The sequence below is a fragment of the Martinezella lusitana genome (genome assembly GCF_014207095.1).
In the GTDB taxonomy this organism is placed as follows: Bacteria; Pseudomonadota; Alphaproteobacteria; order Rhizobiales; family Rhizobiaceae; genus Rhizobium; species Rhizobium lusitanum_B.
This window is the reverse complement of record NZ_JACHBG010000001.1, coordinates 169524-226034: the sequence shown is the minus strand read 5'-3', so window position 1 is coordinate 226034 and position 56511 is coordinate 169524. Positions and strand designations below refer to the sequence as shown.

The 56511-nt window shown below is 60.5% G+C and carries 52 protein-coding genes (2 of these 52 running past the window's edge); 27 read left to right on the top strand and 25 right to left on the bottom strand.

Annotated elements, in window-relative coordinates:
- Positions 1 to 932: the 5' portion of a D-alanyl-D-alanine carboxypeptidase gene (locus tag GGD46_RS01065; RefSeq protein ID WP_184700954.1), read on the bottom strand. It extends 373 nt beyond the left edge of the window; 932 of the gene's 1305 nt are visible here — the first part of the coding sequence; its start codon is at positions 930 to 932; its stop codon lies off the left edge, out of view.
- 227 nt (positions 933 to 1159) lie between these two features.
- On the opposite strand from GGD46_RS01065, the gene GGD46_RS01060 reads away from it, so the two are divergent.
- A complete protein-coding gene (locus tag GGD46_RS01060) occupies positions 1160 to 2218 on the top strand; it encodes a polysaccharide deacetylase family protein (RefSeq protein WP_184700952.1) in 1059 nt (352 codons plus the stop codon).
- A 129-nt stretch (positions 2219 to 2347) separates the two neighbouring features.
- Here GGD46_RS01060 and pdxH read toward each other — a convergent pair whose 3' ends face one another.
- On the bottom strand, positions 2348 to 2968 hold the full coding sequence (gene pdxH / locus GGD46_RS01055; RefSeq protein WP_184700950.1) for a pyridoxamine 5'-phosphate oxidase: 621 nt from the start codon (positions 2966 to 2968) through the stop codon (positions 2348 to 2350).
- A gap of 63 nt (positions 2969 to 3031) precedes the next feature.
- Here pdxH and GGD46_RS01050 point away from each other — a divergent pair, with 63 nt between their 5' ends.
- From GGD46_RS01050 to GGD46_RS01035, 4 genes are all read left to right on the top strand, one after another.
- Positions 3032 to 3490: an RT0821/Lpp0805 family surface protein gene (locus tag GGD46_RS01050; protein ID WP_184700948.1), complete on the top strand. Its 459-nt coding sequence runs from the start codon at positions 3032 to 3034 to the stop codon at positions 3488 to 3490.
- A gap of 303 nt (positions 3491 to 3793) precedes the next feature.
- Positions 3794 to 4990, top strand: a complete 1197-nt coding sequence (locus GGD46_RS01045; protein WP_184700947.1) for a DnaJ domain-containing protein — start codon at positions 3794 to 3796, stop codon at positions 4988 to 4990.
- A 122-nt stretch (positions 4991 to 5112) separates the two neighbouring features.
- A complete protein-coding gene (fabI, locus tag GGD46_RS01040) occupies positions 5113 to 5931 on the top strand; it encodes an enoyl-ACP reductase FabI (RefSeq protein WP_184700945.1) in 819 nt (272 codons plus the stop codon).
- Between the two features lie 18 nt (positions 5932 to 5949).
- Positions 5950 to 6546: a histidine phosphatase family protein gene (locus tag GGD46_RS01035; RefSeq protein WP_184700943.1), complete on the top strand. Its 597-nt coding sequence runs from the start codon at positions 5950 to 5952 to the stop codon at positions 6544 to 6546.
- A 109-nt stretch (positions 6547 to 6655) separates the two neighbouring features.
- Here the strand turns inward: GGD46_RS01035 and GGD46_RS01030 are convergent, their stop codons facing one another.
- Positions 6656 to 6916, bottom strand: a complete 261-nt coding sequence (locus tag GGD46_RS01030) for a DUF1344 domain-containing protein (protein ID WP_184700941.1) — start codon at positions 6914 to 6916, stop codon at positions 6656 to 6658.
- Positions 6917 to 7225: 309 nt separating this feature from the next.
- Between GGD46_RS01030 and aroC the strand changes: the two genes are divergently transcribed.
- Positions 7226 to 8323, top strand: coding sequence for a chorismate synthase (gene aroC, locus GGD46_RS01025; protein WP_184700939.1), 1098 nt, complete (start codon positions 7226 to 7228; stop codon positions 8321 to 8323).
- Between the two features lie 10 nt (positions 8324 to 8333).
- Complete coding sequence (gene ribB, locus GGD46_RS01020; protein WP_184700937.1) at positions 8334 to 9437, top strand: 3,4-dihydroxy-2-butanone-4-phosphate synthase; 1104 nt, start codon at positions 8334 to 8336, stop codon at positions 9435 to 9437.
- A gap of 65 nt (positions 9438 to 9502) precedes the next feature.
- Here ribB and GGD46_RS01015 read toward each other — a convergent pair whose 3' ends face one another.
- On the bottom strand, positions 9503 to 10069 hold the full coding sequence (locus GGD46_RS01015; protein WP_409527655.1) for a GNAT family N-acetyltransferase: 567 nt from the start codon (positions 10067 to 10069) through the stop codon (positions 9503 to 9505).
- A gap of 51 nt (positions 10070 to 10120) precedes the next feature.
- Entirely contained in the window at positions 10121 to 11314 is a 1194-nt protein-coding gene (locus tag GGD46_RS01010) for a winged helix-turn-helix domain-containing protein (protein WP_184700935.1), read from the bottom strand.
- A 107-nt stretch (positions 11315 to 11421) separates the two neighbouring features.
- Between GGD46_RS01010 and GGD46_RS01005 the strand changes: the two genes are divergently transcribed.
- From GGD46_RS01005 to GGD46_RS00995, 3 genes are read left to right on the top strand one after another with little or no spacing between them, the layout of a single operon-like run.
- Positions 11422 to 12099, top strand: coding sequence for an energy-coupling factor ABC transporter ATP-binding protein (locus tag GGD46_RS01005; protein ID WP_184700933.1), 678 nt, complete (start codon positions 11422 to 11424; stop codon positions 12097 to 12099).
- A complete protein-coding gene (locus GGD46_RS01000; protein ID WP_184700932.1) occupies positions 12099 to 12701 on the top strand; it encodes a CbiQ family ECF transporter T component in 603 nt (200 codons plus the stop codon). The genes GGD46_RS01005 and GGD46_RS01000 overlap by 1 nt, the downstream gene beginning before the upstream one ends.
- Before the next feature lie 28 nt (positions 12702 to 12729).
- Positions 12730 to 13287, top strand: a complete 558-nt coding sequence (locus GGD46_RS00995) for a biotin transporter BioY (RefSeq protein ID WP_184700930.1) — start codon at positions 12730 to 12732, stop codon at positions 13285 to 13287.
- A gap of 390 nt (positions 13288 to 13677) precedes the next feature.
- On the opposite strand, the gene GGD46_RS00990 is transcribed toward GGD46_RS00995, so the two are convergent.
- On the bottom strand, positions 13678 to 14079 hold the full coding sequence (locus GGD46_RS00990; protein ID WP_184702193.1) for a thioesterase family protein: 402 nt from the start codon (positions 14077 to 14079) through the stop codon (positions 13678 to 13680).
- Between the two features lie 168 nt (positions 14080 to 14247).
- On the opposite strand from GGD46_RS00990, the gene GGD46_RS00985 reads away from it, so the two are divergent.
- The 4 genes from GGD46_RS00985 (at position 14248) to dxs (ending at position 18479) form a co-directional block, all read left to right on the top strand.
- A complete protein-coding gene (locus GGD46_RS00985; protein ID WP_184700928.1) occupies positions 14248 to 15189 on the top strand; it encodes a histone deacetylase family protein in 942 nt (313 codons plus the stop codon).
- A gap of 2 nt (positions 15190 to 15191) precedes the next feature.
- Positions 15192 to 15443, top strand: a complete 252-nt coding sequence (locus GGD46_RS00980; protein WP_184700926.1) for an exodeoxyribonuclease VII small subunit — start codon at positions 15192 to 15194, stop codon at positions 15441 to 15443.
- A 70-nt stretch (positions 15444 to 15513) separates the two neighbouring features.
- Positions 15514 to 16437 (top strand): pirin family protein, encoded by a 924-nt coding sequence (locus GGD46_RS00975; RefSeq protein WP_184700924.1) that lies wholly within the window; start codon positions 15514 to 15516, stop codon positions 16435 to 16437.
- Positions 16438 to 16562: 125 nt separating this feature from the next.
- Positions 16563 to 18479 carry a 1-deoxy-D-xylulose-5-phosphate synthase gene (gene dxs / locus GGD46_RS00970; RefSeq protein WP_184700922.1) on the top strand — a complete coding sequence of 639 codons (1917 nt, stop codon included), beginning with the start codon at positions 16563 to 16565 and terminating at the stop codon, positions 18477 to 18479.
- Positions 18480 to 18527: 48 nt separating this feature from the next.
- On the opposite strand, the gene GGD46_RS00965 is transcribed toward dxs, so the two are convergent.
- Both GGD46_RS00965 and GGD46_RS00960 read right to left on the bottom strand, forming a co-directional pair.
- Entirely contained in the window at positions 18528 to 19556 is a 1029-nt protein-coding gene (locus GGD46_RS00965) for a sensor domain-containing diguanylate cyclase (protein WP_184700920.1), read from the bottom strand.
- A gap of 368 nt (positions 19557 to 19924) precedes the next feature.
- Complete coding sequence (locus tag GGD46_RS00960) at positions 19925 to 20932, bottom strand: DUF4424 domain-containing protein (RefSeq protein WP_184700918.1); 1008 nt, start codon at positions 20930 to 20932, stop codon at positions 19925 to 19927.
- Between the two features lie 112 nt (positions 20933 to 21044).
- On the opposite strand from GGD46_RS00960, the gene GGD46_RS00955 reads away from it, so the two are divergent.
- The gene (locus GGD46_RS00955) at positions 21045 to 21785 is read left to right on the top strand and encodes a TlyA family RNA methyltransferase (protein WP_184700916.1); all 741 of its coding nucleotides are present in this window, start codon (positions 21045 to 21047) and stop codon (positions 21783 to 21785) included.
- Positions 21782 to 23032, top strand: a complete 1251-nt coding sequence (locus GGD46_RS00950; RefSeq protein ID WP_184700914.1) for a class I SAM-dependent RNA methyltransferase — start codon at positions 21782 to 21784, stop codon at positions 23030 to 23032. Before GGD46_RS00955 ends, GGD46_RS00950 begins: the two co-directional genes overlap by 4 nt.
- A gap of 4 nt (positions 23033 to 23036) precedes the next feature.
- Here GGD46_RS00950 and GGD46_RS00945 read toward each other — a convergent pair whose 3' ends face one another.
- A complete protein-coding gene (locus GGD46_RS00945) occupies positions 23037 to 23789 on the bottom strand; it encodes a crotonase/enoyl-CoA hydratase family protein (protein ID WP_184700912.1) in 753 nt (250 codons plus the stop codon).
- A gap of 9 nt (positions 23790 to 23798) precedes the next feature.
- Positions 23799 to 25577, bottom strand: a complete 1779-nt coding sequence (locus GGD46_RS00940) for an acyl-CoA dehydrogenase (protein ID WP_184700909.1) — start codon at positions 25575 to 25577, stop codon at positions 23799 to 23801.
- A 283-nt stretch (positions 25578 to 25860) separates the two neighbouring features.
- Here GGD46_RS00940 and GGD46_RS00935 point away from each other — a divergent pair, with 283 nt between their 5' ends.
- Positions 25861 to 26862, top strand: a complete 1002-nt coding sequence (locus tag GGD46_RS00935; protein ID WP_184700907.1) for a transporter — start codon at positions 25861 to 25863, stop codon at positions 26860 to 26862.
- 130 nt (positions 26863 to 26992) lie between these two features.
- Here the strand turns inward: GGD46_RS00935 and GGD46_RS00930 are convergent, their stop codons facing one another.
- The gene (locus GGD46_RS00930) at positions 26993 to 27454 is read right to left on the bottom strand and encodes a BA14K family protein (RefSeq protein WP_184700905.1); all 462 of its coding nucleotides are present in this window, start codon (positions 27452 to 27454) and stop codon (positions 26993 to 26995) included.
- Positions 27455 to 27699: 245 nt separating this feature from the next.
- Here GGD46_RS00930 and GGD46_RS00925 point away from each other — a divergent pair, with 245 nt between their 5' ends.
- Positions 27700 to 28707: a glycoside hydrolase family 25 protein gene (locus tag GGD46_RS00925; RefSeq protein WP_184700903.1), complete on the top strand. Its 1008-nt coding sequence runs from the start codon at positions 27700 to 27702 to the stop codon at positions 28705 to 28707.
- Between the two features lie 13 nt (positions 28708 to 28720).
- Here the strand turns inward: GGD46_RS00925 and GGD46_RS00920 are convergent, their stop codons facing one another.
- From GGD46_RS00920 to GGD46_RS00910, 3 genes are all read right to left on the bottom strand, one after another.
- Positions 28721 to 29809, bottom strand: coding sequence for a hybrid-cluster NAD(P)-dependent oxidoreductase (locus GGD46_RS00920; RefSeq protein WP_184700901.1), 1089 nt, complete (start codon positions 29807 to 29809; stop codon positions 28721 to 28723).
- Between the two features lie 2 nt (positions 29810 to 29811).
- On the bottom strand, positions 29812 to 31056 hold the full coding sequence (locus GGD46_RS00915; protein WP_184700899.1) for an SRPBCC family protein: 1245 nt from the start codon (positions 31054 to 31056) through the stop codon (positions 29812 to 29814).
- Between the two features lie 410 nt (positions 31057 to 31466).
- Complete coding sequence (locus GGD46_RS00910; protein ID WP_184700897.1) at positions 31467 to 31880, bottom strand: ACT domain-containing protein; 414 nt, start codon at positions 31878 to 31880, stop codon at positions 31467 to 31469.
- Between the two features lie 100 nt (positions 31881 to 31980).
- Between GGD46_RS00910 and GGD46_RS00905 the strand changes: the two genes are divergently transcribed.
- The 3 genes from GGD46_RS00905 to GGD46_RS00895 are packed head-to-tail and all read left to right on the top strand — an operon-like array spanning position 31981 to position 35096.
- Positions 31981 to 32598, top strand: coding sequence for a DUF6656 family protein (locus tag GGD46_RS00905; protein ID WP_184700895.1), 618 nt, complete (start codon positions 31981 to 31983; stop codon positions 32596 to 32598).
- A gap of 59 nt (positions 32599 to 32657) precedes the next feature.
- Complete coding sequence (locus GGD46_RS00900) at positions 32658 to 33632, top strand: L-threonylcarbamoyladenylate synthase (protein WP_184700892.1); 975 nt, start codon at positions 32658 to 32660, stop codon at positions 33630 to 33632.
- Positions 33633 to 33665: 33 nt separating this feature from the next.
- On the top strand, positions 33666 to 35096 hold the full coding sequence (locus tag GGD46_RS00895; RefSeq protein WP_184700890.1) for an FAD-binding oxidoreductase: 1431 nt from the start codon (positions 33666 to 33668) through the stop codon (positions 35094 to 35096).
- A gap of 106 nt (positions 35097 to 35202) precedes the next feature.
- Here the strand turns inward: GGD46_RS00895 and phnF are convergent, their stop codons facing one another.
- On the bottom strand, positions 35203 to 35940 hold the full coding sequence (gene phnF, locus GGD46_RS00890) for a phosphonate metabolism transcriptional regulator PhnF (protein ID WP_184700888.1): 738 nt from the start codon (positions 35938 to 35940) through the stop codon (positions 35203 to 35205).
- Between the two features lie 69 nt (positions 35941 to 36009).
- On the opposite strand from phnF, the gene GGD46_RS00885 reads away from it, so the two are divergent.
- Positions 36010 to 36561 (top strand): MOSC domain-containing protein, encoded by a 552-nt coding sequence (locus tag GGD46_RS00885; protein WP_184700886.1) that lies wholly within the window; start codon positions 36010 to 36012, stop codon positions 36559 to 36561.
- 78 nt (positions 36562 to 36639) lie between these two features.
- Here the strand turns inward: GGD46_RS00885 and GGD46_RS00880 are convergent, their stop codons facing one another.
- Positions 36640 to 39336: a DNA translocase FtsK gene (locus GGD46_RS00880; protein ID WP_409527662.1), complete on the bottom strand. Its 2697-nt coding sequence runs from the start codon at positions 39334 to 39336 to the stop codon at positions 36640 to 36642.
- A 510-nt stretch (positions 39337 to 39846) separates the two neighbouring features.
- Complete coding sequence (locus GGD46_RS00875; protein WP_184700882.1) at positions 39847 to 42354, bottom strand: DUF1217 domain-containing protein; 2508 nt, start codon at positions 42352 to 42354, stop codon at positions 39847 to 39849.
- A 316-nt stretch (positions 42355 to 42670) separates the two neighbouring features.
- Between GGD46_RS00875 and GGD46_RS00870 the strand changes: the two genes are divergently transcribed.
- Entirely contained in the window at positions 42671 to 43237 is a 567-nt protein-coding gene (locus tag GGD46_RS00870; protein WP_184700880.1) for a DUF6101 family protein, read from the top strand.
- A 68-nt stretch (positions 43238 to 43305) separates the two neighbouring features.
- Here GGD46_RS00870 and GGD46_RS33705 read toward each other — a convergent pair whose 3' ends face one another.
- The 4 genes from GGD46_RS33705 to GGD46_RS00855 form a co-directional block, all read right to left on the bottom strand.
- A complete protein-coding gene (locus tag GGD46_RS33705; protein WP_246806201.1) occupies positions 43306 to 43473 on the bottom strand; it encodes a GNAT family N-acetyltransferase in 168 nt (55 codons plus the stop codon).
- On the bottom strand, positions 43473 to 43745 hold the full coding sequence (locus GGD46_RS33700; protein WP_246806176.1) for a hypothetical protein: 273 nt from the start codon (positions 43743 to 43745) through the stop codon (positions 43473 to 43475). Before GGD46_RS33700 ends, GGD46_RS33705 begins: the two co-directional genes overlap by 1 nt.
- A gap of 17 nt (positions 43746 to 43762) precedes the next feature.
- Complete coding sequence (ubiA, locus tag GGD46_RS00860) at positions 43763 to 44725, bottom strand: 4-hydroxybenzoate octaprenyltransferase (protein WP_184700878.1); 963 nt, start codon at positions 44723 to 44725, stop codon at positions 43763 to 43765.
- A gap of 67 nt (positions 44726 to 44792) precedes the next feature.
- Positions 44793 to 45599 carry a MipA/OmpV family protein gene (locus tag GGD46_RS00855; protein ID WP_184700876.1) on the bottom strand — a complete coding sequence of 269 codons (807 nt, stop codon included), beginning with the start codon at positions 45597 to 45599 and terminating at the stop codon, positions 44793 to 44795.
- A gap of 267 nt (positions 45600 to 45866) precedes the next feature.
- Between GGD46_RS00855 and GGD46_RS00850 the strand changes: the two genes are divergently transcribed.
- Positions 45867 to 46301 (top strand): hypothetical protein, encoded by a 435-nt coding sequence (locus GGD46_RS00850; RefSeq protein ID WP_184700874.1) that lies wholly within the window; start codon positions 45867 to 45869, stop codon positions 46299 to 46301.
- 100 nt (positions 46302 to 46401) lie between these two features.
- Here GGD46_RS00850 and GGD46_RS00845 read toward each other — a convergent pair whose 3' ends face one another.
- Both GGD46_RS00845 and GGD46_RS00840 read right to left on the bottom strand, forming a co-directional pair.
- On the bottom strand, positions 46402 to 47661 hold the full coding sequence (locus GGD46_RS00845) for an SAM-dependent methyltransferase (RefSeq protein ID WP_184700872.1): 1260 nt from the start codon (positions 47659 to 47661) through the stop codon (positions 46402 to 46404).
- A gap of 144 nt (positions 47662 to 47805) precedes the next feature.
- On the bottom strand, positions 47806 to 50115 hold the full coding sequence (locus GGD46_RS00840; protein WP_184700870.1) for a Tex family protein: 2310 nt from the start codon (positions 50113 to 50115) through the stop codon (positions 47806 to 47808).
- A 248-nt stretch (positions 50116 to 50363) separates the two neighbouring features.
- Here GGD46_RS00840 and purD point away from each other — a divergent pair, with 248 nt between their 5' ends.
- The 3 genes from purD (at position 50364) to GGD46_RS00825 (ending at position 54362) form a co-directional block, all read left to right on the top strand.
- Positions 50364 to 51632 (top strand): phosphoribosylamine--glycine ligase, encoded by a 1269-nt coding sequence (purD, locus tag GGD46_RS00835; protein WP_184700868.1) that lies wholly within the window; start codon positions 50364 to 50366, stop codon positions 51630 to 51632.
- Between the two features lie 113 nt (positions 51633 to 51745).
- Positions 51746 to 52174, top strand: a complete 429-nt coding sequence (locus tag GGD46_RS00830) for a plant virulence effector HPE1-like domain-containing protein (protein ID WP_184700866.1) — start codon at positions 51746 to 51748, stop codon at positions 52172 to 52174.
- Between the two features lie 373 nt (positions 52175 to 52547).
- A complete protein-coding gene (locus tag GGD46_RS00825) occupies positions 52548 to 54362 on the top strand; it encodes a methyl-accepting chemotaxis protein (protein WP_184700864.1) in 1815 nt (604 codons plus the stop codon).
- 73 nt (positions 54363 to 54435) lie between these two features.
- On the opposite strand, the gene GGD46_RS00820 is transcribed toward GGD46_RS00825, so the two are convergent.
- Positions 54436 to 54930, bottom strand: a complete 495-nt coding sequence (locus GGD46_RS00820) for a DUF523 domain-containing protein (protein ID WP_184700862.1) — start codon at positions 54928 to 54930, stop codon at positions 54436 to 54438.
- Positions 54931 to 54944: 14 nt separating this feature from the next.
- Positions 54945 to 56511, bottom strand: the 3' portion of a protein-coding gene (gene glyS / locus GGD46_RS00815; RefSeq protein WP_184700860.1) for a glycine--tRNA ligase subunit beta. The gene runs 548 nt beyond the window's last position; 1567 of the gene's 2115 nt are visible here — the last part of the coding sequence; its start codon lies beyond the right edge, outside the window; it ends in the stop codon at positions 54945 to 54947.

Genomic DNA, 56511 nt, shown 5'->3' with positions numbered 1-56511 from the left:
GTCGTTGCAGCGACAGTGGTCGTGGCGGTCGTCCGCGCGTCGACGTCAGCTGCAGCGTCGTCCGATGCCGAGGCGACCTCGACCTGCTTCGCCATCTTGCCGCCGCCGACGCTCGCCATCAGGCGCGATGTCGCGACCGAGCTTGCCTTCGGAACATTGCGATCCAGCAGCGAGGCCATCAGCGCATCGCGACCGCGTGCAGTGGCGCCGCCCATGACGACGCCGATTACCCGGCGGTTGCCCTGGCGCACGGCGCTCACAATGTTGAAACCAGAGGCATTGGTATAGCCGGTCTTGATGCCGTCCATGCCTTCATAGCGGTACATCAGGTTATTATGACCGCGAACGCCGCGGCCACGATAGTTGAAGCTTGTCTGCGAGAAGAGCCGGTATTCCTGGGGGTAGTTGTTGATGAGCGCGACGGCGAGCGTCGACATGTCGCGTGCCGTCGTCCACTGCTGCATGTTGGGAAGGCCCGATGCATTCAGGAAGGTGGTGCGACGCATACCGAGTTCGCGCGCCTTCTGCGTCATCAGGCGGGCAAAGCCGCTTTCGCTACCGCCGAGCGCTTCCGCCATGGCGGCGGCTGCATCGTTGGCCGACTTGATGATCATGCCGTCGACGGCTTCGCGCACGGTCACGGTGCCACCCGGCTTCAGACCGAGCTTGGTGGGGGGCTTGGCAGCGGCCGCGCTCGAAACGGGTATCCTGGTGTTCCAGCTGAACTTGCCACGATGGATCGCCTCGAAGGTCATGTACAACGTCATCATCTTCGTCAGCGATGCCGGATGATTGAGGTTGTCGGCATTGCTCGATGCCAGCACCTGGCCGGTCTTGGCATCCATTATGAAATAGGCGCTGCCCGCGAAGCTTGCCACGGGCGCGCTCACCAGTAAGACGGCCGCAGACAAGGCCATCAAAAGTCTTTTCATATTCGTCCCCAACCGAAAAAATGCCAACACACCGCATCAATCTCTGTATGATTTTGCGACAGAAAACCTGATACCAGTGCGATATTGAGGCAACAGCCTCCATAGTTCTCCAATTTTGCCTTTCCTGGTAAAATAACTATTAACGCATTGGAAATTATAGCAAAGATTCAGTAAGGTTTAACGGGAATGGGCTAGTGCCTTAGCATTCGGCAACCGGATCGATCCGCATGGAACAGGGCATCAAGCTTCATCTGAAGCGCGGGATGATCTCCGGCGGGCTTGAGGTTGCCGCAATTCTTAAGGGCATGGGCCTGCTGCGGGATTGCGCCGGCCTCGGCACCATCTTCACCCTGCATCATGTTCGCCCCGCCCTTCCCCGCCGCTTCGCACCCAATGGGCATCTCGAAGTCACCCCCGATTTCCTCGACCTTGCGATCACGCGTCTCAAGAGGGACGGCTACGAGTTCCTGCCTCTTGAATCGGTGCCGGAGCGTGCGGCGAGCGCAAAGGGCAAACGGCCTTTCGTCGCCCTCACCCTTGACGACGGAAACCGCGACAATCTCGAATTTGCCCTACCGATCTTTGCCCGCCACAATACGCCCTTCACGGTTTTCGTCGCGCAGGGCCTGTCGGAAAGAACCCATAGCCTGTGGTGGGAGACGCTTGCCGAACTGCTTGAACGGCAGGATCGATTGACCTTCGATTTCGGCTCTGGCCAGGAGTTCGTCCCACTCGGCACGCCTAGCCAGAAGGAGGCGGCCTTTTCCCGTTTTGTCGCCTTTGTCCATGGCATCGACGAGAGCGAGGCTGTCGCGCGCATCGACGAGCTCGCCGTAAGGAATGGTTTGGAGCCGCTCGACATCGTCCGTACCTCAATCATGGATCGGGAAGAACTGAGAGACCTGGCGCGTCATCCGCTCGCCTCGCTCGGCGCGCATACCGTCAGCCACCGTGCTCTGGCACGCCTGCCCGAGGCGGAGGCGGCCGCGGAGATGGCGCTATCGGCCGATTACGTGGCAGAGATCATCGGAAAGCGGCCGACCACGATCGCCTATCCCTACGGCACGAACGATGCGGTCTCGCCGCGCGAAGGCAGGCTTGCGGCGGAACTCGGTTTTTCCGTCGGCGTCACGACACGGCCTGGAATGATCGATCAGGCAAGCGGCAATGCCCTCACCCTTTTGCCGAGGCTTTCGCTCAACGGTCACTATCAAAAGGCGCGTTATGCCTCAGCGCTTGCCTCCGGCATCCCCATGCGGTTGATGGGACGCCGGGAGGCGCCTTAGAGCGCCGCGCTTCCTCTTGGAAGCAAAAAAGGATGCTCTAAGTCTTTGAATCTACGCATCAGGCTTTCCGGAAATCGATTCCGATTTTCGGGCCGATGCTGTAGGCCCGCCGGACGACAGGCTTGGATCTTACGGATACATTCGCACCTTCTGCCAGGCGCCTTCCGGCACATCGCGGCGGAATTCGATTCGGTCGTGGAGGCGGAACTGGCGGTCGTGCCAGAATTCGATCGACAACGGACGAATGCGGAAACCGGACCAATAAGGCGGGCGCGGAATGTCGCCGATCGCATAGCGAGCCGTATATTCGGCAACTGCCTTTTCCAGCGCAAACCGGCCCTCGAGAGGACGCGACTGCTTCGAAGCCCAGGCACCGATTCGGCTGCCCCGCGCCCGCGTCTTATAATACTCGTCCGCTTCCTTGTCGGTGACCACCTCAACCAAGCCGCGCAGGCGCACCTGACGGCGTAGCGACTTCCAGTGGAAGCACATGGCCGCTTTCTTCTGGGAAAGAATTTCTTGGCCTTTCTGGCTTTCGAAATTCGTATAGAATACGAATCCGTCGCTATCGAAACCCTTCAGAAGGACCATGCGGACATTTGGCAACCCATCCTTATCTACCGTTGCCAGAGCGACCGCATTCGGATCATTGGGTTCAGTGGTCTCCGCCTCGCGCAACCATGTTGCAAAAAGAGTGAAGGGTTCGTTCTGTTCGGTGAAGTCACCGCTTGTTAACTCGTTTTCCGACATATTAGTTCAAATACTCCGCAATTCCTAGAAACAGCCGGCCCTCAGGCTAGCCGAGACACTCGGGTGGAAGTCATAGCAAAATCGACCGTTCATACAAAGCGCAAGCTTGCAAAAGACGCGACGATGGCGCTCGCCCTCGCCTCCCTTTTCGCCCTTGGCGGCTGCGTTGGCGGCGGCATGGACTATCTGAGCTCGGCGAAAGTGGACCGCAGCGTTTCTACCGGCACGATTGCGGCCGCTCCCGTGACCACGGACAGCATCTCCGACGAAGCGACCGTCCGCAATGCCGTAACCTCGGCAGATCTCCACAAGCTTAATGGCCAGTCGATTCCCTGGGCCAATGCCTCCACCGGCAGCGCCGGCGTCATCGATACGATCGTCGAGAGCAACGCTTCGGGCGTGGTCTGTCGCCAGTTCCGCACGACCCGCCACTCCTATGAGGGCATCGCCAACTTCTCCGGCAGAACCTGCCTTGTCGGGCTCGGCGAATGGCAATTGCTGAGCTTCCAGCAAGCCGGCTGATTGGCAGCCACCCATTTTTCCACAGACAATGCGCCCCAGCTCTATGAGCCGAACAGTGTGCATCGCATACCATATCAATGTTCAGCATCCATCGTTAGCAATCGGCTAACCATCCCGCGAAATGCCCTTTGCCGGCCCCCATGCGGCGTAACGCCTGATTAGCAACTTTTCCCGCAGGATCATCCCATGCGCATCGACCTTGCCCTCCCCCGGGGCGCAAGCCGGTGAAACACGGTTCATGGATTCATTTGTTTGAGGTGCTCTCACGGGGTCGGGCACACTTAAGAGACGGCGGCGGGAAACATGCGTGATCCTTACAAGGTGCTGGGCGTAAAGCGGGATGCCGGGGCGGACGAAATCAAATCCGCATGGCGCAACCTCGCCAAGACAGCGCATCCCGATCACAACATGGGCGATCCGACCGCCACCGAGCGCTTCGCCGAAATCGGCCGAGCCTACGAGACTTTGAAGGATCCGCAGAAGCGCAGCCGTTACGATCAGATCGCTCGCATGGCCGAAGCAAAGGGCCAGAGCACGGAGCAAACCATCATGCAGCAGCGCCAGGCCGCACGCGAGATGGCCGAACGTGCCAAGGCAGCGCGGGCCAATGCTGAAAAGGTGATGGAGGAACTTGCCCGGGCAAATGCCCGAAAGGCCGCTGCAGCGGCTGCCTCCAATTCGCAGACGGCCGCAAACGAGTCACCCGAGGATATGGTCGAGCGCATTTTCGGCGCCAAGGCGAGCCGCGCTACGCAGCAGGAGCAGCCTCAAGTTCAGGCTCAGGCGCAGGCCGAGACCGTTGCGCAGCAGGCTGGCAAGCAACAGGCCGCCAAACCGCAGGAAGCAAATCCCGCCCCGGCAGAGGATGTCCAAGAGGAAGAAGAGCTGTTGGCGACGGGCACCGGCTCCGGCGGCTCGCGTTCCGCCTTCGGCATTCTGAGCTCGCTCGTGCGCCGCATCACCGGCGGAGGCACCCAAGACAAGCAGCCGGAGAAGACGCCCGAGGTGGCGGCGGAAGCAACTGTGACGCTCGACGACATGCTGAAGGCCCGCTGGATCACTGTTCCCCTGTCCGACGGTCGCGAAGCCCGCTTCCAAGCGACCACGGATGTCGGCAATGGCCAGGTACTGCATCTGAAGGGCCAGGGATTAAAACTGCCGGGAATGCTGCGCGGCGATGTCGCTGTCACCATCCACCTTTCTACCGATACCCGCTTCATGCCTGATGGCCACAACATCCGCACGACACTGCCTGTGACGATAGAAAATGCAGTGCTCGGCTGGGAGACGACGGTCGAGGGATTGAACGGGCCGGTCAAGCTTGTCGTACCGGCATGGTCCGGCTCGGATCAAATCGTTCGTATTCCTGGCGAGGGATTGCCTGATGGCAACGGCAGCAAGGGCGATCTTATCGTCGAACTGCGGCTGATGCTGTGGGAAAAACCGGACGACAAGATCACCGACCTGATGCGCAGCATGCGCGAGGGGCTTTTCCTGTGAAATTTTGGTGACAACAGCACCCTTTGTTACGATCCCTAACAGTTGATGATCTTTACGATGCTTGAACAGGGGAACGGCCTATGCCATAGGCAGGGTCATTCGAAAGTTCAAGGGAGCAGAATATGGCTCAATCCACTGGCCTCATGGCAGGCAAGCGCGGCGTCATCCTCGGCGTAGCAAACAACCGTTCGATAGCGTGGGGTATTGCCAAGGCCTGCTCGGATGCCGGAGCCGAAATCGCACTGACGTGGCAGGGCGATGCCCTGAAGAAGCGCGTCGAGCCGCTCGCTCAGGAACTCGGCGCCTTCATGGCGGGCCATTGCGACGTCACCGAGCCGGCGACGATCGATGCCGTCATCGACACGCTGGAAGCGAAATGGGGCAAGATCGACTTCGTCGTGCACGCCATCGCTTTCTCGGACAAGGACGAGCTAACCGGCCGTTACCTCGATACCAGCCGCGACAACTTCACGAAGACGATGGACATTTCCGTCTATTCCTTCACGGCAGTTGCACAGCGCGCCGAGCGAATCATGAATGACGGCGGCTCCATGATCACCCTCACCTATTACGGTGCAGAGAAGGTCATGCCGCACTACAACGTCATGGGTGTCGCAAAGGCGGCTCTTGAAGCAAGTGTACGCTACCTCGCAGTCGATCTCGGCAACCGCGGCATCCGCGTCAACGCGATCTCGGCTGGTCCGATCAAGACGCTCGCAGCTTCCGGCATCGGCGACTTCCGCTATATACTGAAGTGGAACGAGTACAATGCGCCGCTAAAGCGGACCGTCACGATCGACGAAGTCGGCAACTCGGCCCTCTACCTGCTGTCCGATCTGTCGACGGCCGTTACGGGTGAAATCCACCACGTCGATTCCGGCTACCACACGGTCGGCATGAAGGCTGTGGACGCGCCTGACATTTCCGTCGCGAAGGACTGATCAACAGGAAGACTGACCGTGTCGCCAATCCTCTATGTGATACGTCACGGTCAGACAGACTGGAATGCCGAGCGCCGTCTGCAGGGGCAGAAGGACATCGACCTCAATGCCATCGGCCGCGAACAGGCGCGGCAGAACGGCGTCGACCTCGGCGAGATACTGGCATTCGAAAACCAGCCATTCGATTTCGTCGCAAGCCCGTTGCGGCGTACGCGCGAAACGATGGAGATCGTTCGCGGCGCCATGGGCTTGCCGCCCAAGGGCTATGAGACCGACGACCGGCTGATCGAAGTATCGTTCGGCGCCTGGGAAGGTTTCACGCTCAAGGAGCTGAAGGCCACGGAGCCGGACAGGCTTGCGGAGCGCAAGGCTCACAAATGGGACTTCATCCCGCCTGGCGATGACGCCGAAAGCTACGAAATCCTCTCCTGGCGTGTCGGCTCCTGGCTGACATCGATCGAGCGCCCCACCGTTTGCGTCTCGCATGGCGGTGTCATCCGCACGCTGTTCCGCCTGATCGGCGATGTTGCAAAGGAAGAGGCGGCCGAAATCCCAATCCATCAGGACCAGATCCTGAAAGTCGACCCGGAGATGAAGATTATCGGCTGGATGTAGGCTAGTTCGAGGACACTCGACGGGCTTCCGCCCGGAATTGCTAAAGCCGCGCATCAGCACGAGCCTGACGTCTTCAAGCACCGCCGCCAGTGGCGTGGCGGCACCAAGCTTACTGAACGATATCGAGATCGTTGACGACGCGCTTGCCGTCGACTTCCGTGTAGAAAACCACGACCTTGACGCCGGCCTTCAGGCCGTTGAAGTCGAAATCCTCAGGCACCTGATAGTTCTTGCCGTCGTCCAGCGTGATGCTGAAATTCTGCGTATCGACCTTCTTGATCGTGGACTCGACATCAGCACTTTCAGCGAAAGCTGCGACAGGAGCAAAGAGGCTTGCCGTGGCCAAAAGCGTCGCTACGAAAAAGCGCATGGTCGTTACCCTTCAGGTCGATTTACTTGTGATTTCTTATGCGGCGCAGATAACACTTCGAATATGGCGGAAGTTGCCCTCAATAGTGGCTTCGCCCGCCCAATTGATGAATGTACTGTCACAATCCACAATCTGGATTAATCTTTGTTTACCATGTCGATGGCGAACGCAAGACTGGGCCGGAAACCGTTTCCGCGATGGCGGAAAGAAAGATTTTGTCTTGCCGGCATTTTGGCCTATGAGTGTGCCGCAATTGCAAAAGAGAAGACGCGGTCTGTTCGTCAGGCTGCACCAATCCGGTCGTTTTCCATGTCGCACAATACATTCGGTCATCTTTTCCGCGTTACCACCTGGGGCGAAAGCCACGGCCCGGCGCTCGGCTGCGTCGTTGACGGTTGCCCCCCCGGCCTGCGCTTCAAACTGGAGGATCTTCAGGTCTGGCTCGACAAGCGCAAACCGGGCCAGTCGCGCTTCGTCACGCAGCGGCGTGAGGACGATCTGGTCAAGGTACTGTCGGGTGTGATGTTCGACGAAGACGGCGAGACGATGATCTCGACGGGCACACCGATCTCGATGCTGATCGAGAACACCGACCAGCGCTCGAAGGATTATGGCGAGATCGCAAAGCGCTATCGCCCCGGCCATGCCGATTATACTTATGACGTCAAATACGGCATCCGCGACTATCGCGGCGGCGGCCGCTCGTCGGCACGCGAAACGGCGGCGCGCGTTGCGGCAGGCGGCATTGCCCGTCTCGTCGTGCCCGGCGTCACGATCCGCGGCGCGCTGGTGCAGATCGGCAAGCACAAGATCAACCGCGCCAACTGGGATTGGGCGCAGGTGGATCAGAACCCCTTCTTTGCCCCCGATCCCGAAATCGTGCCGGTCTGGGAAGACTATCTCGACGGCATTCGCAAGGCCGGCTCCTCTATCGGCGCAGTTGTCGAAGTCGTGGCCGAAGGCGTGCCGGCAGGCCTCGGCGCCCCGATCTATGGCAAGCTCGATCAGGATATCGCCTCGCTGCTGATGTCGATCAACGCGGTCAAGGGCGTCGAGATCGGTGAAGGCTTCGCATCCGCCGAACTGACCGGCGAGGAAAATGCCGACGAAATGCGTATGGGCAACGACGGCAAGCGCATCTTTCTCTCCAATCACGCCGGCGGCATTCTGGGCGGCATTTCCACCGGCGAACCGGTGATCGCCCGCTTTGCCATCAAGCCGACCTCGTCGATCCTGACGGAACGTCAGTCGATCGATGCCGACGGCCATAATGTCGATGTGCGCACCAAGGGTCGCCATGACCCGTGCGTCGGCATTCGCGCCGTGCCGATCGGCGAAGCCATGGTTGCTTGCGCCATTGCCGATCATTATTTGAGGGACCGTGGCCAGACGGGCCGGGAAAGATAGGAATTTCGAGATGCCTTACGACCAGAAGCGTGTTGTCGATGCCATCCGGGCGTTCGAGGCCGGCGAGATCGTCGTTGTCATGGACGACAACGATCGTGAAAACGAGGGTGACCTGATCGTCGCTGCGGTTCACTGCACGCCCGAGAAGATGGCTTTCATCGTTCGCCATACATCCGGCATCGTCTGCACGCCGATGCCGCGCGAGGAAGCCAAGCGGCTGAACCTCAACGCCATGGTGGCGGAGAATGATTCCGCCCATACCACCGCCTTCACCGTTTCCGTCGACTTCAAGCACGGCACGACGACGGGCATTTCCGCCGACGACCGGACGCTGACGGTGCGCAACCTCGCCAATCCGAATGTCGGTCCCGCCGATTTCGTTCGCCCCGGCCATATCTTCCCGCTGGTTTCACGCGAAGGTGGCGTGCTGATGCGCTCGGGCCATACCGAAGCCGCAGTCGATCTCTGCAAGCTGGCCGGTCTGCCGCCTATCGGCGTCATCAGCGAACTCGTCAATGATGACGGCACGGTGATGCGCGGCCCACAGGTGGCCACGTTTGCTGAGCAGCACGAGTTGAAGATGGTCTCCGTGGCCGATCTCATCGCCTATCGCCAGCGCAAGGAAACGCTAATCGAACTTGGCGCCAGCTTCGATATCGACACGCCGTTCGGCAAGGCACGCGCCCACACCTATTCGCTGCCGTGGGACCCAATGCAGCACCTCGCCGTTGTTTTCGGCGACATCCGCGACGGCATCGACATTCCGGTGCGCCTGCATCCGGAAATCGTTGCCGAAGATATTTTCGGCAAGCGCAGGCCCGTCGACTTCTACATGAAAAAGATCGCCGAAGAGGGCCGCGGCATCATCGTCTATTTGCGTGAGGGCTCCGTTGGCGTCGGACATTCCGACAACAACCGCAAGACGCGTCAGGCGGAGCGGGAAAGCCACGCCGAAGCGCAGGCACGCGACAATGAATGGCTTGAGATCGGCCTCGGCGCGCAGATCCTGAAGGATCTCGGCGTCAGCTCGATCAAGCTGCTCACCAGCCGCGAACGACACTATGTCGGCCTCGAAGGCTTCGGCATCAAGATTGCGAAGACGGAAATCTGCTGATTAGCTCTTGCCGCCGCATCTCATCCGTTGCGATCAACCGCAATCGCAACGGATCATTGTCAGTGTCATTCTACATTCGCTGACGGGACAGTATCGCGTGCGAAGAACTCGCGATCTAAAAGACCCATCATGATGTCGTCATGCCAGCTGCCTTTGACGTAAACTGTCTCACGCTCTCTTCCTTCGACAATGAAGCCGCATTTCTCATAGGCGCGGATAGCGCGCTTGTTATAGGCTAGCACGCGTATTCCGATGCGATGCAGCTTCATCTCCGCGAAGGCATGGCGCAGGAGAAGAGTGATCGCTTCGGTGCCAAAACTTTTGCCAAGCAAGGCGGGATTGCTGATGCCGATCGCCATCGTCGCACGCCTGTCCTGCAAGTTGACGCTGTCCAATCTGATTTCGCCGGCGAAGGCTCCATCGATCTCGATGACCCATGTGTGTGGACGCTCGGAGAGCCATTGCACCCATCGGGCCGCACCCTCGCGGGTCATGGGCTTGATATCGTCCTTATCGATGCCATACATCTCCGAGATTTCGGCATTTGTGCCCAGGGAGAAGCGCACATCGGCATCTTCGTCACAGGGCGGGCGGAGCCTGACATTGCGGCCCTCAAGAACTGGCGACGACAACAGGCTCTCCCCTTTTCGAATACGCTCTTTCGAGCGAATGAAGCAAACGTGTTACGCGCCCCGCCAGCCTTCGAGAAATACGACCTTTTCTACGCCGGTGAAGCGGGCGACGCGCTCCAACTCAGCTTCCAGCTTCTCCAGCCGGCCAGCGGAGGCCTTGATACCCGGCTCCAGCCACAAGCGCTTGACGTCGAGAGTGCTCGCCTTGCGGTCGGCCTTCATGTCGATCCGTCCGATCAGCCGGTCTCCCTCGAGCAGCGGGAAGACGTAATAGCCATATTCGCGCTTGGGCTCGGGCACGAAAATCTCGATGCGATAGAAGAAGCCGAACAGGCGTTCGGTGCGGTTGCGATCCCGCAATGTCGGATCGAAAGGGCTTAGGACGCGGATGCGCGCCGGTGCTTCCGGGTGATTATCGAGCGTCTCGTAGAAATCTTGGAAGGCATAGGACGGGCGCGCCTTGCCGCCGCCGACGGGCTCGATCAGCACATCGGTCAGCTCATCGCGATGCGTCTCGACCCAGTTCTTGGTCTCAAGCGGCGTCACCAGATCCCAAAAGGCAGCGATCTCGCCCGAGGTGGCAAAGCCAAGCCGCTGCAGCGCGCTGCGGCAAGCCCAATCGACGAACTCCTCATGCTCCACTTCCGGCTCGTGGAAATGACGCGGCAGAACGCGCTCGACGAGGTCGTAGACCTTCTGGAAATTGCTGCGGCCTGCAATCGCGAACCTGCCGGTACGCCAGAAATATTCGAGCGCCGTCTTGTTCGGATGCCAGTTCCACCAGCCGCCGGAGACGTGATCCTCCGCCTTGACCTCGCGTGCGGTAATGGCGCCGTTCTTCAGTACGCGTTCGTAGGTTTCATCGAAGGCGGCTTCGAACCCCTCCCCTCGCCATTTTCGCCAGCGCTCGACGATCGAGACCTCCTCGCGACGAAAGCGATGCTTCCAATAGACGAAAAAGGCGCTCGGCAGGATGGAGGCGTCATGCGTCCAATTCTCGAAGAGCGCGCCATCCTTTTCCAAGAGTTCCGTCAGGTGCTCGCGTCGATAGGTCTGGTTGCGCGAAAACAGGATCTGGTGATGGGCGCGCTCGACGGTGCCGATGCTGTCGACCTGCACGAAGCCGATATCATGGATGAGCTGCAGCAAACCCGCCTTGCTTAAGGCGCGGTTCGGTGGGTTGGCGAGCCCCTGCTTGGCAAGGAACACGCGGCGGGCGTCACGATTCGAAAGCAGATTCGTCATAGGCAGATCATAGGCATAAATTCCCATGCTTTCAAAGAGGCACCGATTTGATAATTCGATGCGATGCGCTATAGCTCCGCGATCACACGACCGAATAGGGAAGCAGCTTGGACATCCGCTTCGAAAATGCCGGCGTCGATTACGGCGTGCGCACCGCGCTGTTTCCGCTGAGCCTGACGCTTCGGGAACGCCGCATCGGTGTCATCGGGCTTAACGGCTCCGGCAAGACGACTTTCGCGCGGCTGATCAACGGCCTCATCAAACCGACAACCGGCCGCATCTCGGTCGACGGGCTCGACACCGTCGGTGATGCCGCCAAGGTCCTTGGAAGGGTCGGCTATATCTTTCAGTCGCCGCAGAACCAGATCATCCTGCCCATCGTGCGGGACGACATCGCCTTCGGGCTCAAGGCGCGCGGATACGACAAGGCGCAAATCGAAACGGCCGTCGATAGCATTCTCGATCGCTTTGGCGTCGGCCATCTTGGTTCGCGGCGCGCGCATGAGCTTTCGGGGGGCGAGTTGCAGATGGCGGCGCTCTGCTCGGTGCTCGTGACCGGCCCCGATATCCTTATTCTCGACGAACCGACCAATCAGCTCGATCTCAAGAACCGGTCGCTCGTGCAGAATACCATGGCAACGCTGCCGGAAAACGTCATCGTCATCAGCCACGACCTGCCGCTGCTTGAGGATTTCGACCGGGTGCTGCTGTTCGATCAGGGACGGCTTGTCGCCGATGCGCCCGCAACGGAGGCCATCGCCCGTTACAAGGAGATGGCGAGCTGATGCAGACGCTGCATGTGGATGCGGATACATGGATGCATCGGCTCTCGCCGCGTGCGAAGCTGCTTGCGCTTGCCGCACTCGGCCTCCTGCTGTTCCTGACCCAGTCCATCCCGGTGCTCGCCTGCGCAAATCTTGCCGGTGCCGGCCTTTATTTTCGCAGCGGTCTGCCTGTCGGAGAAGCGCTGAAGCGGCTGCGGCCAATCCTCATCTCGATTGCGGTGCTGGCGGTCTTTGCGGCGCTCTTTGGCCCGCTCCACATCGCCATCGTCACGGCGCTCAGACTGACGGCGCTCGCGCTGTTCGCCGCCGCAGTGACCGCAACGACATCGATGTCCGCCTTCATCGACGAGATTACGGCACTCGCCATGCCACTCGAAAAGATCGGCCTGCTCAAGGCGGCCGATATCGGGCTTGCCGTCGGTCTCGTCATCCGTTTCGTGCCGGAAATTCTCGATCGCTATCGGGCGATCCGTGAAGCGCATCAGGCGCGCGGGATCAAAGTGAGCCTGCCCACGACGCTCGTCCCGCTGATCATCCTGACGCTGCGCGATGCGGACAATATTGCCGCAGCGATTGACGCGCGCGGAATTCGGCGGCAATGAACACAGATCTGTTTCGCAAGGAGCCGGCATGAACACCCGCGACCTCGTCCTTTCGGCGCTGTTTGCCGCCATCATCGTGGCGCTCGGCCTGCTGCCACCGATCCCGATCGGCATCATTCCCGTGCCGATCACAGCGCAGTCGCTCGGCGTCATGCTCGCCGGCGTCGTACTTGGCGCCAAGCGCGGCACGATTGCCGTGCTGCTGGTCGTCGTCCTCGTGACGATCGGCCTGCCGGTCTTGTCGGGCGGCCGTGGCGGCCTTGCCGTGTTCGCTGGCCCAACTGCCGGCTTTTTCGTCGGCTGGATTTTCGCGGCATTCGTTACCGGCTACCTCTCCGAGCGGCTGGTAAAGCCCGAGCAGAGCAACCTCGCACAAGGCGTCGGCTTCTTCATCGCGGCTGTCGTCGGCGGCGTTGTGGTGCTCTATGCCTTCGGTATCGCCTGGCTCGCCATCAATATCGGCTTCGGCAAGGCATTTTTCGGATCGCTGGGTTTCGTGCCCGGCGACGTCGTCAAGGCAGCCGTGGCAGCGCTCGTCGGACGCGCCGTAATGGCCGGTCACCCGCTGCTGCCGCAGCGGAGCTAAGATGATTCCAGCAAAAGCGGATAGTAGTTTTCGTCAGCACCATCCTTAATGTATTGACATGAAGAAATCGCGCGAAATTACAGAACTAAGAATTATGCCTTTTCGTGAAAAGGTAATACGCCTTATATTTCTAGCTATTTTATTTGCATTCTTCTTATTTATAGTTGGTATCCTTAAGTCCGATTTGGCGATGTATATCGCTGGTTGTTTATACATTTACATATTCTATTGCGTCTATAAGGGAGAGGTCGTTTTTCCCATTCATTTTCGCAATCACACCAAGAATCAGAAATAGCACTGTCGAAAGTTCGATATAGATAATGTTGTGAGTCTCAGCACTTTCCTAGACTCCAAATCACACTCCGATCCTCTACCTAACTTCGGCATAGTTCACGCCAGATATCTGTAGAGCCAATCGCGTGTGTCTTCCGGCAGCGAGACGGGTTCATGCTCCTCGCCGCGGACCGCGAGCCATAGGATTTCCACCTCGGCCGCCAGTTCGTTGCCGGTTTCGACAGCAACGACGAAGCCGATCGACTTTCCGCCGATCTTGTTGACGCTGACCGAGAAACGCGCAAGATCATCGTAACGAAGGGCCCTGTGCAGCGAACAGGATGCCTTCCTGGCCACATAGATGGGCTCGTCATCGACCAGGGGTCGCGTGCGCCAGAAATTCGAAAGCGCCGTCTCCGCCTGCGAGATGTAGGAGGCGATGAACATGTGCCCGTGCCGGTCGACGTCGCGCGGCGGCACCCTTACCTCGATGACATCGGATCGCTCTATATTCATCATCACGCAACAACCCTGGCCGACGCCATACTGACCTTAATGAAAGCTTAACACCGCCCCTTGATAAGTAAACGGGCGCCCTGCCAAAGTGGTTAAGATGGATTGTTGACATCGTAGTGACATTGTCCATGTCCTGTAATAGGCGTCACACCTCTTCTATAGATTGGCCCCATGAGCACACGTCTTTACGAACACCCGATCTTTCTTGAACATATTGTCCCGCCGGGCCACCCGGAGCGGCCCGACAGGCTGCGGTCGCTGAACATCGCGCTGGAACATCCGAATTTCGAGCGGCTGGACCGGCGCAAGGCGCCTGCCGCGCTCGAGGAAGCGGTCTTGCTCGCACACCCGGAAGAGCATCTGGAGTTCGTCCTGCGCTCGATGCCGGACAAGGGCGACGACGGCGAGATCCACCAGATCGAGGCCGACACCTACGCAAGCCCGAAGACGCTGCAGGCGATCATGCACGGTGTCGGCGGCGCCATGGCGGCGGTCGACGACGTGTTTACGGGTGCTGCGGACAATGTCTTCGTCGCGGCCCGGCCGCCGGGCCACCATGCCGAAAAATCCACGGCGATGGGCTTCTGCTTCTTCAATAATGCGGCGATCGCGGCCCGTCATGCACAAAAGGTCCATGGCGCCGAGCGCGTCGCCATCGTCGATTGGGACGTCCACCACGGCAACGGCACGCAGGACATTTTCTGGGATGATCCATCCGTGCTCTTCTGCTCGACCCACCAGATGCCGCTCTACCCGGGTACGGGCAAGAAAGACGATCGCGGCGCGCACAACACCATCGTCAATGCGCCGCTTTCCCCCAACACCGGCGGCGACCATTTCCGCGAGGCTTTCAAGTCGCGCGTGCTGCCGGCGCTATATGATTTCCGCCCCGACCTCATCATCATTTCGGCCGGGTTCGACGCCCATCACCGCGATCCGCTGGCCCAATTGAACCTCACCGGCGAAGATTTCGACTGGGCGACGGGACGGCTGCTTGAGGTCGCAGACCGCAGTGCCAACAATCGGGTCGTCAGCCTGCTCGAAGGCGGCTATGATCTGGAAGGCCTCGCCGAGTCGGCGGGGATGCATATTCTACGCATGATGAAGGGTTGACGATGAGCGAGAACGCCAAGGTAGATGTTTCAGGCTATTCCTTCGAGAAGGCCGTGGCGGAGCTCGAGAGCATCGTTGCTCGGCTCGAACGCGGCGATGTGGCGCTCGATGAGTCCATTTCCATCTACGAGCGCGGCGAAGCGCTGAAGAAGCATTGCGAGGCGCTGCTCTCGGCCGCCGAGAACCGCATCGAAAAGATCAGGCTCGACCGCGCCGGCAAGCCGCAGGGCACGGAACCGCTGGACGGGCAGTAAGGCAAGCGGGAAAATTTGAGTTTGCCTGACATTCCCGGTAGGTTGAACGCCAACCGAAAGGAGAGCCGATATGTCTTTCTTCCCAGGCAAAGATCCTCAGGCCGGCGATGCCTTCGCCTGCGACGCAATCGAAAATCTCATTATTCCGCGCACCAGCGACCTCGGCGGCTTTTCCGTACGGCGCGCGCTTCCGAGCAGCCGGCGGCGGCTGGTGGGGCCGTTCATCTTCTTCGACCGCATGGGCCCGGCCATTCTGCGGCCCGGCGAAGCGCTCGACGTGCGCCCGCACCCGCATATAGGCCTTTCCACGGTCACGTACCTGTTCGACGGCGAGATCCGGCATCTCGACAGCCTCGGCACGGCGAAGGTCATCCGTCCGGGCGACGTCAATCTGATGACGGCAGGACGCGGCATCGTGCATTCGGAGCGCACGCCAGAAAACCTGCGCGACCATCCGTTTGCCATGTCCGGCCTGCAGACCTGGCTGGCTCTGCCCGACGACAAGGAGGAGATCGACCCCGCTTTCGCCCACACTGAAAAGGATGATCTGCCTGAGATCGCCGACGGCGGCGTCACCGGGCGCGTGGTGATCGGCAGCTTCGAGGGCCTTACCTCGCCGGTAAAGTCCTTCTCCGATACGCTCTATGTCGATCTTCAGCTGCAGGCGGGCGCGAAGTTTCCATTTAGCGCGGCACATGAGGAACGGGCCGTCTATATCCTCTCCGGCTCGCTCGTCGTTGCCGGCGACCGCTTCGCACAGGATCAGCTCCTGGTTTTCCGCCCAGGCGATGCCATTACACTGGAAGCTGCAGAAAAAGGCTGTCACATCATGCTTTTTGGTGGTGCGGCGCTCAATTCGAAGCGCTATATCTGGTGGAATTTCGTGTCGTCTTCCAAAGAGCGGATTGAAAAAGCCAAGGAAGAATGGCGCACAGGCCGCTTCGACATCGTGCCGGGCGACGAGGAAGAATTCATCCCCCTGCCGGAAGGCTGACGGGTTCATGACAATCCCACATGTTTCGTGTTCGGGATCACCTTGAATTCGGCGCCTTTTGTCGCAATTTGTTTTGACGTAAAGGCGGATCGCCGCCCAAGAATAGCAAGAAAGAGGCTTCCGCCTTGACACAGATGCCACAGACGCCCCTGCTCGATCAGGTCCAATATCCTTCCGATCTGCGGAAGCTGGACGATCGGGACCTGCCGCAGCTCGCACGCGAGGTCCGCGATGAGATGATTGATGCAGTGTCTCGCACGGGCGGGCATCTCGGCGCCGGCCTCGGCGTCGTCGAACTCACCATCGCCATTCACAGCGTCTTCAACACGCCGAACGATCGCTTGATCTTCGATGTCGGGCATCAGTGTTATCCGCACAAGATCCTGACCGGGCGGCGCGATCGCATTCGCACGCTGCGCCAGGAAGACGGCCTTTCCGGCTTCACGCGCCGCGCCGAAAGCGAATACGACCCGTTTGGTGCCGCGCATTCGTCGACATCCATTTCCGCCGGTCTCGGCATGGCGGTTGCCGCCGACCTCGACAAGACCGACCGCCGCGTCATCGCAGTCATCGGCGACGGCGCCATGTCGGCCGGCATGGCCTATGAAGCCCTGAACAATGCCGGCGCGCTCGATGCGCGACTGATCGTCATCCTCAACGACAACGACATGTCGATCGCCCCGCCGACGGGGGCGATGAGCGCCTATCTCGCCCGCCTCGCCTCCGGCCGCACCTATATGGGCTTCAGGGATTTTGGAAAGAAACTGACGGCCTATCTCGGCAAGAAGGTCGACCGCGCCATCACGCGGGCAGTCGAACACGCACGGGGCTATGTGACCGGCGGGACGATGTTCGAGGAGATGGGCTTCTACCATATCGGCCCGATCGACGGCCATTCCTTCGAGCATCTCTTGCCCGTGCTGCGCAATGTCCGCGACAATGCGCAGGGACCCGTGCTGATCCATGTCGTAACGCAGAAGGGCAAGGGTTATCCGCCAGCAGAAGCCGCCGCCGACAAATATCACGGCGTCAACAAGTTCGATGTCATCACCGGAACGCAGACCAAGGTGAAGCCGAACGCGCCGAGCTATACGAGCGTCTTCGCCGACGCCCTGGTACAGGAAGCAACACTCGACGAAAAGATCGTCGGGATTACCGCTGCCATGCCGAACGGCACGGGACTCGACAAGCTGCAGGAATTCTTCCCCAAGCGCTGCTTCGATGTCGGCATTGCCGAGCAGCATGCCGTAACCTTTGCGGCAGGCCTTGCTGCCGAAGGCTACAAGCCCTTTGCCGCCCTCTATTCCACCTTCCTGCAGCGCGCCTACGACCAGGTGGTGCACGACGTGGCGATCCAGGGACTGCCGGTGCGCTTCCCGATCGACCGCGCCGGCTTCGTCGGCGCCGATGGACCGACGCATGCCGGCTCCTTCGACACCACCTTCCTTTCCACCCTGCCCGGTTTTGTCGTCATGGCTGCAGCCGACGAGGCGGAACTGAAGCATATGGTGCGGACTGCCGCAGCCTATGACCTCGGCCCGATCTCCTTCCGTTATCCGCGCGGCGAAGGTGTCGGTATCGAATTGCCGGAACGCGGTCTGATCCTCGAAATCGGCAAGGGACGCGTGGTCAAGCAGGGCTCGAAAGTCGCGCTGCTATCCTTCGGAACGCGCTTGGCCGACAGCCTCGCCGCCGCCGAGGATCTCGATGCCGCCGGCCTGTCGACGACGGTCGCGGATGCGCGCTTCGCCAAGCCGCTGGACCACGACCTCATCCGACAGCTTGCGGCCCACCACGAGATGCTGATCACCATCGAGGAAGGCTCCGTCGGCGGCTTCGGCAGCCAGGTCATGCAGTTCCTCGCAAGCGAAGGCCTGCTCGACAACGGACTGAAGATCCGCTCGCTCGTCATGCCCGATATCTGGATGGAACAGGCCAAGCCCGAAGCCATGAACGCCAAGGCCGGCATCGACCGGGCCGGCATCGTGCAAACAGTGTTCCGTGCGCTTGGTCGCGGCAGAATCGTAGAAGCGGCTGGTTAACCAGCCGCGCTGGCGGCGTCACCACGCACCGCCTTTGTTCTGTGATCCTCAGGAGCCGAACACTGCCACACGATCGCGGCCGGCTGCCTTTGCCTGATACAGGGCGGCATCGACGTTGCGCAGCAGCAGTGCGCGCGTCGTCCCATCCCGCGGCGCAATGGCAGCACCGATGCTCAGCCGGGCAAAGATGGACACGCCCTCTACCGCGAATGGCGCCCGGAAAGCAGCCAGCAGCCGTTCGGACAGGGAAATGAGTGCGCTCCCCTCCGGCAGGTCCGGAACGAAAACGGCGAATTCGTCGCCGCCCATGCGCACGACGATATCATCGGCACGGATGACGGAACGGATGCGCGACGCCGCTTCGCACAGCACCTCGTCGCCGACATTGTGACCGAAGCGGTCGTTGATCGCCTTGAAGCCATCCATGTCCAGATAGAGAACGCCAAAGCTCCGGCCGGCTGAGATGGCGGCACTCAAGGCTCCATCGACGATGCCTTCCAGCGCCGACCGATTGAAGAAACTGGTCAGAGGGTCCGTCATGGCGGCCGTGCGCAGGCCGTTTTCGGCGATGCCCATCAGCAGATTGTTCTTCTGGAGACGCAGGAGTGCGCTTGCGATCTGCGCAAACTGCGTGAGGCTACGCTGCTCGCCTTCGGAAAAACCTCTTGCCTTCTGATCCAGAATGCAGAACGCGCCGACGGGTAGGCCATTTTCCAATCTGACCGGCGCGCCGGCATAGAAGCGGAAGCAGGGATCGTCGAGCACAAAGGGTGCGGTCTTCAATTCCGGATCCTCGACCAGATCGGGAATAACCAATAGCCCGTCGTCGAATACCACCCGGGTACAGATCGACATATCACGCGAGCACTCGGTGATCTTCAGACCGGCCTGCCCTGCGATGCGCTGCCAGTCCTCGTCGATGATGTTGATCGCAGCATAGGGGGTTTCGAACACGCTTCTCGCCAGCTCGGCAAGGGTGGCAAGCTCTGGCGTCGGACTGCTGTGAATAGCATTCAGAGAGCGTACGGCCAAAAGCCTTTGCGTTTCATTGGCCGGAACTCGGACGAGCTGTCCCATTCGAATCTCCCTAGGCGATCATTCCGCGCTTATAAAAATGGCTGTTCGCCATTGAGAGCAACCGTGCCGCCGATCAAATATTTAATAAATCTTGACCAAAGAATGGTCCGCCGACCCGTGGAAAACGAACTCGTCCGCCGAAGGCTCTGCTTATCAAGGGAAGGAGCATTATCGTCAGGTGATAGGACTGCGCCAAGATAAGACAGGCGCGGCATGGCAGGATCCTATACAGCCTGTGCAAAACCGGCTTCGCCTGCCGAAAATCAGCGAATCGATGAGACTCGCGTCATGCGGCGGTCTTTTGACAACCATCTTGCTCGAGCGATTCGCAGTCGCTCCCAGGTGGTCGCGCCATATGCGGACAAGCTTCAATTGACGGGTGTCGCAGCGAGAATCAAAATATCGAGGTCGTGCTCCGGATAGAAATCCTGGGCCGTCATCTGGAAGGTGGTCGGACCGGTTTTCTTGATGTCCTTGCCGCAGAAGCTGATGTAGTTTTCCGGGCTGCCCTTATCCACGGTCAGTTCGAAATGCTTGATCGGGCCCGACCAATTGGCACCTGTCGTCAGCACATAGGAGATCCAGCTTTCCGTGTACGTGCGGCCACCCTTGTCGGCGGCGGCGGCGAGCTTGGTCGCAGTCTTCAGGAAAGCCTCGTCGAGACAATATCTGCCGCGATAGGCCTGCAGCTGCTGCGTCTGATACTCTTCCTCGCCGGCAAAGGTGATGGCCACGGTGCCCCCGACGCTTGGCTTATAGCGATGCTGGACAACGATCTTGGCCTTGGCTGGAAACTTGGTGCGCCACCAATAGGTCGTATGCAGCGTCCACATCGGCGTCGGATGATGCTTCATCCCCTGACCGTCATTGTCGTATTCGTCGTCGGTAATCAGGCCGCGCGCCGTCCAGTCTTCCAGCACGTCGGCGGGCAGCTTGGCGGCGGCATCCATTGCCGCGCTGCTCAGCGGCAACAATGGCACGCCATGCGCCTTCAGCTCATCTGTCATGTCGACACCGGCGACGGTCACCCTTTGCTGCAGGGTTGGCGTTATGACCTTGCCGTCCTGCGTCACCGTGAAACCGAGGAAATTGTCTGCGTCGACATTGCCGGCATCGACCGTGCTATCGACATCGCCCTTGATATCGGGCATCGGGAAAGCGACGATGCTCTCCACCTCTTTGTCGGAGGTATTTTCGAAGATGTAATCGACGCGGACTTCGGCTGGCGAAATGAACAGCTTTTCCTGGGCCATGCTGATATCGCCGGTGCGGACATAGGCGAGACCGCCCGTCCTCAATTCGGCCATGGTATCATTCGCCAAGGCTGGCGCCGCAAACATCGCCAATAGCGCCGCATAGCCACCGATTTTTCGCATGTTGCTCCCCAGCCGCTGATTTGTTCAATTAAGGCCAGCCGCAATCCGCCGTCAACGCCGCGATCAGCACAAAAGGCTTGCAACGCACCGCATTGACCGGCATGGACAGCCTATGTCTGAACCGCAACGCCTCGACCAGCTTCTTGTCTCCCTTTCGCTCTTCGCCAGCCGCTCCCGTGCGCGCGATGCCATTCAACGCGGCACCGTGACCGTGGACGGCAAAGTCGTGACCAAACCGGGCGCATTGTTTACCGAAGAGGCGCAGATCGGCATCGACGATCCTGCCCAGGATTATGTCTCGCGCGCCGCCTTGAAACTGGTGGCCGCTCTCGACCATTTCGGCCTCGATCCGCGTGGACAAAGCTGCCTCGATGTCGGCGCGTCGACAGGGGGCTTTACCGAAGTGTTGCTAGAGCGCGGCGCAGACCATGTCACTTCGATCGATGTCGGTCATGGCCAGATGCACCCGCGCATTTCGGCCGATCCGCGGGTGACCAATGTCGAAGGGCTGAACGCCCGCAACCTTGCCGCCGAAGATATTGGCCGACCCATTTCGTTCGTCGTGTCCGATGTGTCCTTCATCTCGCTGAAACTAGCCCTGGCGCCAGCGCTCGTTCTTGCCGAGCCGGGTGCGCGCGCGGCGCTTCTTGTGAAGCCGCAATTCGAGGCCGGCCGGGATGCGATCGGCAAAGGCGGGCTGCTGAAGGACCCCTCCTCCGCTCCATCAGTCGCCGCCGAACTCGAGCGCTGGTTTGTTGAGGACATGGGCTGGCGTAGCCTGGGTCTTATCGACTCGCCGATTGCGGGCGGTGACGGCAACCACGAATTTCTTCTTGCAGGGATCAAGCCATGAGCACCGAAAACGTCACCATCCAGAAGCTCGGCGGTCAGGGCGACGGCATAGCACAGGGCGCCGATGGACCGATCTACGTGCCCTTCACGCTGCCGGGCGAAACCGTCGCCATCGCGCGGGTGAAAAGCCAGGGCACGCTGATGTCGATCACGACCGCTTCGCCGGACCGGCAGGAGCCGCACTGTCGGCATTTCGGCCCGCACGGCGTCAACGGCACGTGCGGCGGCTGCACGCTGCAGCACTATGCCGATGCGCCCTATCGCGCCTTCAAGCGCCAGCTCGTCGTCGATGCGCTACGCTCCAAGGGCCTCACGCCGGAGGTCGACGATATCGTCGCGGCGCATCCCGGCGAGCGGCGCAGAGTCGTCTTCGCCGCGCGAAAGACCGAAAAAGAAATGCTGATCGGCTTCAACCAAGCCGAAAGCCACCACATCGTCGCCATCGAGGAATGCCCCATCGCCTCTGCCGGCATCATGGCGCGCCTGCCGGCCATCAAGGCCATCGCAGCGGCTATGGCCATCAATGCCGAAGCCTTCCGTATTTCGGTGCTGGAGACCTTGACCGGGCTCGACCTGGCCGTCGATGGCATCAAGTCGCTTTCGGACAAGCAGCGCCGCAGCACGGTCGAAACCGTATTGTCGCTTCGCGGCATCGCGCGCGTATCGCTGAACGGCGAAATCCTGGTGGAGCCGGCAAAGCCGATGATCGAATTCGGCGGCGTGCAGGTTGCCCCGCCGCCGGGCGCCTTCTCGCAAGCGACCAAGCAGGCCGAGGACGCCATGGCTGAGCAGGTCACCGCTCATGTCGGTAAGGCAAAACGCATCGCCGACCTCTTTGCCGGCAGCGGCACCTTCTCGCTCCGCCTGGCGCGGATCGGGCGCGTGCACGCCGTTGAAAGCGAGGACAAGCCACTTGCCGCACTCGATCATGCCGCCCGCAACACGCAGGGCCGGAAACCCGTCACCGTCGAGCGCCGCGATCTCTTCCGCCGGCCCCTGATGGCCCAGGAACTGAAGGTCTACGATGCCGTGGTCTTCGACCCGCCACGCGCAGGCGCGGAGTTCCAATGCAAGGAGCTTGCCCGGTCCCAGGTCAAGAAGATCGTCGCCGTCTCCTGCAATCCGGTGACACTTGCCCGCGATCTCGCTTTGCTGGTCGAAGGCGGCTACCGCATCACGCGGGTAACGCCGATCGACCAGTTCCTATGGACCTCGCATGTCGAGGTGGTCGCGGTGCTGGAGAAATAAGCCTTCACCGTTTCATGAAGGCTTCGAAAGCAGCGCGGGCCTCGGCACTCTTCAGCTGAGCGGCGAAATGCCCGGCTTCCTGCTGGATGCGATCAAGGACCGCTTCCGGCGAGCCGCGCATGAGGTCTCGGGCAATCCGCAACGCTTCCGGCGGTTTGGCGGCGAGTTTTGCCGCCAGCGACAGCGTTTCAGCCTCAACCGTTTCCGGCGACGTTACCTGCCAGATCAGTCCGGCTTCCTTGGCCTGTGCAGCGGAGAAACCCTCGCCGAGCGCGAGCAGGGCAAAAGCCCGCTGATGTCCCATCACGCGCGGAGCGATCAGGCTCGACGCTGCCTCCGGAACGAGGGCAAGGTCGACGAAAGGGGTCTTGAACAGGCTGCGGTCGGAGGCAACCGTCAGATCGCAATGCAGATGGATCGTCGTGCCGATGCCGATCGCCAGGCCGTCGACGCCGGAAACGACCGGCTTCCTGGCGCTCGCCAGAGCAATCAGAAAGTCCACGACTTCGCGGCCCATGCTGCCGCCCATTGCGAAGGCAAGGAAATCGGTCATGTCGTTGCCAGCGGAAAAGCAGCCTTCCGTGCCGAGGAAGACGTTGACGCGGATGTCAGACGTATCATCCGCAGCCTTCAGCGCGTCGGTCATCGCCTGATACATCGCACGGGTAATGGCATTTTTCTTTTCCGGCCGGTTGAACCGGATGATCTGGACATGCGGCGCCGTTTCGGAACGCTCGATCAGAATGTGGTCGGTCATGGCCTCTCCTCAGGCAAGGGCAATACGGGCAGCGTTGAGGCTGGATGCGCCGACCAAAACACGATCGGCGAGCGCCGCCGTTTCAGCCAGCAGATTCTCGGCAGTAAAGCGGCAGAGTGCGATACGCTTCGCCCCCTCACCGTCGGCAGCATCGGCAAGTCCTCCCTTGGCGAGATAGCTTCCGGTGAGCACCAGGCCAAAGAGCCGCTGGTAGGGCGTGGCGCCGGCCAGAGCCTCTGCAAGAGCACCATCCGCCTGCCTCGACAAAAGCCATTCCCCTGCCTTTTCGAGATCGTCGATGGCCGAGCGCAGCCGTGGCGCAGTCTCCCCGAAACCTTTCAAATTGGACTGGGCGACGGCGTCGGCGATCCCACACAGTTCGGCGATGAAACCGCGCATATGGTCGCCGTTGGCGATCGTCAGCTTGCGGGTCACTAGGTCGATGGCCTGAATGCCGTTGGTGCCTTCGTAGATCGGCGCGATGCGCGCATCGCGCAACAGCTGCGCCGCTCCGGTCTCTTCGATAAAGCCCATGCCGCCATGGACCTGGATGCCAAGCGAAGCAACATCGACCCCGGCGTCGGTGGAGAAGGATTTGGCGACCGGCGTCAGCAGCGCGGCGCGCTCCTGCCAGTGCTTCGCCTTCTGCGGATCACGATGCGACATGTCGATCGCCTCGGCGCAGGCATAGCAGATGGCGCGAGACCCCTGCGTCAGCGACTTCATGGTTAACAGCATGCGGGCAACATCGGGATGCTCGATGATGGGGCTCATTCCAGTCGCCGCGGTGCCCGGTGCCCGGCCTTGCGTCCGCTCTCTGGCATAGGCGATGGCCTTCTGTGTAGCCGCCTCGGCAATCGCCACGCCCTGAATGCCGACGGCAAGACGCGCGTTGTTCATCATCGTGAACATGCAGGCGAGGCCCTTGTTCTCCTCGCCGACGAGCCAGCCGATAGCGCCCTTCTCGCTGCCATACTTCCCGTCGCCAAAGATGAGCGTGCAGGTCGGTGAACCGTGGATGCCGAGTTTGTGCTCCAGCGAGTGGGCGAAGTAATCGTTGCGCGCCCCGAGCGAGCCATCCGCGTTCACCAGGAATTTCGGCACGAGAAAGAGCGAAATGCCGCGCGTTCCGGCAGGTGCGTCCGGCAGGCGGGCGAGAACCAGATGGACGATGTTGTCGGTGGCCTCATGATCGCCCCAGGTGATGAAGATCTTCTGGCCGAAGATGCGATACGTCCCGTCGTCGCGACGTTCGGCGCGTGAGCGCAAAGCGCCCACATCAGAGCCTGCGTGCGGCTCCGTCAGGTTCATGGTTCCCGTCCACTCACCAGATACGAGCTTTGCCAGATATGTCTTCTTGAGGTCTTCGCTGCCATGAGCCCGCAGGGCCTCGACAGCCCCCATGGTCAGTGTCGGAGCGAGGCCGAACGCCATCGAGGCGGAATTCCACATTTCCAGCGTCGCGATGTTCAACATGTGCGGCAAGCCTTGCCCGCCGAACTCCTCCGGCCCGGTCAGCCCGTTCCAGCCGCCTGATATCCAGTCGCGATAGAGCCTCTCCCAGCCATCGGGAAGAACCACCTTGCCATCGACCAGTTTGGCGCCCTGTCGGTCGCCGGCTTCGGCCAGCGGCTCCACTTCCTCGCCGGCGAAGCGCCCGGCCTCCAACAGAATGGCTTCGACGACATCGGCGCTGAGATCGCCGAAGATGCCCTGCTCCATCGCATGCCCCAAGCCGGCAACATGGTTCAGCGTGAATGCGATTTCCTTGACGGGCGCCTTGTACATGCTGTCTCCTCCGCTCCGTAATTCCGTTCACAACGGAATTGCCCAGTGTTGTCCTTGGCCTGCCTCACCCGAGCCGCTGGCAATGAAGAACATTGCTAGTTTATTTTTACGTAAACGTCAATTTTTCTCGGGTCGTCATGAAGGGCGATTTTCCGCCAGCCCGGAACAGTCCGTATTTGCCGCATCGGTGCGTGCAATATCTCAACGGGACCGCAGACTTGTATAAAAACCGTCATGAACTAAGACTAAAGGCAACTATTCAGACAATGCGAACGATCCGGCCATGAACACGATCATCTCCGCCAACAAGATACCGGGCTTCGTCTGGGCCTATCGTCTGCGACCGGGTTCGGACAAGCCGGAACGGCTAGCCGACGATATCGACCGGGCAACGCTGTTTGCGGGAGACGGCTTCCTTTGGCTGCATCTCAATCTCGTCGATGCCCGCGTCCCGGCCTTCCTCGCCGACGCGCCAGGGCTGAACGATGCCGCGCGCATAGCCTTGACCACGCATGAAACTCATGCCGCGATTACCGTCGACGAGCAGATGCTTTTCGGCACGCTGGTCGATTTCCAGCGCGAGTTCGCCCACAACACCCATGATATCGGCTGGCTGCATTTTGCGCTGACAGACCGCATGCTCATTACCAGCCGGTTGCAGCCCCTTCGCAGCCTCGACCGAGCCAGGACGCTGATCGAAAAGAATCCGGCGCGCTTTTCAAGCCCGGTGGATGTTTTCGAGGCGCTGGTCGTGGAGTTCCAGCGAGCCCTGATCTCCGTCGTTATCGAGATCGGCGAAGAGCTGAACGCCATCGAAGATTTCGTGCACGGCAATACGTCGCAAGACGAGCGCGCGCAGCTTCCGCCCCTTCGCCGGACGATCGTGCGGCTGCACAGACACCTGCGCACGGTGCTTTCCCTGATGCGTCACGCCGCCGCCTCGGATGACGAGGAGATGCCGCTCGGCTTCGACGACGTCGCAGGGCGTCTGACCGGCCGGCTGGAGGCGGTCGAGCATGACATCTATGCGCTGCAGGAACGCGCGAGGCTGCTGCACGAAGAAATCGGCTCGAAGCTCTCAGCCGAGATCAATCGCCATCTCTATATCCTGTCGATCATGACGGCGTTTCTGCTGCCGCCGACGCTGGTAACCGGCTTTTTCGGCATGAATACATCGGGCTTGCCGCTCGCGGGCGGCTCCACCGGCACCGGATACGCGGTCGGCTTCATCATCGCCTCCATATTGCTGGCATGGTGGCTGCTGAAGCGCGTCAACATTCTCTGAGACCGAGATATGCAAAGGCCGCCCGGCGGAAACCGGACGGCCTTTTGTTTGCAACTCTCAGATCTATCGCTCTCACGCAACCCCACGCGGAAGCTGCCGAACGTTTTTCTGAAATTGATCTGTCTGTAGCTTAGAAATACGGCGAGTAGCACTGCCGGCGCGGGCCGTAATTCGGCTGGAAGGTGTTGTCGTAGGCGCGATAGGAACGATAACGCCCTTCACACCAATCGACGTGACGAGGGTTTATGCCCGCGGACGGAGCCGGAGCCGGCTCATAGTAACGCGGCTGGCTGGCGATAGCGCCACCGATCAAGGCGCCGGCACCGAAAGCGGCCAGCGGAAACCAATAGCCGTCATGATAGCGATAGCCGCGACGATAACCCGGATAACCGCGATAGCCGCCATACCAACCTCGGCGATAATAGCCGCCACGATAGTCGCGCCATTGAACCTGCTCGACATTGCCGACAGACTTTTCGGCGGGCACGACCGGTGCCGTGGGCATCTGAATGGCGAAGGACGGCGTGAAGCTCGTCAAGGTAACTGCGGCCGTTACGGCTATGGTCGCAATTTTCGCACGGAAACCAAGCATTTTTATCTCCATTCCCTGGTTCGGCTTGTGCTCAAGCCTATAGGTTTCATGTCGGGAATGCTTCCCGAGCAAGGTTTCGCTGCCTGCTTCGTCGTATATCCGAATAGACGAAAAGAAACGCGGCAGCACACTATTTGGTTCCTTAAATCCCTACCAATCTAAGGAGTTATGCGAGGGCTCCACGTCGAGCTTATAGTGTTTGCCTTCTTAACCCAAGATTAACCAGCAATCCTTACTATTATTTCATGAAAGGATCCTGGCAGAGCCACGCCCTGATTTGCACCTTCCTCACGGTTCTGAGCTTCATAGGCCCGGCGACAAAACCATCGGCTGGTGAAAATCAACCTTGGACGGACCCGAAAAACGCCCTTATCGTCGACGCTTACGAGCTGAATACGATCGACTGGAGTGCGTTTCTGCAGGATAAGCGCATCGCCGCCTTCATCTCGAAAGCCTCGGACGGCCTGCCGGCGACCTATAATTGCGCCGCTAAACCCGCGGGCGACACGCCTGCCCACTGCAAGACGATATGGCGCAAATACGCCATCAGCCGCGAGCTGTATCAAACCCGTCGCATGCTGGCGAAAACAAATGGCCTATTATGGGGCGCTTATCATTTGGGACGACCGGGCAATCCCATTGATCAGGCCAATCATTTTCTCGACTATGCCGCGCCGCAGCCGGACGAGCTGATGGTGCTGGATATTGACGGGATGGACCCCACCCAGTTCATGTCGCTGGACGATGCCCAGATCTTCGTCGCGCATATCAAGGTCAGAACCGGGCGCTACCCTATTCTCTACACCAATCACAACACCGCACAGTACATTGCCGATCACCGCAATCTCTATCCGCTGCTGTCGCGGCTGCCGCTCTGGTATGCCCGCTACAAACCGGACGTGAAGGGCACATTCCCGCTCGGCAACTGGGACAGCTACGCCCTCTGGCAATTCGTCTCGTCGGAGAACTGCTCCGACAAGAGTTGCCCCTATCGCGTTCCCGGTACTCTGACCGATATCGACGTCAATGTCGTGCCGATGACCAAGGTGCAGCTCGCCGAGATCTGGCCGCAGGGCGATCTCGTACCGGCCAAGCCACTTCCCGCCCCCGACCTAACGATCGCTCTGGACGCGACCTGTAGCGGACCACGGCAGACGCTCGTGTCGCTGCTGCTCGACCCCGTCGTGACGGCATCGATCCCGCGATCCAAGCCGGTCGCGGAAATCAACGAGTTGAACTATCAGGATTTCTAGAGTCGGAGTTTCCTCAGGCCTCGACCTGCACATCGGTCTTCGGACGCGAGCAGCAGGCCAGGATATAGCCCTCTTCGATCTCGTCATCGAGGATGCCGCCATTGTGGCTCATCTCGACCTCGCCCGAGAGCTTCAGCACGCGGCAGGTGCCGCAGAGACCGGATTCGCAGGCGGCACCGATGCGCACGCCGGCGCCGCGCGCGGCCTGTAGCACGGTCTGACCGGCCGGGCAGGCAACATCCTTGCCGGCCATGGTAAAGCGGATGGTCGTGGCAGCTTCTGTCGACGCGTCGTCGGTGACCTCGGCGAGCGGCGTTGCCGCATTTGCCGGCTGGAAGCTCTCCTGATGATAGCGCGACATGTCGAAGCCATGCGCTTCCAGCATGGAGCGGACGGCATCCATGAAGACTTCCGGACCACAGCAGAAGATCGTGCGATCCATGAAATCTGGCGAGAGCAGCCCGATCTTGGCCTTGTCGATGCGGCCCTTCAGCCCCGACCAGAGATCAGTGCGGCCGCAGCCTTCGACGATCAGGCCGAGGCTGAGGTTCGGCATGAAACGGGCGAGATATTCGAGCTCCGAACGGAAGATGATGTCGGCGGGGCTGCGCGCGCAGTTGATGAAGCCGATATCCGACAGCGGCGCGGTATCGGCCATGTAGCGGGTCATGGACATCATCGGGGTGATGCCGGAACCGGCCGAGACGAACAGGTATTTCTCGCCGGGATGGCGGATATGGCTGAAATCGCCGAGCGGTCCGAAAGCCTTGATGCGCATGCCGGGCTTCAGATTATCGAACATCCAGCGCGTGCCGATGCTATCCTTCTGCGCCTTCACCGTCACGGCGACCGAGAAGGGCCGCGACGGCGTAGACGACAGCGTGTAGGTGCGCATGACCGGCTCCGGTGTCGTCGGCAGCTCAAGCGTCACGAACTGGCCCGGCAGATAGCGGAACCAGTTGTCCTTGTCGGACCCGAATGTGAAGGTCATCACATCGGGCGCTTCAGGCGTGACCGAGAGGCATTTGAGTAGATGCTGCCTGTCACTCCAGGGCTGCATCTGATCGAGGTGTCGATGACTATTGGAGGCGGTCTTGCTCATGCTTAGGCTACCGCCGAGAGCTTGGCCTGATCGCCCTGCAGACGGTCGATCATGAAGTTCGAATACCACTCGACGAACTGCATGACGCCGCCTTCATGGATTTCCGAATAAGGACCGGGCTCGTAGGCCGGCGAGTGGATGCCGAAGGCATTTTCCTCGACGATGCGGCGGTCCTGATCGTTGGTTTCGTTCCAGACGTGGGTCAGTTCCTCGATATCGTAATCGACGCCTTCGACCGCATCCTTGTGAACCAGCCATTTGGTGGTGACGGCGGTTTCCTCGGCATTGAGCGGCAGCACGCGGAAGGAAATCGCATGGTCGCCAAGCAGGTGGTTCCAGGTGGTCGGGTAGTGGAAGAGCAACATCGTGCCGATGCCGTTCATCGTCACGTCGGAAGCTAGCTGACGCTTGACGGCCTTCTGGCCGGACATGGTGTAGCTTTCTGCTCCTTCGATCAGCGGCATACGGGCGGTACGGAACTGACCATCCGGCGAAATCTTGAACTCGCTCGGCAGGCCTGCGGCTTCGCAACGTGCCCAATGCTCCAGGATGATCGGATCGCTCATCGCGCCCTGCACGCCAGTAACGGTCGGCGCTTCCGGGAAGGTGCGGCAAAGTTCGGGATGATTGGCGGCGCAGTGGTAGCACTCGCGGTTGTTTTCCCAGACCAGCTTCCAGTTGCCCTTCTCGATGATGGTGCTCTGGAAAGCGACCTTGGCTTCGCTCATGCGATGAGGCGCCATATAGGGCTCGATTGCAGCGCGGACCGGGGCGAAATCCGGCGCATTCTTCGCAAGGCAGATGAAGATGTAGCCGGCGACGCTTTCGCAGTGGACTTGCTTCAGAGAATACTGGCTCTTGTCGAAATCTTCCGCCATCTGGCGGGCAAAGAGCAGGGAGCCGTCGAGCTCGTAGGTCCACTGGTGATAGGGGCAGACGAGCTTGGCCGAGGAGCCACGCTCGGTCGTGCAGACGCGCGAACCGCGATGGCGACAGCTATTGTGGAAGGCCCGGATCACCTGGTCGCGACCGCGAACGATGACAACAGGATATTCGCCGATCTGTACGGTGAAGTAGTTGCCGGCGCGCGGCACCTCGCAATCATGGCCGATGAACAGCCAGTCGCGATAGTAGATCATTTCCATATCGAGCTTGAAATAATCCTGATCGATATAGAAAGGCTGCTCCAGGCTGAAGCCCTCGCGGCGGCTCTTCAATTGCCGCAAAACATTGCTTTTGATATCCATTTGCCTATCCTCGCGCAGTACCGGGAGCGAGGGGGGACCTGCGCAACCGTCAGGAACGGCTGAAGCAGTATCCGACCACCCGTCGCGGTCAGTAAACCATATCTGCCCAAGGCTGGTTTCCGGATTCTGGAAAGGCCCTGTTGCCAGGACATCCTCCTCCCTAATGGACGGCACCTTGAGATTGACATCATCATAGCTCCCGGCCCTACCGCCCGCTGCGCTACAATGCGACATCGACTTCGAAATTGACGACAGACGAAACCATATCTGGGGAGGGTTGCGTACAGCAATCATATTGAAAGAAGATTCAATCCTTTAGGCGTCGCAACGACTGGCCTTCGATACGACCTCGCCAGGCCTTCCGGATGACGCTTTATTCTGTTTGCGACAGAGCGACCTGCGATATCTTCTCACACCGGCCCTTGTGCTGCGGAGAGCGCGCGCAACGCTGTCACCGCACGCTCGGCATCACTCGCCGGAACGAAGATATGGTCGTGATAGTAGGCTGCGACGACATTGGCGCTGATGCCTTCATTTCCGAGAGCCGTGGCGAAGGCAGCGGTGAGGCCGACGGCCTCCAGCGAGGAATGAATTTCGAGGGTGATCATCCGCATGGCGGGAGCCGTCGCAAGGCCAGCCTCGCGCGCCGCGGCCAGAGGAAGGATCAAGGTCACGCCCTCCCGTTCGCGGAAAAACCCGACCGGCTCCAAGTGCATATGGTCGGACAGAGCAGAGGTCGGCACGGTGCAATAGACGAACTCGCCCTCGACAAGGCTGGGCCTCATGCCGGAAAGCAGCTGCTTGAGATCGGTTACTCCGGACATGTTCCTGGTCTCCTTAAGAATATGCGGCCCGCGCCGTTAAGCCCTGCTCAAGCCATGTGCCATATTATGTGGCCTCCAGACCTTTATAGCGAGATCCGGCATGGCCAAACTCAGATATTTCGACACTGGGAAGCCCGCCGACCCAGAGCCGACCCCAGCGGTATCGACAACGGGGCACAGCGAATTCCTACGAACCGGCCGCATCAATCGCGACAGGCCGCATTGGCTTGCCGAAGAGCGGCGCTACATGACCCATCAGGAGGTCGCGGAGCGCACGGCGCAGAAGCTTCGAAACGCCGGGGAAAAGACCCATGACCGGTTAAACGGCTTTCACAAGTCGATTCGCTTCCCAAAGCTCATCTTTCATCACACGCTGAAGGACACGCCGCATTTAGGCTATTGCCACGTCACCGCCGCGCGGACGCAGTTCGCTCAATATGAGGACGTGAACTGGGCCTTCTACATCGCCAACTTCTTTGCCCGCATCGGCCAGGAAGAGAATTTCTTCGAAGACATCAACCTCAAATATTCGCGGATGTATTTTGCAGTCGCGGTCCATCCGGACAAGGAGGCTGAGGATAAGAGGCTGACGATCAATCGCGACATTCGCGGCAACGGCGTGCTGTTCCACACCCACGATCCGCAGATCGCCATCCGCAACGTTCTCTTGCTTGGCGCCCGCAACGAGCAGCTTCGCGACATCATTCGCCAGCTTTGACGATTGATCCGAAAACTCGAAGGGCATAAGAAACGGCCTGAACTGCAAGCAGGCAGGCCATGGCACGACACATAGACATTCTCGAACATCCGCAAACGGCGATCGAAGTCGCGACGGCAACGCTCGCCGAGGGCTTGCCGATCGGGCTGCCGACGGAGACGGTCTATGGCCTCGCCGCCGATGCCACCAACCCAGCCGCGATTGCCCGCATCTACGAGACGAAGGGCCGGCCGCGCTTCAATCCGCTGATCTGCCACATGAGCGATCTCGCCATGGCCGAGCGCTATGCCGTCTTCGACCCCATTTCGCGCAAGCTCGCTGAAGCCTTCTGGCCCGGGCCGCTGACGCTCGTGCTGCCGCTGAGATCCGATAGCGGCATCCATCCGCTGGCAACCGCCGGCCTCGACACGGTCGGCATCCGCGTACCCCAAGGCTTTGCCGGCAATCTGATCCGCGCCTTCGACCGGCCGCTTGCTGCACCGAGCGCCAATACGTCGGGCAAGATCAGCGCCACCAGCGCCGATCATGTCGATGACGATCTCGGTGAGCGCATTACCCTCATCCTCGATGCCGGGGCTTCGGTCGTCGGCGTGGAGTCGACCATCGTCAAGGTCGAGGACGGCGAGATCCGCCTGCTGCGGCCCGGCGGTCTGGCGGCGAGCGAGATCGAGCGGGTGGCTGGCAGGGCGCTGAAGCGCAAGAAGAAGGCTTCGGCGGCCATCGAGGCGCCCGGCATGATGGCTTCACATTATGCGCCAGGAGCGGCCGTGCGGCTGGACGCGACCGAGGTTTCCGCGAACGAGACGCTGATCCGCTTCGGGACACCGGACATTGCCGGCATCGAGAAGGCTGTTGCCGTGCTGGATCTCAGCGCCAACGGCGATCTCTCAGAAGCGGCGGCAAACCTCTTCGATTTCATGAAGCGTGCCGATGCCACCGGCGCTGCGACCATTGCCTTTTCGCATATTCCAGACGAGGGCCTCGGCGAGGCCATCAACGACCGGCTGCGCCGCGCGGCCGCGCCCAGAGAGTAAATCAGCCCGACATCATCAGGCAAAGGACACGCCATGAGCAGCTCCGCCCCCTCCTCCGATCTTCTCGACCGCTTCGCTGCCATCGTCGGCGAGAAACATACCGTACGAGACCAGGCGGAAATTGCGCCGCATCTCGTGGAAAATCGCGGCCTCTATCATGGCGCTTCGCCCATGCTGCTGAAGCCCGGCTCGGTGGACGAGGTGTCCGCGATCCTGAAACTGGCAAGCGAGACCGGCGCGGCCATCGTTCCGCAGACCGGCAATACCGGCCTTGTCGGGGGGCAGACGCCGCGCGAGGGCGGCTCAGATATCATCCTGTCGCTGGAGCGCATGAACCGCATTCGCGACATCGATCCGGTCGGCAATACGATTGTTGTCGACGGCGGTTGCATTCTGGCCGAGGTCCATAAGGCAGCGGCCGAGCACGGCCGCATGTTTCCGCTTTCGCTCGGCTCGGAAGGCTCCTGCCGCATCGCCGGCAATCTTTCCACCAATGCCGGTGGCACAGCCGTTCTTGCCTATGGCAACATGCGCCAGCTCTGCCTCGGCCTCGAAGTGGTATTGCCCACGGGCGAAATCTGGAACGGACTGCGCCGCCTGAAGAAGGACAATACAGGCTATGACCTGCGCGACCTTTTCATCGGTGCGGAAGGCACGCTTGGCGTCATCACCGGCGCTGTGCTGAAACTCTTTCCGCAGCCTCTCGGCCATCAGGTCGCCTTTGCCGGCCTGCAGTCGGTCGACGATGCGCTGACCCTGTTCAAGAACGCCTCCAGTCTCTGCGGAACTGCGCTGACCGGTTTCGAGCTGATGCCACGCATCGGCGTCGAGTTCACCGCCCGACATATTCCAGGCGTGCGCGATCCGCTTGAGACTGCCCATCCCTGGTATGTCCTGATTGACATATCCACGTCCGATTCGGCTGAGACGGCCGAGCGGATGATGACGGCGCTGCTCGAACAGGGCTATGAGGCCGGCCTGATCCAGGATGCGACCATCGCCAGCTCCGAAGCTCAACAGCAGGCCATCTGGCATATGCGCGAGAGCATGTCGGACGCGCAGAAGCCGGAAGGCGGCTCGATCAAGCACGATGTTTCCGTGCCGGTGGCGCAGATCCCACAATTCATGGCGGAGGCCGAAAAGGCCGTTGTCGCCGCCATGCCGGGCGCACGCGTCTGTGCCTTCGGCCACATGGGTGACGGCAATATCCACTACAACATCTCCCAGCCCGTCGGCGCCGACAAAGCGGAGTTCATCGGCCACTGGCGCGAGATGAACAAGATCGTGCACGGGCTGGTGCTGCAGCATGGCGGCTCGATCTCCGCCGAGCATGGCATCGGCCAGCTGAAGCGCGACGAGCTGGCTTCGATCCGCTCCGATATCGAGATCGACCTGATGCGCCGGATCAAGACCGCCTTCGATCCCGCCGGGATCATGAACCCAGGCAAGGTTCTCAAGGTCTGAAACTCAAGAGCTTTTCCGCTTTTCTTCGAATCGCGGAAAAGCTCTATCTTATTATTTCCCAACGCATTCCAGACAGAAAACCGCTGCGCACTTTTCCTGGAAATGCTCAGACCGTTACGACAACCCGCTCCGAGGCGAAACAGCCGATCTGACATGAAATGATCGTGCCATCGGCATCGATGTCTTCGCCAGCATAGGCAAGCACCGGTACCTGCCGGGATTGCTGCAGGAAACGTGCTTCAGCCTCTGTCGGCATGCGCGCCGTGATGTCGGTGGAGCGGCGCCAATAGTCGGTCACGCCGTAATCCCTCAGCGCCGTTGTAAACGAGCCCGTCGCGGCGAATCTCTCCGCCAGACTAGGAAAACGTTCAGCCGCGCAGCTGCGCATGACGACCGAGACGGGAAGCGCATCGGCATGGGCGACGACGCACATTTCCAGCACCAATTCACCCGGCTGGAGATTGAGCCGCGTAGCGATATCGGGGGTTGCCGGGACTTCTCTTGCCGACACAACCTTGCGCGTGAGATTGGCATCCGTCGCAGTCAGATCCTTGCTGAAGCGCACCTTTTCGCCCAGCTGAAAGCGCACGGGCATGTCGGCACGGACATAGGCGCCGCTGCCCCGCGCGACACGCAGCAACCCCTCCCCCTCCAGCTCGGCAATCGCACGGCGCATTGTCACCCGCGAGACGCCGAACTGTTCGGACAAGGCCCGCTCGCTCGGCAGGCGACTGCCGGGAGCATGCCGCCTCCCATCGATGGCGCTTCTGAGTTCCGCAGCGACGGCAGCCCAGCCTCCCGCAGATTTTGAGCTTTCGCCCTGCCGATTTTTCTCGTTTATCACAAATCTGTCGCCTTGAAATTGGTATATACCAATCTATAGAGATCTGGAACGTTTATGGAAGGGCTCGGCATGGTCGACAAGCGCATATATGTGGCATCCGTGAGCAGCAGCGACGTGCATGGTTTCAGCAAGCAGACCAAGGACCATATTCAATTGCTTACGGGGCTCGGCGTAGAGGGCGATGCGCATATGGGGGTGACGGTAAAACACCGCTCGCGCGTCGCGGTCGATCCCACCCAGCCCAATCTGCGCCAGGTGCATATCATCCATGAAGAGCTGTTCGAGGAGCTGGCAGGAAAAGGGTTTTCGATCGCGCCGGGCGACATGGGCGAGAATATCTCGACCAGGGGGGTCGACCTGCTTTCCCTGCCTCAAGGCACGCGCCTGCATATCGGCGAGGAAGCCATCGTCGAGGTAACGGGCTTGCGCAATCCCTGCAAGCAGATCGATGATTTCCAGAAGGGCTTGCTGCATGCGGTACTCGACAAGGATGCTGATGGCGGGCTCGTTCGCAGGGCCGGGATCATGGGCATCGTCTCGCAGGGCGGCCGGGTGCAACGCGATGACGCGATCCGTGTCGAACTGCCGCCGCTGCCGCATATCAAGCTCGAGCGCGTCTGATAAAAAGGAAGCGGCCCTCCAATGGAGAGCCGCTTCTTTTTTCATTCCGATATCGCGCAGGCTTGACTGCCCAGGTGATCAGTCAAAGTCTTCCTGGCTCGCATTGCCGCCGCCATTGCGGTTGCCGGTGATGATCTCGCGCTTGCCGACGTGGTTGGCGGGACCGACCAGACCGTCCTTCTCCATGCGCTCGACGAGCGAGGCGGCGCGGTTGTAGCCGATGCCAAGGCGGCGCTGGATATAGGAAGTCGAGCACTTCTTGTCACGCATGACCACCTTGATCGCCTGCTCGTAGAGATCGTCGCCGTCTTCCGAAGCGATCGCGCCCTTGTCGAAGACAGCCGTATCTTCTTCCTCGGCCTCATCCTCTTCGTCGGCCGTAACCGTATCAAGATATTCCGGACGGCCCTGCAGCTTCAGGTGGGCCACGACCTTTTCGACTTCCTCGTCGGAAACGAAGGGTCCATGAACACGGGAGATGCGGCCGCCGCCGGCCATGTGCAGCATGTCGCCCTGGCCGAGGAGCTGTTCGGCACCCTGCTCGCCGAGAATGGTGCGGCTGTCGATCTTCGAGGTCACCTGGAAGGAAATGCGCGTCGGGAAGTTCGCCTTGATCGTGCCGGTGATGACGTCGACCGAGGGGCGCTGCGTCGCCATGATCAAGTGGATACCGGCGGCGCGCGCCATCTGGGCCAGACGCTGGATCGCGCCTTCGATCTCCTTGCCGGCAACCATCATCAGATCGGCCATTTCGTCGACGATGACGACGATATAGGGCATCGGCGTCAGATCCATTTCCTGGCTTTCTTCGATCGGGGCACCGGTGCCCTTGTCGAAGCCGGTCTGGACCATGACATGGATCGTCTCGCCCTTTTCCTTGGCGGAGGCGACGCGGCTATTGTAGCCATCGATGTTGCGCACGCCGAGGCGCGACATCTTCTTGTAGCGATCCTCCATCTCGCGCACCGCCCACTTCAGCGCCATGACGGCCTTCTTCGGGTCGGTAACGACGGGGGTCAGAAGGTGCGGGATGCCGTCATAGACGGAGAGTTCCAGCATCTTCGGATCGACCATGATCAGGCGGCACTGTTCCGGCGTCATGCGATAGAGCAGCGACAGGATCATCGTGTTAATCGCGACCGACTTGCCCGAGCCGGTGGTGCCGGCAACGAGCAGATGCGGCATCTTCGCGAGCTCGGCAATGACAGGCTCCCCGCCGATCGTCTTGCCGAGGCCAAGCGCCAGCTTGTAGCCGCTCTTCTCGAAATCGGGCGAATCGATCATCTCGCGGAAGTAGACGGTCTCGCGGTTGACGTTCGGCAGTTCGATGCCAATGACGTTGCGGCCGGGAACGACGGCGACGCGAGCTGACAGGGCCGACATCGAACGGGCGATATCGTCTGCAAGGTTGATGACGCGCGAGGATTTGACGCCAGGCGCCGGCTCGAATTCATAAAGCGTGACGACCGGGCCGGGACGGACATGGATGATCTCGCCCTTGACGCCGAAGTCTTCCAGCACGCTTTCCAGCAGGCCGGCATTCTGCTCCAGCGTTTCCTGCGTCATGATCACGCCGGAACGGACGGCGGGCTCCTGCAGCAGTTCGCGCGGCGGCAGCTCGTACTCGCCGTCGGCGCTACGGGCAATCGGCCGCCATTCGGGCGGCGTCAGCAATGCGGGCCGGCGCGGCGTGATCCGCGATGGCGGCGCGTCAATCAGACGCTGCGCGGCGGCCTCGACAGCCGGAAGCGCCGGTGCAGGCTTGGCAACAGGCTCAACGGGTTCAACCGGTGCAGATGCGGCAACCTTCGTCGGCATCGGCGCCAGGACCATGACCGACGCCGGGCGGGTTTCGGCTGCCGGAGCGGCTTCCGCGCCATAGACGGCTGCCACGAAAGCGGGCGGAACGAATGCTTCCGGGGAAGCCATGACTTGCGGCGCGGCAGGGGCTGGCTCGACGATCACCGGCGTCGCTTCGACAACGGCAGTCTGAACGATGGCTTCCCACGCTGCCAACTCGTCCATGGCAGGCGTGCTGACCGCTACCGGCGCAAGGACGGGAGCAGCTTCGACCGGAGCGACGAGTTCCGCCACAGCCGACAGCTCGATAGTTTGTGGGGCTTCGGCAACCGCGGCGGGCCGGCGGCATTCGACGACGCGGAACTTCGCGACGATCGATTCGGCTTCGACCTCAAGCTGGGGAACCGCCGGCTGGGCCGACTCGCCCCTGATGGCAGAGACGAATTCGCCGTCGAAGGGCATCGCGTCCCAGAAGGCGAAATCGGAAAGATGGGTAAGCCGCGACTCGACCACAGGCGCGACGACTACGGACTCGGGAACACTTGACTGAACAGGGGAAGCATCCAGCGCGATCGCCGGAGCCTTCGAAAATGCGGTAGCGATAACGGTCATCTCCAATGCGTCCGGCGAGGTCGCCGGGGATTTCTGAATGAACGAAGGCATGTAGCCTTCAACCGCAAAAGGCATGTCCTCGAGCGGTGGCAGGTGGAACTCGACGGGTTGTGCCGGCTGCGACGGCTGGGGCGCCACGATCGCGGGCGCAGCCTCGACAACCGGCTGCTCCATCACCCGCATCGCAACATGCGTGGGGACGGGCCGCGTGACCTCGACCGGCGGTTCTGCGAGCGGGCGGCGGCTAATGATTTCGTTCTCCCGCGTGCGGGTGAAGCGGACATTCGGCCCCATAAGGAACGCGTTCTGCCAGCCCGGCGAGGCAAGATCCTCAGCCGAGATACCTTGCGGCAGAACGGGCATGACTGGAGCACTCTCCGCCGGTGTCGCCTGCAAGGCTTCGACCACCGGTTTCGGGGCTGCGGCGGCTCTCTGCCTTACCTCTTCGGCACGGCGCAGTTCCTCGGTGCGGCGCTGCTCCTCGGCCTTGCGCTTGGCTTCGCGGGCATTGCGAATCTTCTCTTCGAGAAATGCCCGGCGAGCGGCAATCTGCTCGGCCCGGCGTGCCTCTTCGGCCGCCTGTTCGGCTTCGAGTTCGCCCTCCGGCTGGACGCCTTGAGACGCGTTTGAAAGTGTCGTTCGGGAAAGACGCATGAGACCTGCAACCCAGTCATTGATATTGCCGATGGCTTCTCAAATCGAATAGGGCAAGGATGGTTAATAAGTTCCTTCCTGGCGCCCCTCAAAGCTCTTAATTCCCGCCCGCTGTGCCGGCGAAACAACATCGAAAATCCCGCGCAAAGGCGCGCGCGGAAACAGCTTTGCCGCGCGGGAACGCGGCAAGAAGGCGGTTTAAATTTTTTGTTTGAGCCGCTACTTCGAAGACGACAATTGCGCGATCGAGAGCAGCGTATCGGCGCTGATGCCAATGCCGGGCGAAGAGCCGCCGAGAATCGACAGAGCCGGCGACGTGGACGACGTCGTATCGTTCTGCATGTCGTACATCGCGGAGAACCGTTGCAGCAGCGAATTGACCTTGGTCGGATCACGCAGATCACTGACGTTGATGAAATTGCCCAACATCTTCGCCTGCGTATCCACATCCATCGACGACATCGCGCTCGGCAGGCTGAAGGTCGTGGTGACGACCTCGTAGAGCGCTGCGTCACCCATGATATCGTAGACCGAATTGATATTCGGGGCCTTGCGCTGGAAGTATAGCGCCAGCCGCACGCCGGCATTGGTATCGCCTTCCTGATCTTCCAGCGTCTGGCGCAGGAAGAGATCGTTGGTCGCCGAGAGCGCCCCCTGATTTTGCGCAGAGCCAAGTTTGCTGTCCGTCAGCTTGCCATCCGTGCCGAAGTTGAACGCCTGGACAATGCTCTTGAACTTGGCGCCATCGGAGGTGTTGATGAAGCTTTTCGGGTCTGACGGATCGGAGGCGAAAGCCTTCTTCAGCGTCGCGGTGTCGACGGTCTTCGGATCGATGCCGTTGGCCGTGAGGATGAAGTTTGTGAGCTTGCTGTCGGCCAGCAGATCCGTGACGCTCTTTACCTTGGTGATATTGGTCGCAAAATAGGTGCCGGCTTCCTTTGCATCGCTTGTGGCCTTGGTCAGCAGCGCTCCCGTCAGCCCGGCCGTGCTGTGGGTGGAATATTGGGAAATGTAGCTGTTGACCTGGGTCGGCGACAGGGACTGAACGGGAGCTTTCAGATTGCCCTTGCTGTCGAAGTTGAAAGCTTCGGCGAGCGCGGTGAAGCGAGTGTCCTTCAGCGAACTGACGTAGCTCTTCGGATCGTAGGGATCGCTCTCGAGAATCTTCGTCATCTGCGACTTTGTGATCTCATTCACGCCGATGCCATAGGCACGCAGCGCCATCTGATAGAGCTCGGGCGCGCTGTCGTTGGACGTACTGCTGTCAGCCGTATTGCTCGTGAAGAAATCCTTGATGGTCTTCACGCTGGCAAGGCGGTTCTTGTAGTTGTTGACGGCGTCCGTCGTCAGGCTCGATTGCGACGTCTTGTAATTGTTGATGTAGGCCGTCGAGGCGGCATTGATCGCGCTCTGCGACTGCGCCGTCTGGCCGGCGGCCAGCGTTCCGTCGGATTGGAAATTGAACGCGGCGACGACATTCGTCAGGCCGAAGATGGAAGCGGTGGTGGGATCGGCGAAGGCGTTCTTGAAGATGACCGTGGGCGTGGTCGGATCGATACCATAGGCCGTCTTGATATAATTGAAGAGGCGCGAATCCGATGTCAGCTGATCGACCGAGGTTACCGAGCCGATATGGTCCTTGTAATACTGGTCGTTGTCCGCCGCGCCGACACTGGTGACGAACGAGGGCACCGTGGAATTGTAGGCGCTCATCACATCGGACTGTTGGCCCAACGTTTGCGGTCCGCCGGAGAAGTTGGTCGCATAGGCTGATGTCATAGCGCTCACCTGCGCCGATGTCTGCGCCTGCGAGCCGGAAGCAACGGTGCCATCGCTCTGAAAATTGAATTGGGCCATGACGCTTGTCAGGCCGTTCGAACTTGCGACGCCGGCATCTCCGGCCGAAGCATTGAACTGGTCGGCGGTGATGTAGGCCGGGATGTTGAGGGCGGTCTTGACGTACTGGAAGAGCCGTGTGTTGGAGGTCAGCTGATTGACCGAGGTGATGTTGCCGATGTTCGCCTGATAATAGGCTGTGTCGCTGTCAGGCGTCGAGGCCTTGACCGTGCCGTCGGCGTTGAAATTGAATTCGGCCGCGAGAGCCTTGTCGGCCGTGCCGCCATTCTGGTTGAGATAGCTGTTGGGATCGTTCGGATCGCTCGTCAGCATCTGCTTCAACGCGGAATTCGACGTATAGGTCGGATCGATGCCGTAGGCCTGCAACACGTAGTTTCTCAGACGCGTGTTGCCAAGAAGGTCATCGACCGTCTTAACCGAGCCGATATTCTGGCTGTAATAGCTCGTTTCCGTGGCCGCGGATGTCGCTTCATTTGTAAACGATTGCTGATAGAGCCCGATCAGATCGTCTTCCTGCGCACTCGATTGAGCCGTCTTCGTGCTGCCCGTACCGAAATTGAACGCTGCAGCGAAGGCCTTGTATCGTGGATCGTTCAGCTTATTCGCAAAACTGCTGGAATCGCTCAGGTCGCTCGTCAGCACCTGTTTCATAAAGGCCTTGGCATAGGTCATGTCCGAAAGCCCGTAGGCTTCCATGGCATAACTGTACAGCTGATAGTCATTCACGAAGTCATCGACGTTGGTTACTTTGCCGATATTGGCATTGTAGTAGTCGATCTGGCGCTTGCTTTGCGACTGCGTCGCCACCTGCTTGAGCGAGGTGGCCATATCTCTGGTTGCGATCGTATAACCAAGATAGGTGGAAATCATCAGCAGAGTCCCAATAGATCTTCAATATAGTCGGCGAATCCTCTGATGATTATTACACACAAACCTTACCCGAGACTTACACGCGCTCACTTTATACGCGTACTATATTGACGCAACGGCCTTGCCGTGTATTCACCTTATGGAAACCCTGATGCATTCGACTTTGCTAACCATTTGAGGACGCAAAGTTTTCTTAACCTCGATTTTTAAGCTGTCTGGAAGGGACGGCGCCTAATCTGCCCAACAACGAGAGGACAAAAGTTCTCCGAGAGAAGACCGGAAACCGGCTCTCAGGTAAAGCAAGGGTAGAGAATCGATGACAAATACCGTCCTGAAGCCCGATTGGGCTGGAACCACACTGCGACTTGATCCGACGCGCTTTCCGCAACAGGTCAGCTACGCCATGCGCGGTGCCGAGGGTGACGTCACCATTACGATCGACGAGCGCGGCGCGGTGCTGCGCAAGATCTTGCCGTCCAGCGGCCTGCCACTGTCCGTCGCTCTGCCGAAACGCGCCTTCATGGGTGTCGCCGCCCGCGCTATCGACCATGGCGACGGCGAAGTGACCGTTACGCTGGAGCTGCATCACTCCGATCCAGACCTCTGCATTCCCCTCCTCGTCGCTCACGACCTAAGCGACATCGCCGCCGACTGGCGCTCCTGGTCGGAAGCCTTCCGCATTCCGATGCTGATGATCGAAGCCGATGGCGTTGCCCGGCCGCTCGAAGAGCATCTCGGCGGTATCCGCGCGCAGGACAGCCAGCCGCGCCGCCGTCATGCCTATTTTGCAGACCGCCGCCCGCGCTTCCTCGTACGCCGCTCCACCGGCAAGCTCGGCATCAAGATGAAAATCGAAGGCCGCGAGATCATCGCAAGGCGCTAAGCCTACAAAGACAATTCGGATATTATCGATGATCGGCCGCAGGGGTTTCCCCTCGCGGCCGAGATCTTTTACGGCAACAGCGCTCGCTCCATGACGATCGTGCGTTCCTCTCCGTAATAGCTATCTCTTTGGACCGTGAAGCCAAGCCTGGCATAGAAGCCTTGGGCGGTGACCGATGAGGAAACGGTCAGCTTTGCGATGCCGTTGGCTTTGGCCCTGCGCTCGATCGCCGCCATCAGCTGCAAACCGATGCCCTGCTTTTGATCCGATGGAGAGACACGGTGCCATCGAGGCTTGCGGTGTCCAGGACGACAGCGCCATCGACCGCAACGAAGACCGTTCGAGAGCCCAGAAGGTTCAACACGGCGGCAGGACTGAAATTTTCGGCGACCCGGTCGATGACGGCGGGAGAATAATCACCCGCATTGCTCTGGCGACGGGCGGCGACGATCACGCGGCTGATTGCTTCCGCATCATCTTCCTCTGCCAGGCGGATGTCGCAGGCCACGTTGCACCTTCGAGCGGTCAGGGAACGAGAAGCAGAAACGACAGGAAGAGCCCGGCAAAAATGATCAGGCCGACCCGGTTGTTGGATTTGAACAGGGCAAGGCATTGCTCGCCGTCATTGATGTCGAGCACGGCGATCTGGTAGGCGAACATGCCCCCGGCAATGACGAGGCCGACATAGGACAGCCAGCTTGCACCAGCCAAGGCAAAGGCGATCAGCATCAAGAACAGCGTGGCGCCATAAAGGCCGACCAGCCAGAGACGCGTCTGATCGCCGAAAAGCCGGGCGGTCGAGCGCACGCCGATCAGCTCATCGTCTTCCTTATCCTGATGCGCATAGATCGTGTCATAACCGATCGTCCAGAGGATGGACGCCAGATAGAGGATGATCGGGGCGAATGACAGACTGCCGAAAAGACCTGCCCAACCCATCAGCGCACCCCAGGAAAAGGCAAGGCCGAGGAAGAATTGCGGCCAGTCGGTAAAGCGCTTGGCGAAGGGATAAAGCGCGACGATGCCGAGCGACAGCACGCCGAGAATGACGGTAAACCAGTTGAACTGCAGCACAACCAGCAGGCCCACGAGAGCCTGAAGCGCGATGAAGACCTTGGCCTGAAGGCGCGTCACGCGGCCCGAAGGCAGCGGCCGCGACCGCGTGCGCGCCACCGACATATCGATCTCGTGGTCGACCAGATCATTATAGGTGCAGCCGGCGCCGCGCATGGCGACAGCGCCGACGAAGTAAAGAACGAGGTAATAGATCACCACGAAGCCCGGCGAGCCATGCCCGATGGAGACCGAGGCGTTGGCGGCGAGCGCGACCGACCAGAAACACGGCCACATCAAGAGCTGCCAACCGATCGGCCTGTCCCAGCGCGCCAGCTGCGCATAGGGCCACAGCCACGGGGGCAGCACACGATACACCCAGTTTCCGGATGGCGCGTCAGCGACGCGCCCGTTGATGTCGCCTGTCTCTTGCATGAGCGAGTAGTAGTGATATCAGGCGCTCAAGGTCAAGCGGCGACGGGGCCGCGGCCCCGCTCATTCGTCAGTTGGCCGTGAAGTTGAACTTGTAGCTGGCCGACATGCCGATCAGGAGCTGGTTGCGGTCGCCGCGCTCCCGCACGAGGCTGCTGTCGGCGGCAGGACCGGTCAGGCGGGTATATTCCACGAACGTGCTCGTGGTCCAGTTTTCCGAGGCCTTCCAGGTCAGCGCGCCGCCAACGCCAACGGACTTGACGCCGCCGCCTGGACTATATTGGCTGAGCCCGGATGCTGCCGCCTCCCGCGCGTTGACACCATAATAGGTATTGAAATAGTCGTTGGTGGCAACCGTCATGCGAGGGCCGCCGGATAGGCGCAGTTCCGGCGTAATGTCGGTAAAGGCATCGACGGCGGCATCGGCGACGAGGCCGCTATGGGCACGAATGCCCTGGCGCACTTCGACACGGGCGCGCAGCCAATCGGTCGGATAAACCTCGGCGAAACCGCCGGCTTCCAGACCCCACTTCACCTTTTTCAGGCCGATGAGTTCGCGCCCATCGCTGCTGTCGCGGCTGCGCACGAACTTGCCGACGATACCGAACCGGAAGGCATCGCTTTCGATGAGAGCGAAAGAAGGGTTGTCGTTGCGCGACGAGAAGCGCGGTCCTGGCCCTTGCCTGCCGACCGAGATCAACGGCTGCCACTGCAGCCTGTTGTGCTTGCCGCCTTCGAATTTCGGTGCCGAGAAACCGGCTGCGCCGACGCTTAGATACCAGTTACCCGACCAAAAATGTTGACCATCTGCGGCAGCCGCAGAAGCGGAAGCAACGAGTAAACCGAAACTGATAAAAAGACGCGATCTCGCGAACATGATGCAACCCCTTGATACGCAATACAAAGGGCCATACACGCGGCCCTAGAGTTGCCCCAAGCTATTCGGATCGCGTTACCGCTCTCTTAACCACAACGAACTGTTACCGACGGGCTGCGAATTTAAGCAAAATCTCACCAACCACCAACTCGCGCCGATCTGTCGCGGTGATTTAAATCAGGCGTGGATTATTCAATCATAGGTATTGATCAGATGTTGCGAGCAGTATCTGATCAGTCGAAGCCCCTAGTCTGCAAAGAGAAACCCATGAAGACCACATCCCTGATTTCCTTAGGCTTATTTCTCGGCATCGGCGTGGCACTTTCAAGCTGTGTCGGCGCTCCGATCAGCGGCGCCAAGCAGAGTCAGTTTTCCGTCAGGGTCGCACCCGGCAAGAAGACAAAAATCACCAGCACCTCGCTTGTAAAGCAGGATTGCACCTTCGCAGGCTTCCCCTATACGGGCGTCATCAAGGACCCGACCCATGGCAAGGTCGAGATCGAGCATGGCCCGGTGGCCTCGAAATTCCCGAAGGACAGCAATGCCTATCTGTGCAGCGGCAAGACGGTTCAGGGAAACATCATCTACTATACGTCAAACGCCGGCTTCACCGGGACAGATCAGTTCACGTTGCGTCTGACGGGATTGAATACCGACGGCACGGTGCAGGACGGAACATTCAAGGTTCATGTCGGACGATAGTCCGAAAGTCGGCCAACCCAGCAAACGGTAATACTGAAATGCAAACGCCGGCCCATGGAAGTCCAGGGGCCGGCGTGATCGAATGCCCGGAGGCAAGCGTTTAGAACATCACCTTCTCCAAAGGAGCGCGCGTTGCCTCGAACTCTTTCAGCTTGGCCTCGCGTTCCGCAATGTAGTTGCGGTTATCAGGTACGGCGAATTGGTTCTTGGTGATCTGCATCTGCATGATGAAGAGTTCATCCCAGCGGAAGCCCATTTCGGAGCCGGCCAGATAGAACTCCCACATGCGGAAGAACTTCTCGTCGTAGAGCGCGACGGCATCGGCCTTGCGCGCGACGAAGTTGTTGCGCCAGTGCCTCAGCGTATAAGCGTAGTGCATCGGCAGGGTTTCGATGTCCCTGGTCAGCAGCCCGGCCTTTTCGAGCGGCGGCGTGGTTTCTCCGATGGACGGGATGTAGCCGCCCGGGAAAATATACTTCTCGATGAAGGCGTTGGTGGCGTAGCTCGGCTTCGGCCGCGTGATGAAGTGCAGCAGCATTACGCCGTTGTCGTCGAGCAGCTCCGCAATCTTGTTGAAGAACTTGCCGTAGTCGCCAATACCGACATGTTCGAACATGCCGACGGAAACGATGCGGTCGAACTTCTTGCCGGTCAGATAGCGATAGTCCTGCAGCTCGAAGCGGACACGGTCAGAGAGGCCGCGCTTGGCCGCCCGCTCGCGCGATACTTTCAGTTGCTCTTCGCTGAGTGTGATGCCGGTCACGTCGAGGCCCGGATAGGCTTCGGCGAGATACATGGCCATGCCGCCCCAACCCGAGCCGATCTCCAGCACCTTCTGACCAGGCTCGACCAGGAGCTTGGCGGCGATGTGGCGCTTCTTGGCCACCTGCGCTTCGTAGAGGCTGATGCCGGGCGGGTTGAAATAGGCACAGGAATACTGCCAATCCTCATCGAGGAAGAGATCGAAGAGCTTGGCCGACAGGTCGTAGTGATGCGCAACATTGTATTTGTTGCGGTTGATCGGCGAACGGCTCTTGATCTGCTGCAAGACGATGCGGCCGAGCAGTAGCGCCGCCATGCGGAAGTCGAAGATTTCGTTGGTGGTGTTCTGCTTCACCAGAGAGAGGAATTCATAGATATCCCCCTGCTCCAGAATGAAGCGCCCCTCCATGTACATTTCGCCGAGCTTCAGCGTGGGATCGCGAGCAATCGCGTCTTCCGCCTGCTGATCTGCGATGCGCGCGACGATGGTTTCGCCGGAGCCGTCACCGATCATGTGCGTCTCGCCCGATGCGAGCGTGAGCTTGAGGGAGCCTTTACGGATGAGTTTCTTAACGAGAGAAAAAAGTGCCGACGCCATGGACGCCTCGAATGTTATGACATGACATTAAGGCAACTTTAGCGTCTCACAGCCGAGTGGCAAGATCAGCTTTTCGCACACGCTGGCACTCTGGCAACAACTCTGCCAGAGTGTGACATTCTTGCATAAACTCTCGCTAAGTCCTTATTTTCGTTTAAGTGCGTCAGCCAGGGCCGCACCAAAACTACCTCGTTCCTCGGTCTTTGGACGGCTATTGTTCCTAACGCCAGCGTTGCGAGCACCACCTTGCTCGCGCGACTCACGCCCGGAAGGGGCCGCCACAGTGCCGCCATCTTTGCGCATGGAGAGAGCGATTCGCTTCCGCTTCACGTCCACTTCGACCACGCGTACCTTCACCACATCGCCGGCTTTGACCACCTCGTGCGGATCCTTCACGAAGCGGTCGGCCAGTTGCGAGACATGCACCAAACCGTCCTGATGGACGCCAATATCGACGAAGGCGCCGAAGGCGGCGACGTTGGTGACCGTGCCCTCCAGCAGCATGCCGAGCTTGAGGTCGCTGATCTCGTTCACGCCTTCGGCGAAGGTCGCGGTCTTGAAGCTCGGGCGTGGGTCGCGGCCGGGCTTTTCCAGTTCAGCGATAATGTCGCGCACGGTCGGCAGGCCGAACTTGTCATCGATGAACTGCCTGATATCGACGGCCTTCAGCGTCGCCGTATCGCCCATCAGCGTGCGCAGGTCGCGACCGCAGGCGGCAACGATCTTCTTGGCAACGCCATAGGCTTCAGGATGCACGGAGGAAGCATCCAGCGGCTCCTTGCCATTGGGGATGCGCAGGAAGCCGGCGCATTGTTCGAAGGTGCGCTGACCGAGGCGGGCGACCTTCAACAGATCACGGCGGGTTTCGAATGCGCCTTCGCCGTCGCGATGCTTGACGATCGCCTCGGCGATCGACGGGCCAAGGCCCGAGACGCGGGCCAGCAGCGGCGCCGAGGCCGTGTTCAGATCGACACCGACGGCGTTCACCGCATCTTCGACAACCGCATCCAGCGAGCGGGACAGCTTCTGCTGATCCACGTCGTGTTGATACTGGCCGACGCCGATCGACTTCGGCTCGATCTTCACCAGCTCAGCCAGCGGATCCTGCAGGCGGCGGGCGATGGAGACGGCGCCACGCAGCGAGACATCCAGGCCGGGGAACTCGAGTGCTGCCGTTTCCGAGGCGGAATAGACGGAGGCCCCCGCCTCCGAGACGATGACCTTCGTCGGCTTGGGCGCCGGCAATTCGGCTAGCATATCGGCCACCAGCTTTTCCGTCTCGCGGCTGCCGGTGCCGTTGCCGATGGAGATCAGCTCAACCTTGTGCTTGCGGACAAGGGCCGCCAAAGTCGCCTGCGTACCGCGCACGTCGTTTTTCGGCGGGAACGGGTAGACGGTCGTCGTTTCGAGAAGCTTGCCGGTGCCGTCGACGACAGCCACCTTGACGCCGGTGCGGATGCCCGGGTCGAGACCCATGGTGGCGCGCGAGCCGGCCGGGGCAGCCAGCAGCAGATCCTTCAGATTGCGGGCGAAAACATGGATCGCCTCTTCTTCGGCGCGCTCCCGCAGCTCACGCATCAGATCGAGCGACAGCGACATGGAGAGCTTCACGCGCCATGTCCAGCTTGCGACGTCCATCAGCCAGCGATCGCCGGGCCGGTTCGGGCCGATCTCGTAGGTGGTGGCGATCATCCGCTCGACCGGCTTGTTCGGCGAGACGGCGTCCACATCGACGTCGATCGTGAGCGTCAGGACCTCTTCGTTCCATCCGCGCAGCATGGCGAGTGCCCGGTGGCCAGGCGCCGTTGCCCAGCGCTCCTGATGGGCGAAGTAATCAGAAAACTTGGCGCCAGCCTCCTGCTTGCCGTCGACGACGACGGCCTTCAAGGTGGCGTTCGTTTTCATATGGCCGCGCAGCTTGCCGAGGAGCTCTGCGTTTTCGGCAATGCCTTCGGCGATGATGTCGCGTGCGCCTTCCAGCGCAGTCTTCACGTCGGTCACTTCGGCCGTGATGAAGCCCTCGGCGAGAGCGGCGGGCTCTTTCGAACGGTCAGCGAGGATGGTGTCAGCAAGCGGGCCGAGGCCGCGCTCCCTGGCAATCTCGGCGCGGGTGCGGCGCTTCGGCTTATAAGGCAGATAGAGATCTTCCAACTCGGCCTTGGTGGCGACGGTGGCGACCTTGCGCATCAGCTCGTCGGTCATCTTGCCCTGACCGGTGATGGATTCGATGATGGCCGCACGACGTGCTTCCAGCTCGCGCAGGTAAACGAGCCGCTCGGCCAGCGTGCGAAGCTGCGTGTCATCGAGGCCACCAGTCACTTCCTTGCGGTAGCGGGCGATGAACGGCACGGTCGCGCCTTCATCGAGAAGCTCGATGGCGGATTTAGCCTGATCCGGGCGAGCGTTGATCTCGGCGGCGATGGTTGCGGCAAGGGAACGAATATCGGCGGCCATGTGACTCTCTGAACTGGACAATCGTGAGGGGGACCATAAGCACGATCCCGCTGGCATAAGAAACAGTTTTCGACGCGAGACGCGCTGATCCCCCAGGGAAGAGGCGATCTCGCGTCCAAACCATATCCCGCTTTAGCGATAGAAAAAGGCGTGGCAATGTTGGTCGCCAAACCTCCACAGGATTTGACGCTTGACCTTTGGCCTAAGCCCGCTTAACCGCGCAAAGGGATACAATGAAAGGGCAAGCCATGAGAGTTCTGTTGATCGGATCGGGCGGACGCGAGCACGCACTGGCCTGGAAACTGGCGCAATCGCCTCTCATGACGGAATTCTACGCCGCGCCGGGCAATCCGGGCATTGCCGACCATGCAACGCTTGTTGCTCTTGACGTCGACAATCATGATGCCGTCGTCGCCTTCTGCAAGGAAAAGGCGATCGACTTCGTGGTCGTCGGGCCGGAAGCGCCCTTGGTCGCCGGCATCGCCGACAAGCTGCGTGCCGCCGATATCGCCGTATTCGGACCGTCTGCCGCTGCCGCGCAGCTCGAAGGCTCCAAAGGCTTCACCAAGGATATCTGCGCCCGTTACGACATCCCGACGGGCGCCTATCAGCGCTTCAACAATGCACCGAAGGCGAAGGCCTATGTTCGTGCGCAGGGCGCGCCGATCGTCGTCAAGGCCGATGGGCTTGCTGCCGGCAAGGGCGTCACAGTCGCGATGACGGTCGATGAAGCGCTTGCCGCGATCGACGACTGCTTCGAAGGCGCATTCGGCGAGGCCGGCGCGGAAGTCGTCATCGAAGCCTTTCTGGATGGCGAAGAAGCAAGCTTCTTCTGCCTCTGCGACGGCAAACATGCGCTGGCGCTCGCCACCGCCCAGGACCACAAGCGTGTCGGCGACGGCGATACCGGTCCGAACACGGGCGGCATGGGCGCCTATTCCCCGGCCCCGGTCATGACCGCTGAAATGGTCGAGCGCACGATGAAGGAGATCATCGAGCCGACTATGCGCGGCATGGCGGAAAGCGGCCATCCCTTCTCGGGCGTCTTCTTTGCAGGGTTGATGATCACCGCCAAGGGTCCGGAACTCATCGAATACAATGTCCGCTTCGGCGATCCGGAATGCCAGGTGCTGATGATGCGGCTGAAGAGCGATCTATTGCCCCTGCTCTTTGCCTGCGCCAACGGTACTCTGGACCAGGTGGGGGCCGAGTGGAGCGATGACCCGGCGCTGACCGTGGTCATGGCCTCCAAAGGCTATCCCGGCTCCTATGCGAAGAACACACCGATTACCGCATTGCCTGAGGACAGCGAGGGCGCCAAGGTGTTTCATGCAGGAACAGCCTTGAAGGACGGCACGCTGGTCGCGACCGGCGGCCGCGTTCTCAACGTGACCGCGACCGGCAAGACCGTTGGCGAAGCGCAGAAGCGCGCCTATGCCCTTGCCGGAGAGGTTAAATGGGAAAACGGCTTTTGCCGCAGCGACATCGGCTGGCGCGCCGTCGAGCGCGAAGCGTAAACAAAAGGGTCGATGCCGCGGGCGGCGATCCATTAAATCTTTACCTAATCTCCTGACGGTATGGAAACAAAGCTTCGCTAATGTCGCCATCAACCTAGATGGAGCTGTTTGCGATGCGTATCCTCTTCCTGACCTTGGCATGCGTGCTGGCCGGCAGTTCCGCCATGGCCTCGTCCATCCAGTCTGTCGAAGGCACGATGCGCAGCGGCAAGAGCAGCATCGTCGCGAAGAGCTGTGCCGACTGCCCTGCCCTCAAGCCGCAGGAGAGGGAAAAGGAATATACCGTTCCGACGCTGGCACCGGGCACGCAATCGGTCGCCATCCGCACGATCGACGGTGAGAAGAAGGTGGTGCGCACCGAAGCTTGGATGGGTGGCTCTCCAGTTATGTTCGTCAGCAAGCCTACCCCGGAGGCATTGGCCGCGGCCGACACATCTCCCGATGGTATCGACCTGGCCGCAAAAACCGCGGCTCTGCAGCCAGTAGCGGCGGCGACCGTTCCCGCGCGCCTTGATATCTCCACCTTTGAGCTTCGCCAATAGAAATGAAGCTTATTCCCCTGTGACGCCGGCACTTCCGGCGCCGGATCAGTTATGGCGCGAGCGATATTCGATTCTTTATTTAAGAATATTCGAATAATCAGAATAAAAGATTCAGCAATCCAGTAAGAATTGCCGTTAACTGCAACTCAGAGCAGATATTACTGCTGCTTGTGAGAGCATATCCTTGGTTTCATCTGGGGATCGGCACAACCATGCCCCTGCAATTAAAGATTTTTTAGACATAAATAGCGATTTTACTGTCACCGGACAGCAGCATGTCATTCAAGCAGCGGCAAACGTATTGGGGCTCTCTCAGGCGCTCGCACAGGCGGTAGGATACCGCACCGGTATTTAATTACCTGTGGAGGCACCATTGAAGAATCTCAAGATTGCACATCAACTATTTGCCCTGCTCGGCGTCCTGATGGCCGCCTTCGCGGTGGCCACCTATTTCCAGATTCGGTCTCAGGCCGATTCCATCTATGATGATCGCTTCGACATGCTGCGCACGCAGGTCGAATCCGGCATTTCCGTTATGAACCAATATTATCAGCGTGAAAAATCCGGCGAGATGACACATGAGGCGGCTCAGGCCGAGGCCTTCAAGGTATTGTCGCATGTCAGTTTCGCGCCGTCGGGCTATTTCTTCGGCTTCGACTACAATGTCGTCCAGCGCATTCACCCGAGCCCGGTCAATATCGGCAAGGACATGTCCTCGCAGGTCGACAAGAACGGCACCCATTTCAGCAAGGAAATGGTCGAAAAGGCCATCAAGGGCGGCGGCCGCACGATCTATTACTGGAACAAGCCTGGCCATCCCAATAGCGACTTCTTCCTGAAGGGCAGTTATTCGGCCGCTTTCGATCCCTGGCAGATCGTGCTGGGCTGCGGCGTCTACATGGACGATCTGCAGGAACAGATTAACGCGACGATGTGGCGTGCCCTGCTGATCTGCGGCCTTGTTTTCGTCATCGGAATCAGTGCGGCTCTCTATTGCATCCGCGGCATCACCCGGCCGCTCGCCGATGTCCACACTGCCCTCAAGGCCGTGGCCGACGAAGATGTGAAGATCACAATCCCGCACGTCGACATGCGCAACGAAATCGGCCTGATGGCCAAGGCAACCCAGGCGCTGCAGGAAAAGATCCGTGAGCGCCATATGCTGGCCGACCGCCAGGCAGCGCAGGAACTCGAAATCAGCAGCGAGCGCGAGCAGAACCTGCGCCAGCAGCAGGACGAAGCCCGCGAACAGGCGCGCGTCGTCTCAGTCATCGGCAAGGCGCTCGAAGATCTTGCCCGCGGCGACCTGACGGTGCGCTGCGGCGATCTCGGCGCCAGCTATGCCGGCCTTCGCAACAACTTCAACGAGGCGCTGTCACATCTCGAAGCCGCGATGGGCCGCGTCAACGCCAAGGGCAACGACATCGGTCTCAGCAAGGAAGAGATCCGCCGTGCCTCCAACGAGCTGTCGCAGCGCACCGAGCGCCAGGCCGCCAGCCTCGAAGAGACCTCGGCAGCGCTCGACGAGCTCACCGTCGCCGTTCGCCAGACGGCGGAAGGCGCAGACGAGGCCAGCAAGCGCGTTCATGCTGTCAGCGCCGAAGCATCGCGCAGCGATGCGGTGGTCGCCCAGGCCATCGAAGCGATGAGCGGCATCGAAAAGTCTTCGGACGAGATCGGCAAGATCATCGGCGTCATCGACGAGATCGCCTTCCAGACCAACCTCCTGGCGCTCAACGCCGGCGTCGAGGCGGCGAGAGCCGGCGAATCCGGCAAGGGCTTTGCCGTCGTCGCCCAGGAAGTGCGTGAACTGGCCCAGCGCTCCGCGGCAGCCGCCAAGGAGATCAAGGACCAGATCGCCCGCTCATCCGGCCAGGTCGACCAGGGTGTCCGTCTCGTCGGCGAGGCAGGCGAAGCGCTGAAGCGCATCTCCGACCAGATCAAGGCCGCCAACGAGATCGTCTCGAAGATCGCCCACAGCGCCTCCGAGCAGGACACGACGCTGCGCTCGATCTCCTCTTCGATGAACCAGCTCGATGCCGCCACGCAGCAGAACGCCGCCATGGCCGAAGAGACCACCGCATCGGCCGAGACGCTCGCCGCCGATACGGAAGATCTTCTCGCCCTCATCCGTGGCTTCCGTGTTGCCGAAGGCCGCTCGGCCATGGATCATCGCCGCGCCGCCTAATCAGCGTAGGGCAGAAAACCGAAACCGCCGGGCTCGCGTCCGGCGGTTTTCTTTTAAGCTGCGATTGGCTGCTTTAGTCTGCGATTTTCAGCCGCTCGACCAGGCGGTCGATCTCGCGATCGGAATAGACTTCGATGCCGGCCTGCCTGAGCAATGCCGCTGTGACGCCCATGCCATTCTGCCGGCCGCCGGAGAATGAGCCATCATAGATGAAGCCGGAGCCACAGGACGGGCTGCCGTCGATCAGGAGGGCATAGCGACAGCCCGTTTCCTGTGCGAGCGCCAGCGCATTTTCCGCTGCCCGACGAAACTCCGCCGTGACATCGCCGCCGGTGATCTCCATGACCTTTGCCGTGCCGGCAAGCACATCCTCGCCGGTCGCGCCGCCTGCAATCTCGGCCGGTGGCCTCGGTACGGCCATCCCCGCGGACATTTCCGGACAGATCGTCACCAACAGCCCCTCCTCGCGCCAGCGATCGATCGCCGGATGTACAAGCGGCTTGGAACGGCCGTCATAACGGACGGCGTGGCCCATAAGGCAGGCGCTGACGAGGATCTTTCCGGTCATCGCGCCCCCATGTCTTATCCCGCAATCTTTGAGAAGTCGGCAACAGTGCCGGTTGCTTCGCGGATCAGGCGCAGCAGAGCCAGGCGATTGGCGCGGATGGCGGCGTCTTCGTCGTTGACGAACACGTCCGCGGCGAAGCGATCGACCGGCGCGCGCAGCTTGGAAAGGGCCGCCATGGCTGAGCGGAAATCTTCCTTGGCGATCGCATCGGAGGCTTCTGCGGAGGCGGCCTTGACGGCCGCGAAGAGATCCTTCTCCGCATCGAGCTTCAGCAGGGCCTCCGAAACGCCATCGGCAACGACGGTGCCCTTCTTCTCCTCGGCGGCCAGCAGCTGGGTGGCGCGCTTGGTGCCGGCGAGCAGGTTCTTACCATCCTCGGAGGTGATGAAGGCGGTCAGCGCCTCGACGCGACGGGCGACCATCAGCACATCGTCAGTTTCCGGCGTCAGCACGGCGTCGATCAGGTCGTGGCGGGCGCCAAGATCGCGGAGATAAACCTTGAGACGATCATGGAAGAAAGCGAGCAGGTCGGCATCCTTGGTGGTTGCGAGCAGCGGCAGGCGCACCCCGCGCTCCAGAAGGATGCGGACGACGCCAAGCGCGGCACGGCGCAACGCGTAGGGGTCCTTCGAGCCTGTCGGCTTTTCGTCGATCGCCCAGAACCCGACGAGCGTATCCAGCTTGTCGGCGAGCGCGACCGTGATCGCGACCTTGTCCTCGGGGACGCGGTCGGACGGGCCTTGCGGCTTGTAGTGATCTTCAACCGCCGTCGCAACGGAAGCGTTCTCGCCCTGCAGCGAGGCGTATTTGCGGCCCATGACGCCCTGCAATTCGGGGAACTCGCCGACAGCTTCGGTGCGCAGATCAGCCTTGGCCAGCACAACGGCGCGATCGACCAGAGCGGCATCGGCGCCGGTGATCTTGGCGAGGTCAGCCGCCAGCGCACGGATGCGGGCAACGCGCTCGCCCTGGCTGCCGAGCTTGGCATGGAAAGTGACATTAAGCGCGTCGAGCTTGGCCATGCGCTGATCGAGCGGCTTCTTTAGATCGAGGCCGAACTTTTTAGCCGAGGCTTCCAGCGTTTCGAGATCGGGCAGATCGCCCTGGTCACGCTTCCAGAAGTGCAGCGCGTCGGACAGACGGGCGCGCACGACCTTGCCGTTGCCGTGGATGATTTCCTTGCCGCCATCCGTCGCCTGGATATTGGCGACGAGAATGAAGCGGTTGGACAGCGTCTCGCCGGCCTGCGGACGAGTGACGAAACACTTCTGATTGGTCTTGATAGTCAGGCGGATGATCTCGGACGGGATCGACAGATAGTCTTCCTCGAAGGAGCCCATCAGCACCTGCGGCCACTCGACGAGGCCGGATACTTCTTCCAGCAAGCCATCGTCTTCGACGAGTTCCAGGCCATTGGCAAAAGCGACGTCGCGGGCATCATGCAGGATAATGTCCTTGCGGCGCTCCGCATCCAGAACGACGTAAGCCTTTTCCAGGCCCGCGGCATAATCCTCGAAACGCTTGACCGTAATCGGGCCTGGCGCATGGAAGCGATGGCCATAGGTCACGTTGGAAGCAACG

What these genes read in the sequence shown, in the direction of transcription:
- GGD46_RS00900 (WP_184700892.1), top strand. Translation starts at nt 32,658, where the DNA reads ATGGCACGACACATAGACATTCTCGAACATCCGCAAACGGCGATCGAA.
- fabI (WP_184700945.1), top strand. Translation starts at nt 5,113, where the DNA reads ATGGCTCAATCCACTGGCCTCATGGCAGGCAAGCGCGGCGTCATCCTC.
- GGD46_RS00935 (WP_184700907.1), top strand. Translation starts at nt 25,861, where the DNA reads ATGAACACGATCATCTCCGCCAACAAGATACCGGGCTTCGTCTGGGCC.
- ribB (WP_184700937.1), top strand. Translation starts at nt 8,334, where the DNA reads ATGCCTTACGACCAGAAGCGTGTTGTCGATGCCATCCGGGCGTTCGAG.
- GGD46_RS00905 (WP_184700895.1), top strand. Translation starts at nt 31,981, where the DNA reads ATGGCCAAACTCAGATATTTCGACACTGGGAAGCCCGCCGACCCAGAG.
- GGD46_RS01060 (WP_184700952.1), top strand. Translation starts at nt 1,160, where the DNA reads ATGGAACAGGGCATCAAGCTTCATCTGAAGCGCGGGATGATCTCCGGC.
- GGD46_RS00945 (WP_184700912.1), bottom strand. Translation starts at nt 23,789, where the DNA reads ATGACCGACCACATTCTGATCGAGCGTTCCGAAACGGCGCCGCATGTC.
- GGD46_RS01010 (WP_184700935.1), bottom strand. Translation starts at nt 11,314, where the DNA reads ATGACGAATCTGCTTTCGAATCGTGACGCCCGCCGCGTGTTCCTTGCC.
- GGD46_RS01000 (WP_184700932.1), top strand. Translation starts at nt 12,099, where the DNA reads ATGCAGACGCTGCATGTGGATGCGGATACATGGATGCATCGGCTCTCG.
- GGD46_RS00880 (WP_409527662.1), bottom strand. Translation starts at nt 39,336, where the DNA reads ATGCCCGTTCTGCCGCAAGGTATCTCGGCTGAGGATCTTGCCTCGCCG.
- GGD46_RS00870 (WP_184700880.1), top strand. Translation starts at nt 42,671, where the DNA reads ATGACAAATACCGTCCTGAAGCCCGATTGGGCTGGAACCACACTGCGA.
- GGD46_RS00830 (WP_184700866.1), top strand. Translation starts at nt 51,746, where the DNA reads ATGCGTATCCTCTTCCTGACCTTGGCATGCGTGCTGGCCGGCAGTTCC.
- aroC (WP_184700939.1), top strand. Translation starts at nt 7,226, where the DNA reads ATGTCGCACAATACATTCGGTCATCTTTTCCGCGTTACCACCTGGGGC.
- GGD46_RS00995 (WP_184700930.1), top strand. Translation starts at nt 12,730, where the DNA reads ATGAACACCCGCGACCTCGTCCTTTCGGCGCTGTTTGCCGCCATCATC.
- GGD46_RS00910 (WP_184700897.1), bottom strand. Translation starts at nt 31,880, where the DNA reads ATGTCCGGAGTAACCGATCTCAAGCAGCTGCTTTCCGGCATGAGGCCC.
- GGD46_RS00940 (WP_184700909.1), bottom strand. Translation starts at nt 25,577, where the DNA reads ATGTACAAGGCGCCCGTCAAGGAAATCGCATTCACGCTGAACCATGTT.
- purD (WP_184700868.1), top strand. Translation starts at nt 50,364, where the DNA reads ATGAGAGTTCTGTTGATCGGATCGGGCGGACGCGAGCACGCACTGGCC.
- GGD46_RS00820 (WP_184700862.1), bottom strand. Translation starts at nt 54,930, where the DNA reads ATGACCGGAAAGATCCTCGTCAGCGCCTGCCTTATGGGCCACGCCGTC.
- ubiA (WP_184700878.1), bottom strand. Translation starts at nt 44,725, where the DNA reads ATGCAAGAGACAGGCGACATCAACGGGCGCGTCGCTGACGCGCCATCC.
- GGD46_RS00925 (WP_184700903.1), top strand. Translation starts at nt 27,700, where the DNA reads ATGAAAGGATCCTGGCAGAGCCACGCCCTGATTTGCACCTTCCTCACG.
- GGD46_RS00930 (WP_184700905.1), bottom strand. Translation starts at nt 27,454, where the DNA reads ATGCTTGGTTTCCGTGCGAAAATTGCGACCATAGCCGTAACGGCCGCA.
- GGD46_RS00920 (WP_184700901.1), bottom strand. Translation starts at nt 29,809, where the DNA reads ATGAGCAAGACCGCCTCCAATAGTCATCGACACCTCGATCAGATGCAG.
- GGD46_RS00980 (WP_184700926.1), top strand. Translation starts at nt 15,192, where the DNA reads ATGAGCGAGAACGCCAAGGTAGATGTTTCAGGCTATTCCTTCGAGAAG.
- GGD46_RS00950 (WP_184700914.1), top strand. Translation starts at nt 21,782, where the DNA reads ATGAGCACCGAAAACGTCACCATCCAGAAGCTCGGCGGTCAGGGCGAC.
- GGD46_RS00965 (WP_184700920.1), bottom strand. Translation starts at nt 19,556, where the DNA reads ATGGGACAGCTCGTCCGAGTTCCGGCCAATGAAACGCAAAGGCTTTTG.
- pdxH (WP_184700950.1), bottom strand. Translation starts at nt 2,968, where the DNA reads ATGTCGGAAAACGAGTTAACAAGCGGTGACTTCACCGAACAGAACGAA.
- GGD46_RS01045 (WP_184700947.1), top strand. Translation starts at nt 3,794, where the DNA reads ATGCGTGATCCTTACAAGGTGCTGGGCGTAAAGCGGGATGCCGGGGCG.
- GGD46_RS00895 (WP_184700890.1), top strand. Translation starts at nt 33,666, where the DNA reads ATGAGCAGCTCCGCCCCCTCCTCCGATCTTCTCGACCGCTTCGCTGCC.
- GGD46_RS00850 (WP_184700874.1), top strand. Translation starts at nt 45,867, where the DNA reads ATGAAGACCACATCCCTGATTTCCTTAGGCTTATTTCTCGGCATCGGC.
- GGD46_RS00990 (WP_184702193.1), bottom strand. Translation starts at nt 14,079, where the DNA reads ATGATGAATATAGAGCGATCCGATGTCATCGAGGTAAGGGTGCCGCCG.
- GGD46_RS01030 (WP_184700941.1), bottom strand. Translation starts at nt 6,916, where the DNA reads ATGCGCTTTTTCGTAGCGACGCTTTTGGCCACGGCAAGCCTCTTTGCT.
- GGD46_RS00855 (WP_184700876.1), bottom strand. Translation starts at nt 45,599, where the DNA reads ATGTTCGCGAGATCGCGTCTTTTTATCAGTTTCGGTTTACTCGTTGCT.
- GGD46_RS00955 (WP_184700916.1), top strand. Translation starts at nt 21,045, where the DNA reads ATGTCTGAACCGCAACGCCTCGACCAGCTTCTTGTCTCCCTTTCGCTC.
- GGD46_RS00875 (WP_184700882.1), bottom strand. Translation starts at nt 42,354, where the DNA reads ATGATTTCCACCTATCTTGGTTATACGATCGCAACCAGAGATATGGCC.
- GGD46_RS00885 (WP_184700886.1), top strand. Translation starts at nt 36,010, where the DNA reads ATGGTCGACAAGCGCATATATGTGGCATCCGTGAGCAGCAGCGACGTG.
- GGD46_RS33705 (WP_246806201.1), bottom strand. Translation starts at nt 43,473, where the DNA reads ATGGCGGCGATCGAGCGCAGGGCCAAAGCCAACGGCATCGCAAAGCTG.
- GGD46_RS00845 (WP_184700872.1), bottom strand. Translation starts at nt 47,661, where the DNA reads ATGGCGTCGGCACTTTTTTCTCTCGTTAAGAAACTCATCCGTAAAGGC.
- GGD46_RS00960 (WP_184700918.1), bottom strand. Translation starts at nt 20,932, where the DNA reads ATGCGAAAAATCGGTGGCTATGCGGCGCTATTGGCGATGTTTGCGGCG.
- GGD46_RS00840 (WP_184700870.1), bottom strand. Translation starts at nt 50,115, where the DNA reads ATGGCCGCCGATATTCGTTCCCTTGCCGCAACCATCGCCGCCGAGATC.
- GGD46_RS00985 (WP_184700928.1), top strand. Translation starts at nt 14,248, where the DNA reads ATGAGCACACGTCTTTACGAACACCCGATCTTTCTTGAACATATTGTC.
- GGD46_RS00975 (WP_184700924.1), top strand. Translation starts at nt 15,514, where the DNA reads ATGTCTTTCTTCCCAGGCAAAGATCCTCAGGCCGGCGATGCCTTCGCC.
- GGD46_RS00915 (WP_184700899.1), bottom strand. Translation starts at nt 31,056, where the DNA reads ATGGATATCAAAAGCAATGTTTTGCGGCAATTGAAGAGCCGCCGCGAG.